Consider the following 55,749-nt stretch of genomic DNA (forward strand, 5'->3'; position numbering starts at 1 on the left):
CTGGGTATGAGTCTTGCTCATGGTGGTCACCTGACTCACGGTGCATCTGTATCTTTCTCTGGTCGTATCTACAATGCTGTACAGTACGGTTTGAACCCTGAAACAGGTGAGATCGATTACGCTGAAGTCGAGCGTCTGGCGGAAGAGCATAAGCCAAAAATGATCGTAGCCGGTTTCTCTGCATACTCTCGTGTTGTTGATTGGCAGCGTTTCCGAGATATCGCGGATAAAGTGGGTGCTTACCTGTTTGTCGATATGGCACACATTGCGGGTCTGGTTGCTGCGGGTGAATACCCATCACCCATTCAGATTGCGGATGTTGTAACGACTACAACGCACAAAACACTGGGTGGCCCACGTGGTGGTCTGATCCTGTCTGCACGCGCTGATGAAGATCTGCAGAAGAAGCTCAACTTCGCTGTTTTCCCTGAATCACAGGGCGGTCCACTGATGCACGTGATCGCGGCAAAAGCGGTTTGCTTTAAAGAAGCGATGGAGCCAGAGTGGAAAGCGTATCAGGGGCAGGTTGTTAAAAATGCTCAGGCGATGGCTGAAACGTTCAAAGCGCGTGGTATCAAAATTGTTTCTGACGGTACAGACGATCACCTGTTCCTGGTAGATCTGATCGGTAAAGAGTACACAGGTAAAGATGCAGACGCGGCGCTGGGTCGTGCAAACATCACCGTGAACAAAAACTCCGTACCAAATGATCCACGTTCTCCGTTTGTGACTTCTGGTCTGCGTATTGGTACACCCGCTGTGACACGTCGAGGCTTCAAAGAAGCAGAAGTGACTGAGCTGACTAACTGGATCTGTGACGTGCTGGATAACATCGACAACGATGAAGTGATTGCACGTGTTAAAGGTCAGGTTAAAGAGATCTGCGCCCGTTACCCTGTATACAAGTAATCCAGGGTAATCTGGCTGTAAGTTACAGCTGGAAAAATGTACAATTCTCAGGCGGCCAATTAGGTCGCCTTTTTATTCCTTGGTGCTCAATGTGCAGGAATAGTTTCTCGCTCTTTATTTTCGGGGATAACCCGCGCTCTTTATGTAGGAAAAGTTGATGCATTGTCCGTTTTGTAATGCCAATGAAACCAAAGTTGTTGACTCTCGCCTTGTGGCTGAAGGTCAGCAAGTACGGCGTCGTCGTGAGTGTATCAACTGTAATGAGCGATTCACTACCTATGAAGCAGCTGAGCTTCTGATGCCTCGCCTGATTAAGGCAGATGGCTCCCGCCAACCGTTTGACGATGAAAAACTGCGTGCCGGAATCCACCGGGCCCTGGAAAAACGCCCTGTCTCAATAGAAGAGTTTGAAGCCAGTATCAGTCGGATTAAACACCGCCTGAGAGCGACCGGTGAGCGAGAGTTACCTTCGCGGCAGGTGGGTGAAGAGGTGATGGCGGAACTGCGTAAGCTGGATGAGGTGGCGTATGTTCGGTTTGCTTCTGTGTATCGTAGTTTTCAGGATATTAATGAATTTAAAGCTGAGATCGACCGCTTGTCTGAAGAGCATGAGTCTGAAGGGTAACGACGAATGACCTCATCAGTATGGAGTGCGGCTGATCGTTCCTATATGGCAAGGGCTATACAGCTTGCTAAACAGGGCTTATATACCACTCAGCCAAATCCCAGAGTTGGTTGCGTCCTGGTTAATGACGGGAAAGTTGTAGGTGAGGGGTTTCACTACCGTGCAGGTGAAGGGCATGCTGAAGTGAATGCCATTGCTGCGGCAGGCCATCTGGCGCAGGGAGCGACCGCCTATGTGACATTGGAACCCTGCAGTCACTACGGTCGTACACCTCCCTGTGCTGAGGGCCTAAAAAGTGCAGGTGTTAAGCGAGTCGTCTGTGCGATGGTTGATCCCAACCCGCAGGTGGCTGGTCGAGGCCTGGCTTTGCTACGTGAGGCTGGCATAAAAGCCGAGTCAGGTTTGTTGGAAAGTGAAGCACGTGCATTAAATCCGGGTTTTATCAAACGGATGGAGCAGGGGGTGCCGTTTGTCCGGGTTAAGATGGCTGCCAGTCTGGATGGTCGAACAGCAATGGCCTCTGGCGAATCACAGTGGATTACAGGGCCTGATGCACGTAGTGAGGTTCAGCGGTTACGTGCTCAAAGTGATGCAGTATTGACGGGAATCGGGTCTATTCTGCAGGATGATTCAGCTTTGACCGTGCGTGCGCAGCAGTTAGGGATAGACAATGCAGAGGAGATCGCTCAGCGTCAGCCGCTACGTCTTGTGCTTGATTCCACGTTGAGAATGCCTCTGGATGCTAAAATATTACAGCAGCCAGGACGTACGGTAATCGTCACGGCCAGTGAAAATAAAAGCCGTATTGAAGCTCTGCGAGAGGTAGGAGCAGAACTCTTATTGATGCCCGAATCTAAGGGGCGAATAGAGTTGCGACCTTTGTTAAGCTGGTTGGCCGAAACTGAACAGTGTAATGAGCTTCTGGTTGAGACAGGGGCTACATTAGCGGGTGCGTTTATTGAGCAGAAGCTGGTGGATGAGATTCAGTTGTTTATGGCGATGAAATTGATGGGTAGTGATGCCCGGCCTGTGTTCTCATTGCCGTTGAATGCGATGTCGGAGCAGATAAATTTAACCTTGCTTGATAGTCGCATGCTGGGTCAGGATCTCAAATTAACATTGAAGCCGGTTGATGGAGAGATGCAGTAGATGTTTACCGGAATTATTGAAGCGGTAGGGGCCATTGCAGGTATTGAAGAGCAATCCGGTGATATGCGTCTGTATGTGCGTACCGGATCGATGGATCTGTCAGATGTGAAACTGGGCGACAGCATCGCGACCAATGGGGTTTGTTTGACTGCGGTTGAGTTACCTGGAGATGGTTTTGTGGCTGATGTTTCCTGTGAAACACTGGCGCATACCCGTTTTCATACCTTAACGGTGGGCGAAGAGGTAAACCTTGAAAAGGCTCTGATGCCCACTAGCCGATTGGGTGGTCATATTGTAACCGGCCATGTTGATGGCTTAGGTGAGATTGTCGAGCGCAAAGAGGATGCCCGGTCGATTCGTTTTAGTGTTAAAGCGCCTGCGAATATTCAGCGCTATCTGGCCGCCAAAGGGTCAGTGACGGTCGATGGTATCAGTTTGACGGTAAATGCCATTGACGGAGATAGGTTTGAATTGAATATTGTGCCTCATACGGCGCAGGAAACGATTATGACTGACTATGTACCGGGTCGCATGGTTCATCTTGAGGTGGATATTATTGCACGCTATCTGGAACGATTGATTGGTCATGATCAGGTAAAAGATAACAACGAGGAGAGCGGTCAGGGGCTTACTATGGAGACTCTGATCAGCCACGGATTTAACCGCTAACGACGGTACAAATTTAATGAAATTAAATACACCCCAAGAACTGATTGAAGATATTCGTCAGGGTAAAATGGTCATCCTGATGGATGATGAGGATCGTGAGAATGAAGGCGATCTGGTCATCGCTGCGGAGATGGTCCGGGCTGACGATATCAATTTTATGGCGACACATGCACGCGGTCTGATCTGCCTGACACTGACGCGAGAACGCTGTGAACAGTTAAATCTGCCTTTGATGGTACAGAGCAACGGTGCACAGTTTTCGACAAACTTTACCCTTTCAATCGAGGCCGCAGAGGGTGTAACTACCGGTATCTCTGCTGCGGATCGTGCGCATACGGTACGTACAGCAGTTAAAGCGGATGCGAAAGCGGAAGATATCGTTCAACCAGGCCATATCTTTCCACTGATGGCGCAGCCTGGTGGCGTACTTAGTCGCGCAGGCCATACTGAAGCGGGTTGTGACCTGGCACGTATGGCTGGGTTTACACCTGCAGCTGCGATTGTCGAGATTATGAATGATGACGGCACTATGGCACGTCGTCCGGATCTAGAAGAGTTTGCGCAGAAGCATGACCTGAAGATTGGCACCATTGCTGACCTGATCCATTATCGGACAGCAAATGAGCATACTGTTGAGCGTGCTGAAGAGGGAGTGATGGCAACTGAATATGGTGAGTTTGGTTATATCACCTATCGTGATGAGATTCAGGGTTGTACTCATCTGGCCATGACGCTGGGGCAGTTCAAGGCGGATGAGCCTACGATGGTGCGTGTACATAACCGTAATGAAGTACTCCGTGATGTCGTAGGTGCAGTAGCCCCCGGTGAAGAGCCAAAGTGGACCATGCGTAAAGCGCTGGCGAAAGTGGCAGCTGAAGGCAGCGGTGTTGTGCTGTTACTGGATACCGGTGAACGTATTGATATGGGTGAATCGGTTGATCTGATGCTCAATGGTCGTCAGAAATCTAAAGTTAATGTGAGCGCTTCAGGTGCCTACCTGACCGTAGGAACGGGTTCGCAGATTCTGCGTGATCTGGGTGTTGGTAAAATGCGCCTGCTGAGCTCTCCAATGAAATTTAATGCGATCTCCGGTTTTGATCTGGAGATTGAAGAATATATTCCTTGTGAAGAATAACTGGATCGGTATTTAAATCATGACTGTTAAAACCTTTGAAGGTGATTTTGTAAATGCGGACGGTAACTACGCAATCGTAGTAGGCCGCTTTAATGCATTTGTCGTAGAAAGTTTGCTGGAAGGCGCTATTGATACACTGAAGCGCCACGGTGTAAATGAAGAGAATATCCGTGTGATCCGTGTTCCGGGCGCATTTGAGATTCCACTGGCTGTTAAGCGTGTTGCAGCACAGAAAAAAGATGATGCGATCATTGCGCTGGGTGCCGTTATTCGTGGTGGTACTCCTCATTTCGAATATGTATCTGGTGAAAGCTCAAAAGGGGTTGCGCAGGTATCTCTGGATTATGATCTTCCGGTTGCTAACGGTATTCTGACGGTCAACAGCATAGAACAGGCGGTTGAGCGTTCAGGTACCAAAATGGGTAACAAAGGTGCCGAAGCGGCTCTCTCAGCACTTGAGATGGTTAGCCTGCTGAAGCAGCTTGAGGTTTAAGCGCAGATGAGCGACAACGAAAACAGATCTGCTGCAAAGAAAAAGAAACCATCTCTGACCTCTCAGCGTCGGAGTGCACGTAGCTTTGCTCTGCAGGCTTTGTATTCCTGGACTTTGGCGGGTCAGCCACTGCATGAATTGGAAGCGCAGTTCCGCGTGGATAATGATATGCGCGATACTGATGTCCGACTCTTTTCTGAGCTTCTGCAGAATATCGCAGCTTCGAAGAGTGAACTGGATGCGTCATTCACCGACTTTCTTGACCGTCAGGTAGAGGAGTTGGATCCGATTGAGCTTAATGTATTGCGAATTGGTGCATATGAGCTTTCTAAGCGGATGGAAGTGCCTTATCGTGTGGCTATCAACGAGAGCGTCGAGCTGGCGAAAAAGTTCGGTGCAACCGACAGTCACCGTTATGTGAACGGCGTTCTGGACAAGCTGGCACAGCGTGTTCGTATGGCTGAAATTCGCGAAAAGCGGGAAGGTAAGTCCTGATCTATGGCGCTTGGTGAATTTGATCTCATTAAGCGCTTTTTTGCGCAGGTTTCAGAGGCATCTTCGGATGCTTCTGTTGCTTTGGGTGTTGGCGATGATTGTGCGCTTTTAGATCTGCAGCAGAACCAGCAGCTTGCGGTTTCTATCGATACCATGGTGGAGGGCACTCACTTCCTACCCGGGACACCTGCTGATCTGATCGCTTCCCGATTACTGGGTGCCGCAATCAGTGATCTTGCCGCCATGGGGGCTACACCAGCATGGCTGACTTTGGCATTGACCCTGCCCGGTGTGGATATAGAGTGGCTGGAAGCGTTCAGTCAAAGGTTAGCGGAGCTATGTCGTGAACACAGTATCGCCCTGATTGGTGGGGATACGACTCGTGGCCCGTTGACCTTGTCTGCTCAGGTACATGGTTTTGTACCGACTGGTCAGGCCTTGTGTCGAGGCGGAGCAACATCTGGAGATCTGATCTGTGTCAGTGGTTCTCTGGGGGATAGTCGTGGCGGCCTAGAAGGCCTGCTTAGCGGCTTTGAGTGTGAGACTCATGCTGAATATCTGCTGGATCGGTTTTACTCACCACAGCCTCGCTTGATACTGGGGCAGTCTCTAATCGGTAAAGCCAGTAGCTGTATCGATCTATCGGATGGTTTGCTTTCAGATCTGGCGCATATCCTGATGGCCAGTCAGGGGTATGGTGCGAGGCTCCAGTTGGAAGCACTACCAATATCTGAGCAATTACTCGCCACGTTTGGTGAGGAGCAGGCGCGTCAGTGGGCGTTGACCGGGGGAGAGGATTTTGAACTCTGTTTTACCATTCCCGCCGATAAATTACCTCTCCTCGCTGATCTGCCCGTAGCGGTATCCGTGATCGGCAAAGTCACTGATGAACCTGGCATACAGCTATTCTTGCGGGGAGAGTCCTGTCAGATTAGTGGTACTGGGTACGATCATTTCATGCAGAACAGTTGAGTATTATTAGGAAGTGTTGTGAATAAAGTCCCTGCAAGTGTCTGGAAAAACCCGATTCATTTTCTTGCGTTCGGATTGGGGAGTGGGGCAGCGCCCTGGGCGCCTGGTACTTTCGGTACTGCAGCGGCCGTAATCCCCTATCTGTGGTTTCAGTATCTGGCTCTGCCAGCTTATTTAGTTATGCTATTGATCACGACACTGATCGGAATCTGGCTCTGTGAGCGTACCTCAAAAGATATCGGTGTGCATGATCATGGAGGGATCGTTTGGGATGAGTTTGTGGGCTTCTGGCTCACCATGACTTTGGCTCCCTCCGGGTGGGAGTGGATTCTGGCCGGCTTCGTACTGTTCCGAATTTTCGATATTCTGAAACCCTGGCCGATCAAATGGGCCGATCAGAAGGTGTCGGGTGGGTTTGGTATCATGCTTGATGATCTATTAGCTGGCATCTATGCCGCGATACTCCTGCAGATAGGTGCTGCGCTCTGGTTCTAGCCCGTTACAGAGCGTTTTGAATCGCCCGTTCTATCCCTTCCTCATCAAGGCCGCATTGAGTGAGCTGTTGCTGACGAGATGCATGAGAGATCCATTGATCGGGGATTCCCAGTGATAGTAGTGGCGTTCTTATATTGTTCTGATGTAGGTGCTCACTTACTGCGGAGCCTGCGCCGCCGATGATGCTGTGCTCCTCGATAGTAACAATCAGGTCGTGTGTAGACGCAAGTTCCTGAATAACATGGTGGTCGAGTGGTTTGACAAAACGCATATCTACAAGAGAGTAGTTGTGCTTCTGTGCAACTTTCCGCGCACTGTCTAAGAGTGGTCCGAAATTAAGCAGAGCAACCCGATTACCCTGACTAAGGCGTCTGCTCTTTCCTATTTCGAGAGCGACCATTGTTCCGGTTGCGGCTTGCTCTACACTGGCGCGAGGGTAACGGACAGCTGCTAACCCATCATACTGATAACCTGTATAGAGCATATTTCTGAGCTCATCTGCATCTGACGGCGTCATGATCAACGCTTCAGGAAGGCAGCGGAGCATTGAGATATCAAAGCAGCCTGCATGAGTGGCCCCATCTTCCCCAACCAGTCCAGCGCGATCGATAGCAAGCAGTATATCCAGCTTCTGGATCGAGATGTCATGCACGAGCTGATCATAAGCACGTTGTAGGAATGTTGAGTAGATGGCGACAACTGGCTTGATCTGTTGGCATGCCATGCCTGCAGCTAACGTCAGTGCATGCTGCTCTGCGATAGCAACATCGAAGTATCGTTGCGGATATTGTTGAGAGAAAGTGGTCAGGTCAGACCCCTCTCTCATCGCAGGGGTGATCGCTGTAAGCGCTGGGTCCTGCTGTGCCATCTCACAGATCCAGTGGCCGAAAATATTAGAAAATCGTTTTTTGGCGGCTTTTGGTTGGTGGATAGGCTCAATTTTGGTGATGGCATGATAACCCACGGGATCATCTTCAGCCGGTTTGAAGCCTTTTCCCTTTTTCGTGATCAGGTGCAGAAATTGGGGGCCGGGTTTATTTAGTGTTTCTTTGAGAATCGGAACAAGCGTCTCAAGATTGTGCCCATCTACAGGGCCTGTGTACTCAAAATCCAGTGCTTCAAACAGGGCTGCAGTGGTATCTCCATCAGTCCTGTTTTTGATGTTTTTAGCCAGATAGGTCGCGAGGCCCCCTTCGTTATGCGAGATCGACATATCATTGTCATTTAGGATAACCAGCAGGTTAGTGTGGGTGTGGCCGGCATGGTTAAGGGCTTCAAAAGCCATTCCGGCGGTCATTGCACCATCGCCGATTACCGCAACTGTACGTCGTTGGTTACCACGTAGTTTATCTGCAATTGCCATCCCAAGTGCTGCACTGATAGAGGTGCTGGAGTGCCCAACGCCAAAATCATCGTACTGACTCTCTTCTCGCTTGGGGAATGGGGAGGGGCCATCGGACTGGCGAATCTTTGGCATCTCTTCGCGGCGCTCAGTCAGAATTTTGTGAGGGTAGCATTGATGTCCCACATCCCAAATAAGGTGGTCATCTGGCGTGTTCAGTAGGTAGTGCAGGGCTATGGTTAGCTCGATGACTCCGAGGCCGGCGCCGAAATGCCCACCGCTTTGGCCGACGCTGTAAAGCAGGTAGGCCCGGAGTTGCTCGGCTAGTTCCGTTAATTGTGCAGGATTGAGTAGACGCAGCTGATGGGGATCGTTGACCTGATCCAGCAGAGGTGTCTGTGGACGTTCGTTCGGTATGTTATGGAACATTAACTCTACTACTTAGTGGTCTCGGTTAACGATAAAGTCAGCCAGGGCTCTCAGCGTGTCAGCCTCGGTGCCAAATTCATTCAGTGCTTCAATCGCTTCGTTATGCAGCTGTGCAAGTTTTAGCTTAGCACCTTCAAGTCCAAGCAGTGCTGGATAGGTGGGTTTATCCTGTTCTAAGTCTGAACCTTGAGGCTTTCCGATGGTGTCAGAATCACCTTCGATATCGAGGATGTCATCCTGTACCTGAAAGGCCAGCCCTATGGCTGCCGAGTACCTGTTCAGCTGTTCGATCTGCTCAGGTGTTGCGCTGTTGCTACAGTATGCTCCCATCAGTACTGCGCAATTGAGAAGAGCGCCTGTTTTGTGGTGATGCATAGCTTCAAGTTCTGCGAGGGAGAGGGCTTTGCCAACGTGTCGTAGATCGTAAGATTGACCGACAACCATCCCTTTATGCCCCGCAGCCATGCCTAATTGCTGTATCAGCTTTATGCGAGTCTCTGTAGGCAGCAGGTGATCATCTGCGAGTAGTTCAAAGGCAAGACACTGCAGTGCATCTCCGGCGAGGATGGCGGTCGCTTCGTCGTAGGCGATGTGACAGGTGGGTTTTCCACGCCGCAGGTCGTCATCGTCCATCGCAGGCAGGTCATCATGTACGAGAGAGTAGCTGTGGATACACTCTATGGCAGCGGCTGCACTATCAGCGGCTTCCACATGTCCACCCAGCATTGAATTGATTATGTAAACCAAAGCGGGGCGAATACGTTTGCCACCATTAAAGAGTGAATAGTGCATCGCTTCTTGCAGTGTTGGATCGATGCTCTCTTTGCTGATGCAATCCTGAAGGTGCTTATCTACCCTTTCCTGGTAGTGCTTGAGCAGATGGCGAATCTCCAAGTTCAGCTTTCCTCTGTGGGCGTGAAAGGTTCGGTCGACAGCTCCCCGCCTGACTCGATAAGGACCTGAACCTTCTGTTCAGCCTGAGTCAGGATAGTTTGGCACTCCCGAGTAAGCCCTACGCCTGTTTCAAAAGCCTGTAAGGATTCTTCAAGGGAAAGATCACCCTGTTCCATCTGGTTAACAAGAGACTCAAGTTCTTGCAGAGATTTTTCAAAATCCGGTGTTTTTTTCTTACGAGGCATGGGAAGGAATCATCTATTAAAGCGCTAAAGTTACCGAAGCCGGAGATCAGAATCAAATATCCGTTAAATTTAATAAGTTAAACGTTTGTAGGGTGGGTGAAAATGCACACTTTTTTGCTATTATAGTCGGTTCGTAAATGGGCTTGAAAGTTAGCTGGCTTTATCAAGGAGTGCTGGGTGGATATAGCAACGCTCGTCGGTTTGTTAGGCAGTTTCGGTATCGTGGTTGCCGCAATGGTTATGGGTGGTGATGTCGGAGTGTTTGTTAACCCTCCTTCACTGCTGATTGTTGTGGGCGGCTCTATATTTGTTGTCTTGATGAAGTACACCCTGCCCCAATTTCTTGGGGCAGGTAAAATTGCGGCAAAAGCATTTATGTTCAAGTCGCTGAATCCGGAAGAGATTATTGCTGAAACAGTCGATCTGGCTGATGCAGCACGTAAAGGTGGCCTTCTATCCCTTGAGGATAAGACCGTCAGCAGTGACTTTATGCAGCGCGGTATCCAGCTACTGGTTGATGGTCATGATCCTGACGTAGTTAAAACTCTCCTGAACAAAGAAGCTAAGCTCACAGCGGATCGTCATGGATTTGGTGCAACCATCTTCTCCCAGATGGGTGATGTTGGCCCAGCAATGGGGATGATCGGTACACTAGTCGGCCTGGTGCAGATGCTATCCAACATGAGTGACCCTAAATCGATCGGTCCTGCGATGGCGGTTGCACTACTGACAACATTATATGGGGCCATGATGGCCAATATGATCTGTTTGCCTATCGCTGATAAGTTGTCTGTTCGAAAAGATGAAGAGGCACTCAACTCTGCTTTGATTATTGACGGCTTGCTTGCTATTCAGGCGGGTCAGAATCCACGAGTGATTGAGCAGATGTTGCGTAACTATCTCCCTGAGAAGAAACGTGCAGCGGCTGAAGGCTAATTCGGAGAGGATGTTAAGAGATGAGTGACGACTCCGAAGAACATGAATGCCCCCCCTGCCCCGCAGGCTTACCTGCATGGCTAGCAACATTCGGCGACCTGATGTCGCTGTTGATGTGTTTCTTCGTACTACTACTCTCCTTCTCGGAGATGGACGTATTGAAGTTTAAACAGCTTGCGGGCTCAATGCGTGAAGCTTTCGGTGTGCAGAATCAAATTAAGGTTGAGGATATCCCTAAAGGTACCTCAATTATTGCTCAGGAGTTCAGTCCCGGACGCCCTGAACCTACGCCGTTGAATGAGATCCGTCAGATGACGGTGAATAACGATATGAATACATTGGATATTCGATCGAAGGAGGGGGAGAGTGATTCCCCTGATAAAGAGGCGGGTGAAGAACAGGAGCTGCAAAAGCAGCAGGAGCAGGAGGCTCAGGAGGAAGCGGTTGAATTTGCTGCAGCGCTGGCTGAAGAGATCGGTGATGGCAGTGTTGAAGTGGAAACAGATGGTAAAAAGATCATTATCCGTATTAAGGAAAAGGGGTCTTTCGATTCAGGTTCTGCTGAGCTGAAGTTTGAGTCTATTCCGGTGTTGGCCAAAATTAGGGATGTACTACTCAACGTTAAAGGTAATGTAGCAATCGAAGGGCATAGCGATAATATCCCTTATGCGGGCCGTCGCTTTGAGTCCAACTGGGACCTTTCAGTGGCACGTGCTTTAGCTGTAGCACATGAGCTATTCGGGGACCCCCGAATTGACCAGTCCCGCTTTAAAGTGATGGGGTTAGCTGATACGAAACCGTTAGTTCCCAATGATACTCGTGCGAACAGGGTTAAAAACCGACGTGTTGAGATCATTGTGACAAAAGGTAAAGACAAAGAGTCTCTGGAGAAAATACAGGCTCGAAAAGAGGGGGATTCGGATGGTGAACTGATTAATCTTTCACCTGACGATATCTTCTAAGCTAGCTGTTAGCCAGATAAAAAAACCGCCTGTTGGCGGTTTTTTTTATAGTGCTCAAGGGGTGTTTACTTGGAGTTATCCAGCATGAACTGAATAGCGCCTTTGAAATCATCATCAGAGCAATCGTTGCACAGGCCTTTAGGAGGCATGGCGCCTTTACCGTTTTTGACAGACGCCAGTAAAGCATCCATGCCCAGAGATGCGCGTGGAGCCCAGGCAGCAGCATCACCCAGCTTTGGCGCGCCGGCTGCGCCTGTTGCGTGACATGCTACGCATTTAGTGTTGTAAGTGTCGTTAGCCATTGCCGCTGCCGGTACCATCAGAGTTGCAGCAACTGCTGCCATCAGTACTTTTTTCATTATAGTTTCCTGTAAGTGCTCATAAATTTGTTTTTGGGACTAACGGGCTTTCCCCACAAATACCAAGCCAGCTACTCCTAGTAGCTACTATTAGTACCCCAAACAGGGTGAATTGTATCTGAACAAAATCAATTGAAGGAAGGAATAATGCTAAAGAATATAGGTTTTTATCCGGAAGGCGGATAGGGCAGCTAGATTAACCGCCCAGTCGCATCGCAAAGCTGGCTTGATTGTGTTGAATCTGAAGCGTGTGGTCATGAACCCTTTGTTCAGCGTGGAATTCGTTAATGGCCTGATCGATAACCTGTTTCGGAGCGATCGCCAGGTTGCGCACGTCATGTTCGGAGTAGCCGCGTTTCAGCAATTGCTTCAGCTGAGTTTTTAATGTGTTATTCATCATATTGTTAACCTCTATTAGATGAGGCTTATCATGCACCGAAAATGTTTCAGTTTTATGGCATGGTGTTATTCATCTGAAATTTGTATTCCAAGAGCTGTAAAGGCTTCCCGGGTAACGTTGGGATCTACCGGGGGAGGGGTTGTATCGATATTTTTTGAGAGGGCTTTAACGATTGTTTTCAGAACCTCTATACGGGCATACCATTTGTGATCACCTGGGATAATTGTCCAAGGGGCTGCTTCGCTTGAGGTGAAGCGGAACATATCATTGATTGCTGACTCGTAGTCGTCCCAGCGTTGACGGTTTCGGATATCTTCAGAGGTCAGTTTCCAGCGTTTCACCGGATTATTAAGGCGCTCTTTAAATCGTTTGAGCTGCTCTTCCTGTGATATATGCATGAAAATTTTAATGATCCGCACATCATCATCAAACAGCATCCGTTCATATTCATTAATCTCTTGGTAAGCGCGCTGCCACTCAGATTCGCTGGCAAAGTTCTCTACCCTTTCCACCAATACTCGGCCATACCAGGAACGATCAAATATAGCCAAAGTACCCGCTTCGGGGAGGCGTGTTTGAAAACGGTACAGATAATGTTTGCTTTGATCTATAGGTGTTGGGGCTCCGGTAGGGTGTACATTGAAGCCACGGGGGTCCAGTTTCTCTGTTAGGCGCCGAATTGCACCCCCTTTACCACTGGCATCCCACCCCTCAAAAACCAAAATGGCCCGTTTTCTTTGATGGTAGTACGCTTGCTGCACATGCAGCATTCTTTTCTGCCATTTTTTGAGTTGCTTAAAATATTGGGCTTTGTCAGCTAAAACATGCGCGGAAAAATCAATGCCGCTTAGGGTTGGCGGTGGGGATTGAAGAATGACAGGGCTTGGCTGATGCATGATAGGACTCTCTGGCGATTCATATCAGGATAGGACAAGCCCCTGAGGCAATCAAATCATTGATGAGGTTGCCATGCGATATCTGGATTGACTTTATAACTCCATGGTAGCCCGGAATTGCGCCATCCATTGACGGCTCTCACGCCTGCAGAGTCGCCTTGTTGAAGCTTGCTGCCTTCAAAACCATCTACGACGGTCCAGACCTTCTGATAGCCCAATTTTGCTAAGAGATTCACGGCAGGGGCGCTACGGGTGGAGCCTGAGCGACACATAATAATGATATTTGATGTTTTTTTATCTGCGTTGAGCTGTGTGAGCTTGTCTAACAGCTCAGATTCAAAGGTTGGGTTTTTCCTCATAGCCCAACTGCTTTTCTTGCTATTCCACTGATCGGGTGCTGCGAGCATCCAGGGGATGTGGATATCTGTAGGGGTCGCAAAGCCGGTAAACTTCACTTCCACGGGATCTCTTACATCAATCAGCAGTGTGTTTGGGTTGGCTTGTATCATATCCCAGGCTTCGATCGCGGTGACGTATAGGTTTAGAGTTGTCTGCGCGCTGGCCTTCTGAGGTTTCTCTGCAGCTGCTAAATTTGTCGAGAGTGGGATCAGTAGGGCGCTTAGTAAGAGGAGGTGTTTCATGTAGTGGCCTCAAGTTCTCAAAATTAATATTAGAAACACTAATATTAATTTTGAGAACTATCAATAGTTCGGATTATCAGGGGTGTTTTCTAATGCTTTGTGCACGAGTTGGCGGTAAAGGGTGATGGTGTGAGCAAGGAAACTATAGTGTTCTTTGTGATCTATAGTGAGAGATTGAAGGTCTTGAATGGCTTTATGAAGCTGGGTTAGAAACTCAAGATCATATTCATCAGGCTCTTCACCATCCAACAGCCTTTGCTGCAACTCATAGGCTCTGGGTAAAAGGCGCCTCTGTATATTAAGAATGCTGATCTTAATGGCGCCATTTGTATGAGAATCTGACATGACGCTACCCTTTTTCACTATTCCTCTAAGCATAGTATCAATGCCGGATCAGAGTTAATCATGACTCAAAGGTCAGGTGGCGGCGTAGATAGATATAGGAAAATTAAGAAAAAATCCTAGATAAACTCTCTGAGAGTTTGGGTAAGCTCACCCCATCCAGCGATTAAGGAGGATTGCTGAAATGGAAGATTTCATGCCTTGTGAACTTTGCAGTAAAAAACAGGTAGCCAGTTTCCCGCATCACTATATGACGCTTATTAGTCGTATCCCCGAAAGCAGTATTTATCGTTGCCAGCAATGCCGGACGTTTTGGATGTGTTCCAATGAATTTGGCTGGGAAAACTTGGATTTTGACTCGGTCTGGGATATCGCATCTTAGCCTAAACAACCACATTGAGATAGGGTCGCTTTTGAGCGGCCTTTTTGTTGCGTGTGATTTAAACGAGGCATGCCTATAAACGACAAAACCCTTTGATTTCTCAAAGGGTTTTGTCTGAAAGTGGTGGAGGTGGCGGGGTTCGAACCCGCGTCCGCCAATCCGCTGCCTAAAGCTCTACATGTTTAGGCTTCTCTATTGAGTTAACCCGTCACGACCCGAGAGCCAGGGTGTTATGGGCGAGCCTCTTTAGGTTTTAACCGTTCAGCCTGAGACAAGGCTTCCGGGCGATTCTGTCTCGAATGATACCGCAAAATCCTCTAGTTACAGACACCTGAAGGAGCGGCACAAGCTGACTTATGCAGCTAGAGCGTAGTTATCGTCGTTAGCAACTATAACTGTGTAGTGAGGGATTTACGAGATCCACTACATTCTCGACATGCACCCAAGGTTTTGTAATCAGCGTCGAAGCCAAGTCACCCCCAGATAGTGGCCATTATAGCCTGTATGACTCAAATAGAAGAGTTAAGTTTATTTTGCAGCCATTACGCGCTGCTTTTGACGTGCCCAATCTTTATCTTTATCGGCAGCACGTTTGTCATGCTGCTTCTTACCTTTAGCCAGCGCGATTTCGCATTTAATCTTATTCTGTTTCCAGTACAAGGATAGGGCGACGCAAGTATAACCTTTAGCCTGAATGGCATTGATAATCTTGACTAGTTCGCGGTGGTTAAGCAGTAACTTTCGATCTCGTGTTGGGTCCGCAACGACATGGGTGCAAGCGGTTTTCAGTGGCGTAATATGCGCCCCGACTAACCAAGCCTCACCTTTGTGGATGTTGATAAAGGACTCAACTAATTGAGCACGGCCTTCACGTAAACTTTTAACTTCCCAGCCGGTCAGCACCAAGCCTGCTTCGAATTTATCATCAATGATAAAATCGTGGCGTGCTTTTTTATTCTGACAGATGGTGTTACCCGAAGGCGCTTTCTTCTTCTTAGCCATGGCGGGCGATTATATAGTGCGGCTATACACAAAGAAAGCGCTATAGTTCATACATCAGCTTTTTCTTCGGTTGACGGTTTTTGGGATTAAGTTAAGGAATAAAGGCTGCTCAGGTAGCCATAAAATCCTCTGTTTTTGAGTCTTGATTCAGGATTTTTCCCTGAAATTTGGAGGCGGTAGTTCTGTGTGTGATTTTTAAACAGTTTCCGTTGTACATGACAATAAAAAGATGAAAAAATCGCCCCTTTTTTCGCTTATACAATAAGAGAGCAAGCGTTCCATGCAGGAAAAGAAATCAATCCACGGTGCTTGGGCATCACGCTGGATTTTTATTTTGGCAGCGACTGGGTCGGCTGTTGGTCTGGGTAATATCTGGAAATTCCCCTATATAGCTGGTGAAAATGGGGGCGGTGCTTTTGTACTGGTCTATCTGATCTGCATATTGTTGGTTGGTGTTCCAATCATGATGGCGGAGGTGCTGATCGGTCGTCGTGGACGGCAAAGCCCTATCAACGCGATGAAGGATGTTGCGATTGAAGCCAATCATTCAGGGCGCTGGTCGCTTGTTGGATGGATGGGCGTGCTTGCGGGATTTATGATCTTCTCATTCTACTCTGTCGTGGCGGGCTGGGTTCTCTACTACATTGCTGGAATGGGGGTAGGTGACTTTATCGCAATCGGTAGCAGTGACGCTGGTGCTGTTTTTGAGGGACTTCTCGCTGATACACAGACGCTGCTGATCTGGCATACCATCTTTGTTCTGATGGTCATGTTGGTGATTGCGGGTGGCGTAAAGAAAGGCTTGGAAAACGCAGTTAAATTCCTGATGCCTGCACTCTTTGTCTTGCTCCTTGTTATGCTGGGTTACTCAATGCAGACGGAGGGCTTTTCTGCGGGTTGGAATTTCCTTTTCCACTTTGATACGAGCGAACTGAGTTGGGATGCGGTTTTGATTGCCCTGGGACACTCGTTCTTTACCCTGTCGTTGGGTATGGGTGCAATTATGGCGTATGGCTCCTATATGCCGAAGAAAACCTCAATTGGTGGATCTGTTGTAATGATCGCGTTTATGGATACGCTTGTTGCGCTGATTGCCGGATTGGTGATCTTTCCGATCGTATTCACTAACGGTATGGATCCAGGCGCTGGACCTGGCTTGATGTTTGTCACCCTGCCTGTCGCTTTTGGTCAGATGCCAGGTGGTCAGGTATTCGGATTTGTATTCTTCCTGTTGGTAGGGATTGCGGCATGGACCTCAGCGATCTCTCTGATGGAGCCTGCTGCTGCATGGTTGGTAGAAAAGTTCAGCTGGCATCGTGTACCCGCGTGTATCGTTCTGGGGCTGATGGTCTGGGGCCTGGGAATCGCGGCATTAGGGTCATTCAATTTTATGTCCGACTTTAAACTGTTAGGTTTTAATGTCTTTGACTTCCTGGATTTCATGACTGCAAATGTGATGTTGCCTTTGGGCGGCTTGTTCATCGCTATTTTTGCGGGTTGGTTTGTGACGCGTAAAATGGCAGAGAATGAATTGGCAATCTCGTCACCATTGCTTTTCAATGCATGGTATATTGCTCTGCGTTTTGTATCGCCAATGGCGGTGGCGATCATATTTATTCTCAATCTTGTTGAGAAGTTGAAGTAGAGGTAATTCCAGCGGCATGGCTCAGGTAGATCGCAGTGCATTAGTGTTGCACACTGCAGAAGAGATGTTTGATCTTATTAACGATGTAGAACGATATCCTGAGTTTTTGCCCTGGTGTGCTAAAACAGAGATCGTCAGCAAAACGGCTGATGAGTTGGTTGCTACACTTTATCTCTCGAAAGGGGGGTTAAAGTATAGCTTTACGACACGTAATCAATTGTCGAGACCCACTCAAATGACCCTTGAACTGGAGGAGGGGCCCTTCTCCACTCTTTCTGGTGTATGGGATTTCAAAGTGCTGAGCGATGAGGCTTGTAAAGTCAGCCTTAATCTTCAGTTTGAGTTTTCTGGTAAAATCGCATCCATTGCTATGAGTAAAGTATTTAATCAGGTTGCTACAACCCTGGTGGATGCTTTTGTGACGCGTGCAGACCAGATTTACGACTAAGGAGCTCTTATGAATATTGAGGTTGCTTACGCTCTGCCTACTGAACAGAAAATCATCTCCCTGAAAGTGCCGGATGAGTGCACGGTCTATGAAGCAGTGATTAAATCGGGCATTAAAGATATTTTTCCTGAGATCGACCCTGAAAATGATCCTATGGGGATCTTTGCTAAGGCTGTTAAGAACCCTAAAGAGACAATTTTACGGGAAGGTCAGCGTATTGAGATCTATCGACCTTTGATTGCTGACCCTAAAGAGGCGAGAGCGAAGCGCGCAGCTAAGATGAAAGCAAAGAAGGAAGCCGAAGAAGCTGCGCGTAAATAGTGTACGAAGTGATTAGGAGCCGCCAGGTCTGAAATCACCGTTTAAGGCGCTCAGCTTACCGTCGGTGAAATTAAGCGTAATCCGTTCGCGCACATAGTTGCCATCAGCACCTGTTTTCTTGCTGTATATATAATCCCAGCGCCCTTCGTGGAAAGTGTCGGTCAGTAGCGGAGAGCCCATTACAAAACGGACCTGATTTGGGGTCATGCCGGGGCGCAACTGGTCCACCATCTCCTGTGTCACGACGTTGCCTTGAGGCACATCGATCTTATAAACACCTGGAAATCCTGAACAGCCTGTTAGAACTACAGTAAGTGCCGCAGTAATAAGAAGTTTTTGCATCTGATTTTTGCTTCCACTATTGTGCGTAAATGCGGATAATAAAGTTTCATGCGTGTTTGGACAAGCGATTCAGTTCTATCCGCATTATGTAATCACCTATAGCCCAGAGAAAAATTATGTCACTTGAAAATCAGGAACTACGAAAAGCGGGTCTTAAAGTTACCCTGCCGCGTGTAAAAATTTATCAGATTCTGGAGAAAGCCGGTGAAGGCGATCACTTCAGTGCTGAAGATATTTACAAGTTGTTGATGGAAAAGGGTGAAGATGTTGGTCTGGCTACTGTCTACCGTGTTTTAACTCAGTTTGAAGCAGCGGGTTTAGTGACTCGTCATCACTTTGAAGGTGGTCACTCTGTATTTGAGCTAGCACGTGATGAAGAGCACGATCACATCGTTTGTGTGAAAAGCGGTATCGTAAGAGAGTTTAACGATCCTCGCCTCAATGAACTGTTGAACGAGATCGCAGAAAATATGGGCTTTACTGTGACTGATCGTACGATTTATCTGTACGGTGTTCACAAGGATGCTGAAGACAAGTAAGCGGCTTTACCTAATGTCCAGGTGATCACTAAAAGACCAGCATGATGCTGGTCTTTTAGTATCTGCAATATCCATGCAATTTGTAATGATGCTAGCCAGGTCATACAACCCCTAGCATCTCCCGGGCATGCTCAACAGATCGCTCAGTAATATCAATCCCCCCCAACATTCGAGCAATCTCCTGAATTCGCTTACTTTCATCCAGTTGATCAATGCGGGTGTGTGTTTTGAGTGTATCACTACGCTTGCTAACAAACAGATGCTGGTGGCCCTGAGAGGCGACCTGGGGTTGATGAGTAACGCAGAGGATTTGTGCTTGTTCTCCCAATTGACATAAGAGTCGACCAACAACTTCGGCGATCGCACCCCCGATTCCGACATCCACTTCGTCAAAGATGAGTGTGGGTGTGGTTGAAGTTTGTGCGGTGATCACCTGAATCGCCAGACTGATGCGGGATAGCTCGCCTCCGGATGCAATCTTAGCCAGAGGTTTCGCTGGCTGGCCTTTGTTTGTGATGATCAAAAATTCAATATCTTCCAGACCATTCGTGGTTGGCTTTTCAAGCCTGCTCATATCAACCGAGATCTGTGCCGAAGGCATACCTAAACTGTGTAGCTGCTGATCGACGAGTTTGCTCAGCTTTTTGGCTGCTGAGGCGCGTTTATTGCTTAACTTTTCTGCCAGTTGGAGGTATTTGACCTGAGTTGTTTCGACATCTTTTGCGAGCTGCTCCAGCTCTTCGTCGGATCTGTTCAGACCGGCAAGCTCATCACAAAGCCTCTGGTGAAACTCTGCGAGTTGCTCCGGAGTAATACGGTGTTTGCGGGCAATTTCGTAAATTGAGGATAAGCGCTCTTCTACTTCCTGCTGGCGTTCAGGATTGATCTCGACTCTCTCTAAATAGTGGCGTATCTCTGTACTGGCCTCTTCAACCTGTATTAGTGCCGAATTAAGCATTTCGCTGGCCTGGCGCACTGAAGGTGATTCGGACTGAATATCGGCGAGCAGGTGAAGACAGTGATTGAGCAATTGAGCACAGTTATTCTCTTCATTGTCACTGGCCAGATTTATCATCTGTTGGCCGGTACTGAGAATCTCACCGGCATTTGCCAAGGTTTTTTGTTCATCTTCCAGCTGCTTTAGCTCTTCAGGCTGCAATCCTAGTTGGTCAAGTTCTTCTATCTGATAACTGAGTAGTTGAACCCGAGCAGTTTGTTCCGCACTTTGCTCGGATAGCTGTTTTAATTCCTGAGCGAGTCTGTGCCAGTTTTGGTATGCATCGCGGACCTGGCTAGCTAGTTTTGCTTCACCGGCAAAGTTATCCAGAAGTTCACGGTGATGGTCTTTTTTCAGCAGGCGCTGGTGTTCGTGTTGACCATGTATGGCAATCAGGTGTTCACCTAATAGTTTGACCTGTCCAGCGGGTGTCGGGCGACCATTGATATAGCAGCGGGAACGGCCCTCTTTTGTAATGACTCGGCGGAGAATGCATTCACCGTCATTATCCAGGTCATTGTCAGTTAGCCATTGCGCAGCATCAGGAATCGTATCGATATTAAAGCTTGCGCTAATATCGGCCTTGTCTGCCCCGTGACGTACAGCTCCGGCTTCGGCTCTGTCTCCCAGTGTCAGGCCCAGTGCATCCAGCATGATCGATTTACCTGCACCGGTTTCCCCGCTGACTACGGTCATGCCCTGTTTTAGTTCAAGGTCGAGCTGTTCGACGATTGCAAAGTCACGAATGGTTAACTGATTTAGCATAATAAAATACATGTGTTTTTATACAGTGTTTTCTGTATAAGCCAATTTCCAGGGCGATGCAATGTTTATCTGTTAATTGTGTAAAAAAATGCATCATTTACTGTTGAAAGGTTTAACTATGGCCCCATATATCTCGGCAGATGAAATTAACACCAACTCAGACGCTTTATGACTATGTAAAGCAGGCTGGAGATTATCAATGGCAAATGAAGAACTTAACTCGGTAGATGGACAGCAGGAAGTAGAAACTGAGCAGCAAGTGAATGAAAGTGTTGCAGATGGTGCTGCAGATGAGAGCGCTGTTGCGGATGAAACGATTGAGCAGGATGCTTTACCTGATGCTGAAAAATTAGCTCAGGACCTTGCTGCGGCAACGGCAGAAGTTGAAGCCCTGAAAGATCAGATGTTGCGCATTCAGGCTGAAGCACAAAATGTTCGTCGTCGGGCTGAGCAGGACGTTGAGAAAGCACACAAATACGGCGTGGAAAAGTTTGCCAATGAGATGCTGCCGATTGTTGATAGTCTTGAGCGAGCAATCGAAGCAGTAGGGGATGATGAAGCGCTGAAACCGATGCGTGAAGGCGTGGAGATGACAATGAATATGTTCCTCTCTGGCTTGGCAAAATTCCAGATGGAGCAGGTGAATCCCAAAGGTGAAAGTTTTGATCCTGCACTGCATCAGGCGATGTCAATGATTGAGGTGCCAGACACCCCAGCAAATACCGTGGTTGATGTAATGCAGAAGGGTTACACCTTGCATGGTCGTTTAGTTCGTCCTGCCATGGTTATTGTGGCAAAAGGTTAAGAAAAAAGTTGCACAGGGTCTTGAAACCTTACAAAACGCACTTATATAGGTTTCAAGTTGACTGAAAAGCAGTCAAAGAAAAGTTTATAAGACTATCCGTCCAATCTGGATAGCAAGATATTGGAGCAGATACAAATGGGTAAAATCATCGGTATTGACCTGGGGACCACAAACTCTTGTGTTTCCATCCTAGACGGTGACAGCGCAAAAGTAATTGAGAATGCTGAAGGCGATCGTACTACACCCTCTATCATCGCTTATGCTGATGAAGGTGAAATTCTGGTTGGCCAGCCAGCTAAACGTCAGGCTGTTACAAACCCGAACAACACACTGTTTGCTATCAAGCGTTTGATCGGTCGTCGCTTTAAAGATGACGTCGTTCAGAAAGATATCAAAATGGTACCTTACAAAATTATCGAAGCTGACAATGGTGACGCTTGGGTAGAAGTTAAGGATGAAAAGCTGGCTGCTCCTCAGATCTCTGCAGAAATTCTTAAAAAGATGAAGAAAACTGCTGAAGATTACCTGGGCGAGAGCGTCACTGAAGCGGTTGTAACCGTTCCGGCATACTTCAATGACTCTCAGCGTCAGGCGACCAAGGATGCAGGTAAAATCGCTGGTCTGGACGTAAAACGTATTATCAACGAGCCAACTGCTGCAGCGCTGGCTTACGGCATGGACAAGTCGAAAGGCGACAAAACCATCGCTGTATATGACCTGGGTGGCGGTACATTCGATATCTCTATTATCGAGATTGCCGAAGTGGATGGTGAGCATCAGTTTGAAGTACTGTCTACCAACGGTGATACCTTCCTGGGTGGTGAAGACTTCGATCTACGTCTGATTGAATTCTTGGCAGAAGAGTTCAAAAAAGAATCAGGTATCGACCTGCATAATGATCCTCTGGCGCTGCAACGCCTGAAAGAGGGCGCTGAGAAAGCCAAAGTTGAGCTTTCCTCAGCACAGCAGACTGATGTTAACCTGCCTTACATCACTGCAGATGCAACAGGTCCTAAGCACCTTAATGTGAAAATCACCCGCGCTAAACTGGAATCTCTGGTTGAAGAGCTGGTTAACCGTTCTCTGGAACCTTGTAAAATTGCCCTACAGGATTCCGATCTGAGCACCTCTGAAATTGATGAAGTGATTCTGGTAGGTGGTCAGACTCGTATGCCAATGGTGCAGCAGAAAGTTGCTGAATTCTTTGGTAAGGAAGCGCGTAAAGATGTTAACCCGGATGAAGCAGTAGCGATGGGTGCTGCGATCCAGGGTGCGGTACTGGCAGGCGACGTAAAAGACGTACTGCTGCTGGATGTAACGCCTCTGACACTGGGTATCGAAACAATGGGTGGTGTTGCTACGCCAGTTATTGAGAAGAACACTACGATTCCAACGAAGAAATCTCAGATCTTCTCTACCGCAGATGACAACCAGAGCGCAGTGACTATCCACGTTGTTCAGGGTGAGCGTAAGCAGGCATCTTCTAACAAATCTCTGGGTCGTTTTGATCTGGCCGATATCCCGCCGGCGCCACGTGGTATTCCTCAGATCGAAGTAACTTTCGACCTGGATGCGAACGGTATTCTTAACGTGTCCGCTCAGGATAAGGCAACCGGTAAACAGCAATCTATCGTCATCAAAGCCTCTTCTGGCCTGAGCGATGATGAGATCGAGCAGATGGTTACCGATGCTGAAGCTCACGCTGAAGAAGATAAGAAGTTTGAAGAACTGACGACTGCCCGTAACCAGGGTGATGCGATGGTTCACTCCGCTAAGAAAACAATGGAAGAAGCGGGTGACAAAGCGACAGATGAAGAGAAAGCAGCAGTTGAAGCGGCTACCGCTGAGCTTGAAGAAGTGCTGAAAGGCGATGACAAGGACGCTATTGAGGCGAAAACGGCTGCACTCACTGAAGCGATCTCTGGCGTTGCTCAGAAAATGTATGCAGAAGCTGCACAGCAGGCGGAAGCTGCTCAGGGCGCCGAAGGTGCGGAGCAACAGGCTGGCGGTAACGATGATGCTGTAGACGCTGAGTTTGAAGAAGTGAAAGACGATAAAAAATAAGTCGTCTGGAAACCGCTTCTCAGTGTATTAGCGTAGGCTTTCCGTGCTGGATTCAGCACGGAAAGTGAAATAACTCGGCACCGCGGGCTCTCAGGCCCGCGTTGTCATATTCGGCACTAAGCCGTGACACGTGTTGTGACTATGTCAAAAAGAGATTACTACGAAGTATTGGGCGTATCCCGCGACTCATCAGATCGCGATATCAAAAAGGCCTTTCGCCGTATGGCGATGAAGTATCATCCAGACCGTAATCCGGATGATAAAGATGCGGAAGATAGCTTCAAAGAAGTGAATGAAGCTTATGAGGTACTTTCCGATGCGCAGAAAAAAGCCGCCTATGATCAGTATGGTCATGCCGGTGTAGATCCGAATATGCGTGGCGGACAGGGTGGAGGCTTTGATGGTAACTTCTCCGATATCTTTGGTGATGTATTTGGCGATATCTTTGGCGGCGGTGGTGGTCGCGGCGGTCGTAGTTCGGTCCAGCGCGGTGCGGATCTTCGTTACAACATGGAGATGTCACTTGAAGAAGCTGTACGTGGCGTAGAGAAGAGCATCAAAGTACCAACGCTGGTAGGTTGTGAAACTTGTGATGGGACAGGAGCTAAGCCGGGTACATCTGCGAAAGTCTGTGGTACGTGTGGAGGCCAGGGCCAGGTTCGTATGCAGCAGGGTTTCTTTTCGGTACAGCAAACATGCCCGAGCTGTCATGGTGAAGGTAAAGTTATCTCTGATCCGTGTACTGACTGTCGGGGCCATGGCCGAATTGAAAAGACTAAGACTCTCAATGTAAAAATTCCTGCAGGTGTTGATACTGGCGATCGTATCCGTCTTGCGGGTGAGGGAGAAGCCGGTACTCATGGGGGCCCCGCGGGAGATCTCTATGTTCAGGTTCATGTTAAAGATCACCCTATCTTTGAGCGTGATGGTAAACACCTGTACTGTGAAGTACCGATCAGCTTTGTTGATGCAGCGTTAGGTGGTGAGCTTGAAGTGCCTACATTGGATGGGCGCGTTAAGTTAAAAGTGCCGTCCGAAACTCAGACAGGCAAGATGTTCCGTCTGCGTGGTAAGGGCATCGCTCCAGTACGTGGCGGCTCTACGGGCGACTTGCTGGTTAAGGTTGTGGTGGAAACACCCGTTAAGCTAAGTGGACGCCAAAAAGAGCTGTTGCGTGAATTCCAGGATGAAATGGAGCAGGGCACACATAAGCACAGCCCGAAAAAGCATGGCTTCTTTGATTCGGTTAAGAAGTTTTTTGAAGATATGACCTAAGATAAAGGGGCTTGTTAGCCCCTTTATTATCGATATACGGAGATGGCATGAGCCAGAATCCAGAATGCCCAAACTGGCTTTGGGATGAGATCACCGCTGAGGCAGAAAAAGAAGTGATTCAGGAACCTGTTCTTGCAGGTTTCTACCATGCAAATATCTTAGGACATCAGAGCCTCTGTTCTGCTCTGGCGTATCTACTCAGCCGTAAATTACATGATGATGCTGTTCCGGCGGTCACCTTCCGCTTGGTCATCGAGGAAGTTTTTCGTGAAGCGCCTGAGATACTGCAGGCGATCTGTGCAGATATTGCAGCGGTAAGAACCCGAGACCCGGCGATCGATAAGTACTCAACGGTATTACTCTACTTGAAAGGCTTTCATGCTATACAGGCGTATCGTGTCGCACATTACATGTGGCATCAGGATCGTAAGAGTATGGCGCTGTATATTCAAAGTCGCGTCAGCAGTGTCTTACAGGTGGATATTCATCCTGCCGCTAAGATCGGTCATGGGGTTATGTTTGACCATGCGACCGGGATCGTGGTGGGTGAAACCAGTGTGATTGAAAATGATGTTTCGATTCTGCAGTCTGTGACTTTAGGTGGTACGGGTAAAGAGAGTGGTGACCGTCATCCTAAAATTCGTGAGGGCGTCATGATTGCAGCGGGTGCCAAGATCTTTGGCAACATCGAGATTGGATCGGGAGCAAAGGTGGGTGGTGGAAGTGTCGTGTTGGATGCTGTGCCTTCTCACACGACGGTGGTCGGGGTTCCAGCCCGCGCCGTGGGTCATCCTCAGTGTGATAAACCTGCGCTCGATATGGATCAGAATATCTTGCATGATAAAGATAAAGCATAACGGAATTAAACATGATTAAAGTAGCAGTGACTGGCGCAGCTGGTCGAATGGGTAAGGCTAATATCGAAGCGATTCAGATGGCTGAAGGTATTGAGCTAGGGGCTGCCATTGTTGAGCCGGATAGTACATTGATCGGTGTTGATGCTGGTGAAATGGCAGGTGTCGGCAAGCTCAACGTTGCGGTTGTCGGTTCTTTGCAGGATGCAGTTTCAGATTTTGATGTTCTGATCGATTTTACCGCACCGGAAGTTACGCTTAAGAATGTTGAGTTCTGTGCTAACAATGGCAAGAAAATTGTCATTGGAACGACTGGATTGAACGATGAGCAGAAGGCAGTATTAGAGCAACAATCGGTTAAAACTGCGATTGTGTTTGCGCCAAATATGAGCGTGGGCGTGAACCTTTGCTTTAAACTGCTGGAAGTTGCTGCCAAAGCTTTAGGCAATGATGATTATGATATTGAAGTGATCGAAGCACATCATCGTCACAAGGTAGATTCACCATCAGGTACCGCCCTTAGAATGGGTGAGGTAGTGGCTGATACCTTAGGGCGTGACCTGAAAGAGTGTGCGGTATATGGCCGTGAGGGTATGGTGGGTCCGCGTACTCGGGGTGAGATCGGTTTTGAAACGATTCGTGCTGGCGATGTTGTTGGGGATCACACTGTTCTGTTTGCTACAGAGGGTGAACGGATCGAAATTACGCATAAAGCCAGTAACCGTCTGACTTTTGCCAAAGGTGCAGTGCGTGCCAGCAAGTGGTTGGGAGATAAGACAACCGGTTTGTTTGATATGCAGGATATTCTTGGGCTCAAATAAACTGAGCTTGTAAAAAAAAAACCGCCAGTTGGCGGTTTTTTTTATTCATAAACCACCCGATTTCGTCCTGATTCTTTGGCTTTGTAGAGCATCTCGTCGGCACAGTTCATCAGCTTGGTGAGATTATCGGATTGCTTTTGAGCTAAACCGATGCTGACGGTTACAGGCAGCTCCTGCTGTTCAAATTCAAATGTTGTATCGTGTACCAACTGACAGAAATGCTGCATCAAGAGGGCTGACTGCTCCAGATTCAATCCGGGCAGTAGTATGCAAAACTCCTCACCACCGATGCGGGCAAGCAGAAATCGCTGGAAGCTACGTTTCATCAAATCGGCAATCTGTATCAGCACCGCATCTCCAGCGTTATGACCGTAGGTGTCATTAATGCTTTTAAACAGATCCAGATCCATCATGGCTAAACAGGTTGATGCTGAGCTGCTCATGACGCCCGAAGCCTGATCAAACAGGTAGCGCCGGTTATGTAGCCCTGTTAAGTAGTCTCTGTTAGCCGCCTCTTTAATCTGTTCAACCAGCTCCATCTCCTGCAAGTTATGCATGACACGGCAGTGCAATTCTTCGTAGTTAAACGGTTTTTTCAGGAAGTCATTCGCGCCACTTTTGATAAATTTAGAGGAGAGTGCTGGATTATCAGCTGCTGATAAGCCGATGATCTTAAGATCTGAAGTTTCATACTCCTTACGGATACACTGGATCAGCTCTATCCCATCCATCACCGGCATTTCATAGTCCGTCAGTAATAGTCGGATATCGGGTTCCTGTTGCAGCATCTCAATCGCATTGCGGCCATGCTCGGCTTCGCATACTTGGTAAAGGTGGCGTTCAAGATGTTTGCGGATCAGTTGGCGGTAAGAGGAAGAGTCATCTGTTACTAATATTTTAATATGCTGATTTTTTATTAGCCGCTGTATCAGTTGGATGGTGTATTCGTATGAGAATCGGCTCTCTTTCACTATGTAATCGACGACACCTAATTTCAGCAGCGCTTCCCGGCGTTGATCATTATAGGAGGAGGTCAGCACGATCGTAGGAAGTGATTGCGCCAGCATAAGCTCAACAACTTCACCATCTGGGGCGTCAGGGAGGTTAAGATCAACCAGTGCTACGAAGATATCATCTTGATGATCAATGACACTCTGCGCATCTTTTAAGGTGGAACAGAAGATGGTTTCAAGTGGTATATCAGACGTTTGGAACAGCCGTTGCAGTACACGACTGACCATTTGACTATCTTCTACTACAAGTACTTTCATCCGGTATCCCACAGCAAAATGTATCGGGTAAATTAGAGAGCAGTTTTATCACTTTAGACTAGACCCTAGTGTAAATAGTATTAAGCTTTGATCTAGTCCTGTTTTTTATGGGATCTGACTGGTTTAGTCTAGTTAAGAGAATCCAGAGGAAATGCTATGAGCCATCATCCTTTGCAATATCTTCAACGCACAGATCTTTCAACCCTGTTTGACCTTCTTATACAGAAAGGTTTCTCCCTGTACGGCCCTCAGGTTGTTGAGGACGTGATCTCTTACGATCAAATAGATAGTGTGGCAGCTTTGCCACAAGGTATGACTGATCAACAGTCACCAGGGCGCTATCGATTAAAATCCAACGGTGATCAGCGTCAGTTCAATTGGTCAAATGGCCCCCAGGCGATTAAACCACTCCTCAATCCTGCACGTGATGTGTTGTGGCAGGCCAAGCGCGACTCCAAGGGCCAGATCCACTTTGTTGTGCCTGAGGAGCAGATACAGAAAGTCGCTGTCATAGGGGCCAAAGCCTGTGATATTGCTGCGTTGAAGTTGCAGGATAAACATTTTCTCAAGGGGGAATATCCCGATCCTGGCTATCAGGCACGCCGTAACGGACTCTTTCTGGTCGCAGTCAACTGCACGACCGCTTCTGAAAACTGTTTTTGTGTGTCTACCGGCGATGGTCCAGAGGTAGAGGACGGTTTTGATCTGGTATTAACCGAACTCGAAGAGGGGTTTTTAATCCGCCCCGGCTCCCCTTCCGGGGGTGATCTATTATCACTGCTGCCGACCAGGCCGGCTGATAAGGTCCAGTTGGCGCAAGCGTGTGAACAAGCGAGCCAGGTTGAGCGGCAACAGGTCAGAAGTATGAAAAAGATCCTCAAGGGTGAGCTTGAAGCGCAACGTGATCACCCGCAATGGGATGATGTCGCTGAGCGTTGTCTGGCATGTGGTAATTGTACTCTGGTTTGCCCCACCTGCTTCTGTCATAGACAGAGAGATGATGTTTCGGTTGATGGCGTAACCTCCAGTCATCTTCGGGAGTGGGACAGCTGTTTTGGTGAGTCACATGGGCAGTTGGCGGGGTTTCAGGTCAGAGACAGTGTCAAAAAGCGTTATCAGCAGTGGATGATTCATAAACTGGATAATTGGCAGGAGCAGTATGATCGCTCTGGTTGCACCGGGTGTGGACGCTGTATGACCTGGTGTCCTGCCAGTATCGATTTTGTTGCGGAAGCCAATAAGATCGCGGGGGATGATGAATGATGGATCGTTATCAAAAACCGATGCGGGCTGTTGTGGACGAGTATGTTCGTGAGTCTGAAACCATCTTTACGCTGAGGTTGAGGTTGGCTGATGCTAAAGATCGGGCGGTCTATAAATTTATGCCTGGCCAGTTCAATATGCTCTATCTGTTTGGCGTTGGTGAGGTTCCCATCTCGATTGTTTCTGATCCCTTGGACCCCGAACTGATCGATCATACGATCCGTATTGTCGGTCGAGTGACGGAGGGGCTGGCAAGGCTTAAAGCCGGAGATGAGGTGGGGATAAGGGGGCCATTCGGGCATGGCTGGCCCATGAGTTTAGCCAGTGACAAGGATCTGCTCATTATTACCGGAGGATTGGGCTGTGCACCGGTTGTTGCGGCGATCAATTATGCACTGAAACGACGCGACCGATATGAAAAGTTGAGCCTGGTGCAGGGGGTTAAGCACAGTAATGACCTGATCTGGCAGGCGCAATATGAACAGTGGAAACAACTGCCTGGCGTTGAAGTGTTTCTTGCGGCCGATCAATCAGGGCCGGCCTGGCCGTTTCATACCGGGCGGATCACCGAACTTCTGGATCAGGTTTCAATTAATCTGAAAGAATGCCTGGTCATGATTTGTGGGCCTGAGGGGATGATGCAGGTGGCTGCAGAAACGATGATCGCTAAAGGGGTTTCGCCGTTCAGTATATATCTGAGTTTGGAGCGTAATATGCAATGTGCTGTCGGGCATTGCGGCCACTGCCAGATGGGGCCGAATTTTATCTGTAAAGATGGCCCGGTGTTCGTCTACCCAGAGGTTCGAGATATATTGCAGTTGGAGGGGGTGTAGGGTGGAGAAGCCAACACTGGCTGTGCATAAGTTTAGCTCCTGCGACGGTTGTCAGCTGGCGCTCCTGAATAAGGGTGAGGCGCTGGTGGCGCTGAGTCAGCGTGTACAGATTAAACACTTCGCTGAGGCTGGAGTGGTTGATCAAGATGCGCTGGTCGATATCTCATTGGTAGAGGGGAGCGTTGTAACTGCTGCGGATCAAGTCAGGATTCAAAAGGTCAGGAAGAGTAGCAAACTTCTGGTGACGATGGGCGCCTGTGCTACGTCGGGTGGAATACAGGCGCTGAAAAACCTGTCAGGTGAGGCTTCAGACTGGACCGCCCAGATCTATCCACATCCGGAATTTATCGATACGCTGGCACAATCCTCTGCGATCAAAGCCTATGTGCCAGTGGATTTTGAACTCTGGGGTTGCCCAATCAGTAGTGGTCAGGTTGTAGCTGCCCTAAACCAACTGCTCTTTGGCGTGTCACCTTTTGATGAAAATGAAAAGCTATGTGTTGAGTGCAAACGCCAGGGTAATGTCTGCACAGTGATCACACAGCAGGAGGCCTGTCTGGGGCCGATGACCCGAGCAGGGTGTGGTGCTTTATGTCCTGCGTTTGGGCGTGGTTGCTATGGCTGTTATGGCCCTGCCAAAACGCTTAATGAATCAGCTATTCGGCGCTGCTTTAGTGGGCTGGGTTTAATGGAGCCTGAGACTGAACGGGCTCTTCATCTGATTCACCCTGATTCGGCACAGCAGGGTATTCGACCAAGCTTGCGGAAGGGAGACGCTGATGAGTGAGCGTAAAATTCAGATCGATGTGCCCTCTCTGGCGCGTGTAGAAGGTGAAGGCGCACTGCACCTGAAAATTGAGCAGGGGAAGCTTAAGCATCTGCAATTCAAGATCTATGAACCTCCCCGCTTTTTTGAGAAGTTTCTTGAAGGGCGCCACTATTCGGAGGTGCCTGATATTGTCGCCCGGATCTGCGGAATCTGTCCGGTGGCTTATCAGGTCAGTGCTGTGAACGCACTGGAGTCACTCTTTTCTGTTGAACTGACCCCCTGGATTAAACAGATGAGAAGGTTGTTGTACTGTGGTGAGTGGATCCAGAGCCACAGTTTGCATATCCATCTGCTGGCACTGCCTGACTACTTTGGCGAGGATACTGTATTAGGGCTGGCTACGCAGAAGCCGGAGGAGGTCAAACGGGGTTTTGCTATTCAGGAAGCGGGGAACCGGCTGATCAAGTTTCTGGGGGGGCGCTCTGTGCACCCGGTCGGATTACAGGTGGGCGGGTTTAGTAAAGCGCCGGATATGAGAGCGGCACGTGAGCTACTTACTTTCTTGGAGAGTGCTCTTCCTGAGGCGGTCGCGATGGCTGAGTGGGTTGCTGGTATTGAGATCCCTGATGATCCGCAGTCTTTTAATTCGGTTGCTCTGTCAGCTGATGAACGCTACGCAATCGAAACCGGGCGTCTTAGAAGCAGCTCTGGGTTAGACCTGTCTGAAGATGAGTATGAAAAGCACTTTAAAGAACTGCAATCACCCCACAGTACAGCGCTCTGGAGTCTGTTGAATGGGGAGGACTATCTGGTGGGGCCTCTGGCTCGGATGAACCTTAATTACAGGGAACTACCCGCATCAATCCAGACCCTGCTGCAACGGTTGGGTCAGCCCTTCCCGAGTCAGAATATGTTTCACAGTATGCTGGCCCGAGCGATAGAGATCTGTCTGATGCTCGAAGAAGCGATCACCCTATTAAAGCAGTACCAGCCTGAACAGCCACGTGTTGATGTGCAGGTTAAAGCGGGTGTTGGCTTTGGTTGGAGTGAGGCGCCCCGGGGCTTGCTGTGGCATCGATATGAGGTGGATGCAGATGGCATGATCAAAGCTGCCAAAATTGTACCGCCGACTAGCCAGAATCAGGCGCGTATTGAGCAGGATCTTCTACGCTCGTTAACAAATTTCGGGCTGGATCGCTCTGATGAAGCGCTACGCCTCCACAGTGAGAAGGTGGTGCGTAATTATGATCCCTGTATCTCTTGTGCCACCCATTTTATCCGTATGACGCTGGAACGCTGATGATTGGGGTGTTGGGTTTGGGTTCACCCCATGGTGATGATCAGATCGGGTGGTGGATCGTTGAGAGATTGAAAAGCTGCAACTTAGGGCCTAACGTAGGTGTGGAAAAGATCAGCGCACCGGGGGTGTCGCTGATGAGTCTCTTTCGGCACTATGAACAGGTCATTATTGTCGATGCCTGTGAGATGGGGTGTGAGCCGGGGACATATCGAATTATCGACGCAACGCACTTTTCCGATCTGATACTCTCTGATCGGTTTAGTACGCATTCATTAGGAGTAACGGAGAGTGTTCAGTTAGCTCAGACGCTGTCACTGCCGTTGCCCCGTATCAGCCTGTTTCTGGTGCAGATGGAGCAGACCGAGCTGATGGCGCCTTTGTCTGCTTCGATTGAACGGCGTGGAACCGAAATGGTTGAGTCCCTCTTGAGACAGCTGAAACAGTTCCACGGATGCAATAAAACGGAAAATAATGGTGTATAAACTAAGTTTCTTTGTGCCAGAAAGTGATCTTGAAACGGTTAAACAAGCACTGTTCGATGCCGGAGCTGGCCGAATTGGTGATTATGATCGCTGCTGCTGGCAGGTACTGGGCGAGGGCCAGTTCAGACCACTGGAAGGGAGTGATCCCCATATTGGCTCCCATGGAAAAGTCGAAACAGTAGCGGAGTGGAAGGTCGAGTTGGTCTGCGCAGATCAACTGATCAATCAGGTTGTAAGTGCATTGCGCTTAGCCCACCCTTACGAAGAACCTGCGTTCGATGTCTGGAAGCTGGAGACATTCTGATCTCTCATTGTCAGGAAAAGGAAGCATTAAGTGACACAGCTGTTGGTAAGATACTCCCGAATTCTTGAAATCGTAGGCAACATTGTCAAAGTCCACGTTCCACTCACAGAGGAGGGCGCTTCTCCTGTTTGCTTTGGTGATCTGGCGCTGATTGAAAATGAGGAGAATCGTGGCCAGCCGACCGCGCTGGCACAGGTTATTCTGTTGGATCGGGACGCGGTCTCACTGCAGGTTTTTTCTGGCACGAAGGGACTGTCAACGCACTCGGTCGTTCGCTTTTTAGGGCGTTCGATGGAGGTGACCTTTTCGCCTAATATTCTGGGGCGTGCTTTTTCCGGAACCGGGCGAGCGATTGATCAGGGCCCGGCGCTGATCGAAGAACCCAAAATTGAGATTGATGGGCCAACGGTCAATCCCGCAAGACGAGTGCTGGCTTCCCATATGATCCGCACTGATGTACCGATGATCGATGTGTTCAACTGTTTGGTTGAAAGTCAGAAAATTCCGGTCTTCTCGGTAGCCGGTGAACCTTATAACCAGCTATTGGCGCAGATCGGAACGCATGCTGATGCTGATGTGGTGGTATTTGGCGGTATCGGCTTGGTGTTTGATGATTACTACTACTTCCGTCAGGCTTTTGAAGAGGCCGGAGTACTGGCACGCACTGTCATGTTTGTGCATCAGGGCTCTGATCCAACGGTTGAAGGCTTGCTGGTGCCGGATATGGCGCTTGCGGTTGCTGAACGCTTTGCGGTCGAAGAGGGGAAGCGGGTATTGGTGTTATTAACCGATATGACCGCCTATGCTGATGCGCTTAAAGAGATCGGTATATCCATGGAACATGTACCCTCTAATCGGGGGTATATAGGAGATCTTTACTCCCAACTGGCACGCCGTTATGAGAAAGCCTGCGACTATAAAGGCGCAGGTTCAGTGACGATTCTATCAGTGACCACAATGCCTGGTGATGATGTGACTCACCCGGTACCGGATAACACAGGCTATATAACGGAGGGGCAGTTCTATCTGCACGACGGTGTTATCGACCCGTTTGGTTCACTCTCCCGCTTAAAGCAGCATGTGATCGGTAAGGTTACTCGCGAGGATCACAGCCAGATCATGAATACTATGGTGCGGTTCTACGCGGAAGCGCAGGATGCTGCACAGAAACAATCGATGTCGTTTGAACTGAGTGAATATGATGAGCGTCTGCTGACTTTCGGTGAAAAATTCAGGCAGCGTTTTATGAATATTCAAGTCACTATGCCATTAGAGCAGGCGCTGGACCTGTGTTGGCAGACACTGGCTGAATGTTTTCAGCCGCATGAGCTACTCATGAAGCAGGGTTTGATTGATAAATATTTTCCACAAGAAAAACTCTCGAACATTAAGGGGTAGTGTGTGGCAAAACTGGCGCTGAATAAAACGACGCTGAATCGCGAAGGCCGTAAGCTGAAAGCGTTTCGTCAGTTCGTGCCTGCGCTGGATCTGAAGCGAAAACAGCTGCTGGCTGCTCGTCAGGAGACTCGCTTGTTATTACGGCAGCAACAGGAGCTGTTACAGACACTTCAACAGCAGGTGAGCCAACAGCTGCCGATGCTGTCCGGATATGATTTGGATCCGAATGAGCTGCTCCAGGTGAGTAAGCTTGAAGTGCGTCATATTAACCTTGTCGGGCTGGAGCTACCTGAGCTTTCCGTATTAGAGCTGGAGATTTCCACGTATTCCAGACTGCTGTTACCTCACTGGGTTGATGCCGTGATTCTGTTGCTGGAGCAGGCATTCAGAGCAGAGGTGGAGATACAGATCTATCAGCAGAGGTATCACCTGCTCGAAGAGGGACTGCAGAAAACCACCCAGCGCCTGAATCTTTTTGATAAGGTTCTGATCCCCGAAGCTCAAGCTAATATCCGAAGAATCCGTATTGCGTTGTCTGATGCTGAGCGTGCCGGTGTTGTCAGAGCTAAGATCGCCAAAAACAAACGCGCGCGGATCGCGCTCCAACGGGGTGGGTTATGAGTATACTCGCCCTGAAAAAAGCCACACTGGTCGGTTTGAGTGAAGATAAGGGCTCGATACTTGATCAGCTCCAGTCTCTGGGAGTCTTGCATGTCATCCCTTTAAGCGCTGCTCGCAGTGTACCCCAGCATCGGGATACCTCGATGGAGGGGGTCTCACCTGAGCAGTTGCATGGCTCATTACATTACCTGTTGAGTTGTAAGCAGAAACGGAAACAGGTTGTGAGTGAACGCCATTTTTCACTGCAGGACGTGATTACCGCTGTTGAGAAGAATCGTTCGACACGGCTGTCTCTGGTAGAGCGTCATGATTTTCTCCTAAAACGGATAAAGGACCTGACCCCCTGGGGGAGCTTTATTCTGCCTCAGGAAAATGAGCTTTATGGACAGCGCTTCTGGTTCTATCTGGTACCCAATTTCAAGATGAAAGAGGTTGATAAAACCAGTCTGCCCTGGGAGCTGGTTCACCGCGATAACCGTCATAGCTACATCGCAGTGATCGCTGAGCATGAGCCTGCATTAAATGAGATGCCTGTGACCAGAACGCATACTGGAGCGGTTCCTTTAGATCAACTTAAACGTGAACTTGAGGATCTTGAAGTTGAGCTGGAAACGGCAGAGGCAGAGCGAGAAGGGCTGACGCGTTGGATCTACCTGTTACAGAGATCGGTTGCCGGGACAGAAGATGCGGCACAACTGGCTGATGTAGCCAGCCAAACCCTTGATCAGGATGAGGTGTTTGCCATTCAGGGGTGGTGTGCAGAGTGTAATGCCGACCAGTTACAGCGCTTTGCTGATCAGCATTCCATGGTGTTGCAGCTGGAGGAGGTCCGGGAAGATGAGTTACCCCCCACCTTGCTGGAGAACCCCAGATCAGTCGCTGGTGGTGAAGAGGTCGTTCAGTTTTTTCAGGTCCCCGGATATCGCAGTTGGGATCCCTCAAGGGTGGTGTTTTTCTCCTTTGTATCCTTTTTCGCTCTGATTATGTCGGATGCCGGATACTCATTGTTACTGGCGGCTATATTACTGTTTTACTGGCAGCGGCTGGAGCAAACTGAAACGGGTATCCGTCTACGCTCGATGGGGGTTGCGCTTGCAGTCGCTGGCTTTGTTTGGGGTGTGATCGTAGGAAGCTATTTTGGTGCCGATGCTCCCTTTGCATGGTTGAACAGATTAAAAATGCTCGATCTGAATGATTTCGACAGCATGATGTTGTTGTCGATCTGTATCGGTGCGCTGCATCTTATCCTGGGGAATTTGATGATGGCCTGGGTTAGACGCAGGAGTCAGCAGGCATTAGCTTCGGTAGGCTGGGCGCTGAGTGTGATTGCCGCTCTGACAGGTTGGATACAGGGCGTTGGCATAGGGCATTGGTTACTATTGGCGGTTGGCTTATTACTGGTCCTAACCTTTTCCAGTGGTCGTCAGGACTGGGGAGGGCGTAGATTTCTGGATGGCTTGCTGGCTCTGACGGGGGTGACAAAACTGTTTGGTGATGTGTTGAGTTACCTGCGGCTTTTTGCCCTGGGACTGGCCAGCGCATCGTTGGCGATAACCTTTAATCAGTTGGCACTGGATGTCGCGGCAGCTCTGCCGGCTATAGGCTTGCTTTTTAAAGTCCTGATATTGCTGGTAGGCCATCTGCTGAATTTTTTACTGACGGTTGTCAGCGGTGTAATCCATGGATTGCGCCTTAATCTGATCGAATTTTATAACTGGAGTCTGGCTGATGAAGGGTACCCTTTCCAGCCGTTTGCAAAACAGGAGGTTTCACCTTGGATAACCTGATCATAGCCCTGGGTTGGGCAGGGTTGTATGGCCCCATGGCGTTAGGCGCAATTGGAAGCATGATCGGTTGCGCTCAGGCCGGGCAGGCCGCGTGTGGGGCCTTGCTGGAAACGGAAACCGGGCATGGCCGTTATATCGGGATTGCGGCGATGCCCTCCTCTCAGTCAATCTACGGCATTGTCGTGATGTTTGCACTGAACCGGGAGATCACCCTTGATAATGCTCCAGGCCTGGCGGCTATCGGGCTGTTATGCGGCTTGGCTCTTCTGTTTAGTGCCGCTTGGCAGGGGCGCTGTTGTGCATCTGCGATCAATGTGGCCAAAATCCGGCCTGAGATCTTTGGGATGTCATTGGCACCCGCAGCGATCGTAGAGGGATTTGCTGTCTTTGCCTTTATCTTTGCGCTGGTTATCAGTGCAGGTGTTCCTGCTTAATCTAGGTGTCTGTTGATGAAAGATGACCATAAAAGCCACGCCTCTTCAGGTGTTGAAGCGCTGATTGAAAAACTCCGGCTACAGGGGGTTGAAAAAGGGCAACATGAGGCAGAAAAGCTGGTTGAAGAGGCGGAGCATCGTGCGGATTGGCTTCTCTCTCAGGCGAAGCAGGAAGCGGAGATGATCGTAGCGAAAGCGCGTAAGGAAGCTTCTCAATTAAAACAGGCAGGGGAAGATGCGCTGCGAATAGCCGCACGGGATATGCACCTCGAGGTGAGGGAAACGCTGTCACACTCCTTTACTGATCAGGTTGAACGGCTGGTGGCAACGCAGATGGATAATGAGGAGTTTATGCGCAGCCTGATTATGGCGCTGGTCTCTAAAGCACATCGTGATCATGGTATCAGTCATGCAGAGCAGATCGATCTGCTATTACCTGATGAGTTGATCGGTCTTGATGAACTCAGGCGTAACCCCAAAGAGTACCGTGAAGGTAAATTAAGTCAGTTTGTGCAGTCTCTTGCCGCTGAACAGATGCGAGAGGGTGTTAATTTTGAGTGGTACGAAGGCAAAGGGATTAGAGTGCGATTGAGGGGTGAACAGGTTGAGGTGGATCTGAGCAGTGAAGCAGTAGCCCAGTTACTCCTAAAGCATCTGCAGCCTCGATTCAGGGCGATTATTGAAGGGGTAATTCGTTAGTGTCTGATTACTATACGTTGATTACAGCGCTGCCCTGGTTGCCGGATCTGGATCAATGTAAGCAGCTTCCGCTGTCTCGAATCGCATTAGAGCAGCGCTTGACGATGCTCTCTGAGCAGGATCGCCAACAGTTATTACGGGTGGAGTCGCTCTATCACCCCTCTGATCCAGCTTTGAAAGAACTGACTGATCGTGCTCTGGTCAGCGCATGGCAGGCTCAGCTTGAGTTGGTTCAATCTCAGCCATTGCGGGAATGTGTGCTCTACCAGATGGAGCTCAGAACCTTATTAGCTGCACTGCGGAGTCGTTCATCTGGTTTGGAAAATCCTATGCATTTCTTTGGATTGGGGCGCTGGCTTCCGCGCATTCGCAAGCATTGGTTTGAACCCGCTTTTGGGCTTGAAGATGTCTATCCGCCGGTGAAAGAGCTGCAGCGTTTATTAAGTAAAGATAACCCAATGTTGGTTGAGCGCTATCTGTCTCAGTTGCTTTGGCGTGATCTTTCACATACCGAGCATGAGCACCACTTTACCTTTGAAACGCTGGCATGTTTTGTCCTGCGTTGGGGGATAGCGGAGCAGTACATTCAACATGATGGGGTGTTGGCTTTGGAGCGTTTTAATCATTCCGTAGCGGCATTGTTGGCTAGCACAGATCTCGAGCTGCAGTTAGCTCAGGGGGTAAGGTAGTGGAACAGCAGGTTACAGCAAGGGTGAGCTCAGTCAGGGATGATATCGTCACGATCTCGCTGTTGCAGGACAGTGAAGGCGTTTTTTACCCGATCTTGAAGAATGAAATGGTCTTTATCTGTCCAATTCGTACGGGTGTTGATGGGCGTAAGGAAGCGTTACAGGCAGAGGTACTTAGAATCCGCCATGGTGAAGCTGATGTACAGGTGTTTGAGAATACCCGGGGCGTAGCTGTTGGCGATCCCGTCAGACAAAGCGGACATCTACTTTCGGTCTCTTTGGGACCTGGGTTGCTCGGGCAGGTCTATGATGGATTACAAAATCCGCTTGAGGTGATCGCTTCTCAGCACGGTTTCTTTCTGCCCCGAGGACTGGAGGTGGATGGTATCGATCTCCAGCAGCGTTGGTCATTCCAGCCCTGTGTGAAGGTTGGGGATCATGTTCAGGCAGGTGATGCGATTGGACATGTTCAGGAGGGACGTTTTGAACACAAGATAATGGCACCTTTTGGTATGTCGACTGAAGCTGAGATCAGTTGGATTCAGGAGGGCTCTTTTACCGTAGATACGCCGGTTGCCAGAGTAAAACACTCCTCGGGTTTGGAGGATGAGATCTGCATGCAGCAGCGTTGGCCGGTGAGAGTGCCCGTAAGTGAGCCTTTACTTAAGGCGGGACTGAGCAAACGTGAGTACCCCAATGAACCTCTGCTGACATCGATCCGTCTGATCGATACCTTTTTCCCTGTTGCCCGGGGTGGTACGGCGTGTATTCCGGGTCCTTTCGGTGCGGGTAAAACGGTGCTGCAAAGCCTGATTTCACGCTTCTCTGATGTGGATATTGTGGTCATTGTCGCTTGCGGTGAGCGTGCTGGCGAAGTGGTGGAAACAATTACTGAGTTTCCAAATATGTCTGATCCTAAAGGTGGTTCGTTGATGGATCGGACCGTGATTATCTGTAACACCTCCTCGATGCCAGTTGCTGCACGTGAAGCGTCGATCTATACCGGTATCACGATCTCCGAATACTATCGGCAGATGGGCTATAACGTATTACTTATCGCTGATTCGACATCGCGCTGGGCCCAGGCGATGCGAGAAACCTCAGGACGTTTGGAAGAGATTCCCGGTGAAGAGGCCTTTCCGGCCTACCTCGACTCGGCTGTGCGAGCGTTGTATGAAAGAGCAGGTATGGTTCGCAACAATGCCGATGTCGTTGGAAGCCTCACTCTGATTGGAACGGTCTCCCCGGCAGGGGGGAATTTTGAGGAGCCTGTGACGCAGTCCACATTGAGAACAGTTAAGGCGTTTCTGGGGTTGAGTGCAGAACGGGCTTACAAACGCGCTTATCCGGCGGTTGATCCACTTATCTCATGGTCGCGCTATCTTGATCAGTTGGAGGGTTGGTATCAGGAACATATGGGAGATGACTGGACCGATAAGGTTAGGGAGATGCAGCAGTTATTGGAACGTGGTGAATCGGTGCAGCAGATGATGCAGGTTACAGGTGAGGAGGGGGTGACTCTGCAGGACTTTATCCTCTATCACCAATCGGTCTCTCTTGATCAGGTCTACCTGCAACAGGATGCGTTTGATGATGTGGATATCTCGGTACCCCTGAAGCGGCAAAAGGAGGTGTTTAATCTCTTACGAGAGAGTTTACTGACCTATCCTGAATTGAAGGATAAAGCTGAAGTCAGGGATTACTTTGTCAAACTGACAGGGTTATTTAAAAACCTGAATTACAGTCGCAGTGATAGTCCGGATTATCGTCGTTACCTCGAAGAGATACGTTCTCTCTCCCTTTAATACCTAAAAGTTGATCTGAGTCATGTTTTTGACCGGTTATATGGTCGGTAACTGGATTAGCATCTGCTAAAGTTTCTCATTAGCCCGGTTGATCGTGCCGGGTTAACAGTGCGTGCAGGAAGTATGCTTAAAGTGCGCGGCGTAGTAGTAGACAAGAAGCCTCTTCAACCCGCCTGGTTATTTCAAAGAACCTCCCCGTCTTATGACTCAGACAAATGTAAAAACGTTACCGCGTTTTTTAGTGCTCGGTACAGTGGCTATCACTGTGCTCCTGCTCGCGTCTGTGGCTACCCATTTCCTCTATAAAAACCAGAAAGATAGTGAAGAGCGCCTGGCAGCGCTTGAACTTGAGTTTATTGAGCGCGGTAAGGCGCGACTGGCTTCAGAGATTCAGAGTTCAAAAGATTACATCACCTATATGGTTTCGCAGGCAGAGAATGTTCTTAAAGAGCAATCCCGGGCGGAAGTGATGAAAGCACATACGATCGCTGAAACCATCTATAAGAGTGAGCGTGGGAAGCGCCCGGATGCAGAAATAAAAGAGTTGATCAGAGAGTCTTTGCGGAATATCCGTTTCTTTAATGGCCGGGGGTATATCTTTATCGATGATGATAAGGGCGTTTGCATATTACTACCGACGCTCCCCCATGTTGAAGGGCGTTCTCTGTACGATAATCAGGATGACACCGGTCATTATATAATGCGCGGGTTGCTCAAGGCGGTTCAAAACCCACAGCAAGAGGGCTTTTCCAGTTATCGTTGGTACCCCCCTAACGATAAGCAGAATATGGCGGATAAGATCGCATTTGTTAAAACATTTGCACCCTACAACTGGTTGATCGGTGCGGGTGATTATCTGTATCAAATTGAGAATGACCTGAAAGCGCAGGCATTAAACCGTCTGAAAGCGATTAAATTTGGTGATCATGGTTATCTGGCTATCTTTGATGCGGATGGTCGGCTGCTATCTTCCCCTGGGATAAGTTCGCATAACGGGCAGGTACTGACCGATAGTCAGGAAAGTTTGGAAACGATCGCGTTAGAGCGAATATTTACCGCTGCAGAGAACGGTGGTGGGTATATTGAGTATGACTGGTACTTTCCAAATGGAGAGGGCCCCTTCCCGAAAATATCATTAGTGGATACCGTCCCTGGGCTGAATTGGACGCTGGTAGCCGGCTTTTATCCTGAAGATATCAAAGGGGTACGGGCTTCTCAGCAGGTGATGTTAGAGCGGGCAATGAGGGAAGATCGAACTCAGATCTATATCTTTCTGATATTGGCCGCCTTGGTGACGATTGGTCTAAGTATGTTATTTGGAGGTTGGGTTAACCGCCGATTTTCCCAGTATAACGATGAGATCGAAAGCAAACAGCGGGCCCTACAGCTGGCTTCCAGAGTATTTGATAATGCGCTGGAGGGGATTATGGTCTCTGGGGAAAACGGTCGTTTGCTCACTGTTAATGATGCTTTTACCGAGATTTCCGGGTATTCCAAAGACGAGGTGTTAGGGCGTAACCCAAGATTCCTTCAATCCGGACGTCATGATGAGCTGTTTTATCGAAATATGTGGCAGTCGATCAATACTCATGGTGGTTGGGCTGGTGAGATCTGGAACCGAAGAAAGAATGGTGAAGTTTTCCCTCAGTGGCTGTCGATTCGTGCGTCCCTGGATGAGCAGGGGATGGTGCAAAACTATATCGCCTCAATCACTGATCTCACTGAACGTAAGCAGGTGGAGGAGAAGCTTCGCTACCTCTCTGACTTTGATCCTCTGACCAATCTGCCAAACCGCCGGCTTCTGGGTTATCGCGTTGAGCAAACCATCGCCCTGAGCAAGCCGGGAGAGAATTTTGCGTTGCTCTATGTCGATCTTGATCATTTCAAGCATATCAATGACAGTCTGGGTCATAGTTTTGGTGATGAGATCCTCCAGAAGGTTGCTCAGCGGGTTCAGGAGATGGTGTCAGACGAGTGCACAGTGAGCCGTCTGGGTGGTGATGAGTTTATGGTGCTGATGCCTGATCTGACCAAGCTTGAACAGGTTGCTAATCTGGCTGATACCATTTTGAAACAGGTAGCATTACCGTTGGAAAGCGACGGACACCTGATGATTACTCCAAGTGTCGGTATCTCAGTATATCCGGACGATGGCCAGACCTTCGATAAACTGCTCCGTAATGCCGATGCAGCAGTACACTTTGCAAAGTCTCAGGGTCGTAATAACTATCAATTTTATACGGCTGAGATGAATCAGCATGCCTCTGAACGATTAAAAACTGAATTGTCACTACGAAAGGCGGTCGAGAATCAGGAGTTTGAACTGTTCTTCCAGCCACAGCTCTGCCTGAAAACTCAAAGGTTGGTGGGGTGCGAGGCGCTGATTCGCTGGCAGCATCCGGTTGAGGGGACTATTGCTCCAAACCGATTTATCCCTCTGGCTGAAGATACGGGGCTAATTCTGCCGATCGGCAGCTGGGTGCTCCAGCAGGCCTGCCTACAAGGGGTTAAATGGAAAGCAGAGTGTGCGGGCCCCTTCACAATGTCAGTGAATGTTTCTGTGCGTCAGTTCCGTCCAGAGCTGGTCGTTGAAGTTAAGGATGCACTGGAACAGTCAGGGTTATCACCTGAGTCTCTGGTTCTGGAGATTACCGAAAGCACCTTGATGCAGGATGAAGAGACAACGTTACAGTTGCTTCTTGAACTGAAAAGTCTGGGGGTGCAGCTTTCGTTGGATGACTTTGGTACCGGCTACTCCAGTATGGCTTACTTGAAACGTTTTAATCTGGATCAACTAAAGATCGACCGGGCTTTTATCAGTGATCTTCCAAATAATCCTGATGATGCCGCAATCACCTCTGCCATTATCGATGTTGCAAGTCACTTCGGCCTGGTCACAGTGGCTGAAGGCGTGGAAACCGTTGAGCAGGCTCAGTTCCTCGCTTCAGTGGGATGTATTGAGGGGCAGGGATACCTTTACGAAAAACCGATCTCTGCCGTAGACTTCAATCGCAAATATTTCGCAAACTGACACGATTTTAAGTTGATGGCGGGCTTTATACCTACCTGGGAGAGTGTTGCTGCGCTCTGGGTTATTGTTTAATTACTCTTCAATATGATCTCTCTAAGCGGGAATTCACCTGTTTTCCGATCATTAAAGTAGTAATTCAGAGCGTTTTTGATGGTTGGAAATGCCAATTGGTCCCATGGGATCTCACTCTCTTCGAATAAACGGACCTCCAGAGACTCACTGCTTTTAGCAAATTCCGGCTTCTCCATTTGGGCCAGATAGATCATCTGTACCTGATTGACGTGAACAATCGACGTCAGCGTATACAGGTGGCTGATAATCACATGAGCATTCGCCTCCTCCATGGTTTCGCGAATGGCTCCCTCTGTGGTTGATTCATCATTTTCCATAAAGCCTGCGGGCAGGGTCCAGTAACCTTTTCTGGGTTCGATCGCCCGCTTGCACAGCAGTACCTTATCTTCAAAGACAGGAAGGCATCCGGTAATCACGCGGGGGTTCTGATAGTGAATGGTGCCGCATGCATCGCAGATATGGCGGGGCAGATGATCGCCTTCAGGGATCCCTAAGTGTAATGGGGCTGCGCAGCTGGAGCAGTAGTTCATGATATATCCTTGTAGTAGGGAGTTAATTCTAGCCTGAGTGAAGTGCTGAAACAAAAATGTATCGCTTATGCTTAAATTAGCAGCCTACTTCAGAGTATGATGGTTTTATCTGCCGAGAAATTAAATTGTTATGTTAACTACGATTCGTCAGCGTCTGGATAGCTTTGAACCCCGACGTTTTCCCTCAACCCAGCCAAAGGCCAGTGTGCTGATCGCATTAACTGATCATGATGACCCAGAGGTTATTCTGACAAAACGATCTGCGAGGCTTTCTACCCACAGTGGTGAGATCGCTTTTCCTGGTGGGAAGCATGATGCAACTGATCCCGATCTTCTCTATACCGCCCTGAGAGAAGCGCATGAGGAGGTTGGATTACCGCCCGATCAGGTTGACGTTATCGGGCCTTTAGGACAGGTTTTATCTAAGCATGGCTTACAGGTTACGCCCTGGGTGGGTGTTATTCCCCGCTCCCTAGAGTTGGTCGCTAATCCGGGTGAGCTGGATGAAGTATTTAGTGTTCCTTTGAGCTTTTTTATTGAGGATCAGCGGTATTCAACTGATGAGATTCGTTTCAAAGGTAAAAATATGTATGTGCCGGCCTGGGAGTATGAGGGGCACATTATCTGGGGGTTGACCGCTTACATGCTGGTGGAACTCTTGAATGAGGGGTGTGGTGCCGGTATCCCAATGAAACCACGACCTGAACATAAAATCCGTCATTTCTCTAATGATTCACAGGAGTGGTTATGATCTATTCCCTTGAAGGGCAAAGTGTCAGATTGATCGGGGAGGAGCACTTTGTTGCTGAAAATGCCACCGTCATAGGCAATGTTGAGCTGCATAACTGCAGTAGTGTTTGGTTCAATGTTGTTATCCGAGGGGATAATGACCCGATTATTATTGGCGAGGGAACAAATATTCAAGATGGGGCTGTGCTCCATACCGATCCCGGGTTTACGCTCCGCCTTGGACGGGATGTTACGGTTGGGCATATGGCGATGTTACATGGCTGTGAGGTTGGGGAGGGCTCTTTAATTGGCATTGGGGCAGTTGTTTTAAATGGTGCTCGTATCGGTAAAGGGTGCCTGATCGGTGCGAATGCGCTGGTGCCTGAAGGGATGGAGGTTCCCGATTACTCTCTGGTGGTTGGATCTCCAGCAAAAGTGAAACGAACTCTCAGTGAATCTCAAATAGCAGGGTTGCGGGTGAATGCGGCGCATTATGTGGATAATATGCGTCGCTTTAATCGGAGTTTTGAGGTGCAGCGCTAAATCCTATGAGTAAAGCAGAAGAAAAACCGGTACCGAATCCCTGTGTGGGCGTTTGTGCGTTAGATGAAAATGACCTCTGTATCGCCTGCCAGAGGAGCGGCATCGAAATAGCTGAATGGGGCGTTTACTCTAACGAAGATAAGCGGCAGGTTTGGGAAAAGATCAAACAGCGCGAACAAGGCCATCTGATTAAGTAGGTAGTTTGATGAATGTAATGATCGATATCTGCATCGTACCTTTGGGGGTCGGTGTATCAGTGTCTGAATATGTCACTGCGTGTCAGCGAGTCCTGAAGGAAGCGGGCTTAACGCATCAGATGCATGCTTATGGTACCAATGTTGAGGGCGACTGGGATGAGGTAATGGCTGCGGTGAAACGTTGTCATGAGGTTGTGCACGAGATGGGCGCCCCTAGAATTACCACCTCTATGCGACTGGGCACCCGAATCGATCGTGAACAGAGCATGGATGATAAGATCCAAAGCGTGAAGGTGAAGTTGGGATAAGAGCCGGGGCCATTGAGGTGGCCCCTTCTAACAGTCATTACTCTTCGGTAACTTTCGGTAGTGCGATAATACGCGCCGTCTTGATAACGTTATCGCTGATCTGGAGGGTTTCGATGCGATAGTTCTCAAGCTGCAGGCAGATATTCGCATCTGGGATCGATTCCAGTGTTTCTGTGATCAGGCCGTTCATCGTTTTAGGGCCATCGGTTGGCAGCTCCCACTCCAGTGCTTTATTCACATCACGGATGTAAGCGGAGCCATCGACAAAATAGCTGCCATCTTCCTGTAGGTAGATATCCTGATTCTCCTCTTTGTTATTCGAGGAAAGTTCGCCGACAATCTCTTCTAGAATATCTTCCAGGGTTACGATCCCCTGAATATCACCGTATTCATCGACAACCAGGCCGATGCGTCTGTTCTGGGACTGGAAATGTAGCAGCTGAGTCTGTAGTGGTGTGCTTTCAGGGATAAAGTAAGGCTCCCGAATAACCTGTAAAATCGCGGCCTTAGTAACTGTACCCTCGTGGAAGACCTGTGCGAGGTTGCGCATATGGAGTAAACCAACGACTTTGTTCAATTCGCCCTGAAAAACCGGAAGGCGGGTGTGTTCTGTCTGGCTTAACTGCCCGATAATCGTATCCAGATCATCATCCAGATCTATGCCGATCACCTCATTTCGCGGGATCATGATATCGTTGACCGTCACCTCTGACAGTTCCAGAACCCCCAGTAGCATATTTTGGTTGTTCTGGGGGAGTAATGCGCCTGCTTCATGTACTAACGTACGAAGCTCTTCTGTGCTGAGATGGTGGTTATTGTCCCCGGTCACATTGACTCCGAAGAGGCGTAGGAATGTATTGGTAATACCATTAATGATCCATACGATCGGATAGATCAGTTTGAGTAAGGGGGCCAGGATATACGCTGCGGGGAACGCAATTTTCTCAGGGTGGAGAGCCGCCATGGTTTTGGGTGAGACTTCGGCGAATATCAGAATGACGACCGTCAGCATTGCCGTGGCAATCGCAATACCTGCATCACCCCAGAGTCTGACTGCAACAACAGTCGCTATTGCAGAAGCGAGAATATTGACAAAGTTGTTACCGATCAGAATAACGCCGATCAAACGATCAGGGCGCTCCAGCAGCTTGCTGGCTTTACGGGCACCGCGATGCTTCTTTTTGACCAGATGTTTTAACCGATAGCGGTTAAGCGACATCATGCCGGTTTCAGAGCTGGAGAAAAATGCGGAACAAAAGATCAGGAAGCAGAGAACCCCTAAGAGAAAACCTATCGACGCGTCTTCCAAGACTGTATGCCTATATTATGAATGGAGTGACATTTTTAAATTTGGCTTCAACACTGTCAAGACGTATCAAAGTATTAAGTCATTGAAGGGCTATACAAACCACTCAATGACCATTTTGCTACCGAAGAAACCCAGTGCCAGAGTAATGAAGCTGGCAATTGTCCAGCGCACTGCTGTATTACTACGCCAGCCAAAACTGATGCGCCCAAAGAGCAGAGTGGCATAGAGGCACCATGCCACGATAGAAAGCACGGTTTTGTGTACCAGGTGCTGTGCGAACAGGTCATCAAAAACGATAAACCCGGTAATCAACGAAGCTGACAGTAGAATCAACCCGGTCCATACCATCTCAAACAGTAACCGCTCCATTGTTTGTAACGGAGGGAGGGAGGAAACCAGTCCACGGGTATGATGATGCTTTAGGGCAGAGACTTGTCGGGATAAAAGGATCGCTTGTAATGCCGCGATGGTAAAAATGCTGTATGCCAGAATGGAGAGAAGGATATGGGCGATTAGGCCCGCATCATAGGCTTTGCCATCACTTACCCCAGTGACTAAAGCAGCTAAAGCGGTAACTGCAGCCAGGGGGAAGACGCCAATGAACAGATTGTCTACGCTCTGGCGCAGGCTACTCAAAAGAACCAGGCCAGCGACCAGCCAGGAGATCAAAGAACCTGCACTGAAAAGACTGAGGTTAATGCCAGAGGGTTGATGCAAAATCAGATAGATAGCAAATGTGTGTGCAACCAGGCCAGCAAGCCCAAGGCTCTGATTTATCGTTCTGGATTGTTTACGATCACCCCGCATCACCTGCCATTGCAGAAAACCTGCAGTGGAATAAAGCAAAACTGCAACAAGGGTGGAAATGTTTAACATCGTCGTCTCTTCTGTCCAGTGTTCCGGTAGAACAGTGTTTACAGGGTGGAGCGTTAGTTTGTCATAGAAAGAGAACGGATAAAAGCGATGCAATCCTCCTATATAGAGTGGGGGGCTGCTATGCATACCCTGAGTACGGTATAATGCTGCGATTCGTATTCCCAGTTTATCCATTTCCCCGCACATCACTGCCGTAAACAGTTAACGCCGGGGGGTTTGAGGCAGGACATGTTTGAGAATTTAACAGAACGACTTACGCATACGCTCCGCTCCGTTACCGGACAGGCAAAACTGACCGAAGAGAATATCAAGGGGACATTGCGTGAAGTGCGTATGGCGCTGCTGGAAGCAGACGTGGCGCTGCCCGTTGTTAAAGAGTTTGTTAATGGCGTTAAAGAGCGTGCGGTTGGTGCAGAAGTCACTAAAAGCCTGACTCCGGGTCAGGTCTTTGTAAAGATAGTCAATGAAGAGATGATCAAGGTGATGGGGGAGGCAAATGAGCAGCTGAACCTGGCTACATCTCCTCCTGCAGTTGTTCTGATGGCAGGTCTGCAGGGGGCGGGTAAAACAACCTCTGTAGCTAAACTGGGTCGCCACCTGCGTGAGCGTGAGAAGAAGAAAGTTCTGGTTGTTTCTGCGGATGTTTATCGTCCTGCTGCGATCAAACAGTTGGAAACTCTGGCGGGTGAAGTTCAGGTCGATTTCTTCCCATCTACCGCCGATCAGGATCCGGTAGATATTGCGAATGCAGCTATCGCGCATGCTCGCATTCAGCATCATGATGTAGTTTTGGTCGATACTGCCGGTCGTCTGCATGTCGATGAAAATATGATGGGCGAGATTAAACGCCTTCATGCGGCTGTAAACCCGATTGAGACGTTATTTGTCGTTGACGCAATGACCGGTCAGGATGCGGCAAACACCGCTCGCGCATTTAATGAAGTGCTTCCTTTAACCGGTGTCGTACTGACCAAAACAGACGGTGATGCCCGTGGTGGTGCAGCACTTTCTGTCCGCCAGATCACGGGTAAACCGATTAAGTTCCTGGGTGTTGGCGAGAAAGTTGATGCCTTAGAACCGTTCCATCCGGATCGTATTGCCTCCCGTATCCTGGGTATGGGTGATGTGCTCTCCCTGATAGAGGAAGCAGAGCAAAAGCTTGATAAAGCCAAAGCGGAGAAATTCGCCAAGAAGATCAAAAAAGGTAAAGGTTTTGATCTTGAAGACTTCCGTGAGCAGATCTCCCAGATGAAAAATATGGGGGGCATGATGGGCATGCTCGACAAACTGCCTGGAATGGGACAATTGGCTCAGGCGGCTGATGCGGCTAATGCAGAGAAAGGGATGCATCAGATGGAAGCGATCATCAATTCGATGACACCGTTGGAACGTCGCAAGCCTGAGATTATCTCTGGTTCACGAAAAAAGCGTATCGCGATGGGATCAGGGACACAGATACAGGATGTTAATCGCTTGTTAAAACAGCATAAGCAGATGTCGAAGATGATGAAAAAATTCAGCGGCAAAGGCGGCATGACTAAGATGATGCGTGGCATGAAAGGGATGTTACCTCCGGGAATGGGAGGTGGCCCTGGCGGTATGGGTGGTATGGGCGGCCCAGGTGGTTTTCCAAAGATGTAATTTCTCTGTTCGATAAGTGAACAAAAGACTTTATCAGGGCGGCAAATTCACGTAGAATTGCCGCCCTGATTTTTAACGGTCCGGTCTGCCTGAAAAACAGACGGGGTAATCAAACAGTGGGCGATATCAAAACCCGCTCAATAAAAAGGGTCTAACGCATGGTAATAATTCGTTTGTCTCGTGGTGGCGCCAAAAAGCGTCCTTTCTATCACATCTCAGTAGCGGACTCGCGTAATGCGCGTGATAGCCGTTTTATTGAGCGTGTTGGCTTCTTCAACCCTACAGCACGTGGTCAGGAAGAGCGTCTGCGTGTAGCTCTGGATCGTATCGAATACTGGCAGGGTAAAGGCGCACAGCTGTCTGAGCGTGTTGCTAAGCTGGTAAAAGAAGCGAAAGCTGCAGAGTAATTTAAGGTTTTAATCAGGGTTGCAGATGAGCAGTAAGTCAGAAAACAGAGATATGATTCTCGGCAAAATTACTGCGGTCTATGGGGTCAAAGGTTGGGTGAAAATCTACTCTTATACTGACCCGATAGAAAATATCTTCAACTATTCGCCATGGCGTCTGAAAATGAACGGTTCTTTCAAACCTGTTGAGGTAGAGACCGGCAAACGTCACGGTAAAGGCCTGATAGCAAAGCTTTCCGGTGTAAATGATCGTGATCTGGCCCAAACATATTGTGGCTTTGAGATCGTGGCAGATGCTGACCAGCTTCCTGAACTGGATGAGGGTGAGTATTACTGGAATCAGTTGCAGAACCTATTAGTTTATACCGAGTCCGACCAGTTGTTGGGCAAGGTGAGCCACCTGTTGGAAACCGGCGCAAACGATGTGTTGGTTGTGAAGGGAACGGCAGACAGTATTGATCAGAAAGAGCGTCTGTTGCCTTACCTGCCCGATCAGGTGATTAAAAAGATTGACTTGGAAACAGGTACCATACGGGTCGATTGGGACCCGGAGTTCTGAACCATGTGGTTCGGTGTAGTAACACTCTTTCCTGAAATGTTTGATGCAATTCGTTGCTATGGCGTTACAGGCAGAGCTGTTAAAAATGGTCTGATACAGATGGAGTGCTGGAGTCCTCGTGATTTCGCGCACGACAAACATAAAACTGTAGATGATCGACCTTATGGGGGTGGTCCCGGCATGCTGATGAAAGTTCAGCCACTGCGTGATGCCATCCATGCGGCAAAAGAAGCTGCGGGCGACGAGGTGAAAGTTATTTATCTCTCCCCTCAGGGACGTCGTATAAACCATGAGGGGGTGCAGGAACTGGCTTCGCGTAAGAAGTTGATTCTGGTGGCAGGGCGTTATGAAGGTATTGATGAACGCCTGATAGAAACTGAAATTGATGAAGAGTGGTCGCTTGGGGATTTCGTCCTCAGTGGTGGGGAGTTACCTGCCATGACTATGATTGACGCAGTTTCCCGTTTAGTTCCAGGTGTTCTCGGACATCAGGACTCAGCCACAGAGGATTCTTTTCATGATGGTTTGCTGGACTGCCCGCACTACACCAGACCGGAACAGTTCGAAGATATGCAGGTACCTGATGTGTTGCTAAGCGGTAACCATAAAGAGATCAGACGCTGGCGTCTGAAGCAACAGTTAGGAAGAACCTGGCTACGCCGGCCTGACCTGCTGGAATCTCTTGAGTTGGATGCTGAGCAGAAGTCATTGTTAACCGATTTTATCCGGGAGACCCAAGGGTCCGAAGGTTGAATGTTTAGGAGCAAGCGATGAGCGGCAAGAACCTAATTATTCAGCAGCTTGAAGCTGAACAGATGAACAAAGAAGTACCAGAATTTGCACCAGGTGATACTGTTGTAGTTCAGGTAAAAGTAACTGAAGGCAACCGTACACGTCTACAGGCGTTCGAAGGCGTAGTGCTGGGTAAACGTAACCGTGGTGTTAACTCTGCTTTCACTGTACGTAAAATCTCTCACGGTGTGGGTGTTGAGCGTACATTCCAGACTTTCAGCACAACTGTTGACAGCATTGAAGTTAAGCGCCGTGGTGATGTTCGCCAGGCTAAGCTTTACTACCTGCGTGAACGTAGTGGTAAGTCTGCACGTATCAAAGAGAAGTTGGCGTAATCCCAACGACTCTTTTCCAAAAAAGCGGCATTTATGCCGCTTTTTTTGTGTCTGAAGGGATACGGGTTGGCTCTTGGGGATAAAGGGTTGGACAGATTACGTATTTCACGACCATAATAGTTCAAATAAAGGTTTGCTTCCGGGAAATAGGGAGAGTCGGCGGGACGCTTATGCAGAAGAAGATAATCAAAATTTTATCCGTAGTCTTTGTTGTTATCTTAATACCAGCACTGGTTGTCGGGGGAGCCTACGGTTTTATCTGGTGGAAGGTGTCCACTGCCGCTGATCAGTTTGCTACAGATATCGCCCCATTCGCGGAGATGAAGTACCAGCAAGTGCATATCAATCTTCCGGATACTGAAGTAGGGCTGAAAGGTGTCAGTTTTACTCCTTCAGGGATGGATGGAGAGATTGGTATCGATGCGGCCATACTGAAAGCACCCTCCTGGGGATTCCTGCTTGATCTGGAAGAGAAGCTGAACAGCGGAGAATTTCCTGAGTCCTTCAACCTTGCAATGACCGGTTTGAGTGTTGATCTTAATAGCGGTTATATGAAGCAGTGGGCGAATATGGCCACCGATATGCAGCACCAGGCAGGTCAGAGCTATGATGCGTTGGGTTGTGGTGAGCGTAAGTACTTCAGTGTTGCCGACCTGCGCAAGATGGGATACAGCACAATCAGCAGTGATATCTCCTTGCAGTACGGATTTGACTCACAAGAGCGGCAACTCTATTTCGATATGCAGAGTAAAACGGGTCAGATTGCTGACATGAGTCTCTCGTTTGTCGTGAAAGTCGCCAGCGATACCCTGAATGCCCAGACAGTTATGTTTGCTCAGCCGGAGCTGCGCAAAGTCGAAACCCGTTTTAAAGACAAAGGTTATAATGTTCGCCGCAACCGTTTCTGTGCGAAAGGAAACGAGGAAACCGTTGAGCAGTACCGGGAGAAGTATAAACTTCTTCTTGCTCAGAAGCTGAAAGGGGATGGCTGGACCATACCTGATTCGATTCTGACTGGGTTTGATGGCCTGAATAAACCGGGTGGGTCGCTCTATCTGAGAGTGGATATTCCTCAGGGTTTTGGAATGCAGTCAATGATGCTAGTTGAAAAACCATCAGATCTTATTGATGCCCTGACTCCCTACGTAGAGTTCAATGGTAAGCCAGTATTTCTGGATGGTATCTCCTGGGAACAACCCGATCCAAATGCTCACACAGAGATAGCTGCGGTACAATCCTCGTCATCAATGGATGCGACAGAGTCCTCTGCGGAGAGCGAAAAAAATCTGGCTGACTCGCAGGAGGAGGTACAGATTCCTGAAGAACAGAAAGCGTTAGGGCGTACCTATTTCCCTAACCCTAAACCCAGACCCGCCCCTAAATCCTTCAAGCCGGTTTCACTCTCTGAGCTCAAGCATCATCTGGGAGAGCCGGTAGTGATACATACCTATTTTGGACGTAAAATTGAGGGTAAATTGATCGGCGCCTCCAGCTCTGTCATTACAGTTGAGCATCGTCTGGTTGATGGTCGCGGTACCGCGACATACCCAATATCTACAAAGAAAATTGAGACCGCTCAACTTTATCGTTGAGCCGTCTTTGATTGCTGCGGAGCGGGACTTTGGCCCGAGATCGTACACGAAAGCCTCTGGATAGCCGCGATCTGCAACTCATTGACACCTACCTTGATGCGGTTTGGATGGAGAAAGGGTTAAGCGACAATACCCTTTCCTCCTATCGGCGCGACTTGACGCAGTTCGCTGGGTGGTTGTGTCAACGTGGAGCTGATCTCAAGGGACTCGAACGAGGATTATTGCAGCAGTATCTTGCCTGGCGAGTGAAAGAGAGGCTGCGCGCCAGCTCAACTTCACGCCTGCTCTCCTGCTTACGAGGTTTCTACCGGTACCTGCTGCGTGAAGAGGTTATCAGTGATGACCCGACTCTTCTGATTGACAGTCCTAAAAAAGGAAGGAGCCTTCCTAAAACGTTGACAGAAGCAGATGTGGAACAATTGCTGGAAGCGCCGGAATTGAGCGATCCGGTCCAGTTCAGGGATCGAGCGATGCTTGAGGTGCTGTACGCAACAGGTCTTCGCGTTACTGAGCTGGTTAGTTTGCAACTGTTTGAGATGAATCTCAATCAGGGTGTCATAAGAGTGATGGGTAAAGGCGGTAAGGAGAGGCTTGTTCCTTTGGGTGAGGAAGCCATCAGTTGGTTGCAGCGTTATCTGGTTGAAGCCCGCTCTGAGCTGTTGTGTGGTTATGTGTCTGATGTGCTTTTTCCCAGTCGAAGGGGACAGCAGATGACGCGGCAGACCTTCTGGCATCGTATAAAAAGGCATGCGCTGGTTGCGGGCATTGATAAACCATTGTCGCCTCATGTGTTGCGCCATGCTTTTGCCACCCATCTGTTAAACCATGGTGCTGATCTTAGGGTCGTGCAGATGCTTTTGGGGCACAGCGATCTTTCTACAACACAAATCTATACGCATGTGGCAAAACAGCGTTTACAAAGCTTGCATCAGGAGCACCATCCGCGAGGATGATCAGATTATCAGGGAACTTTGATCAACACTGCTTGTCATCTTGTATACTGGAGCCATGCCGGGCTGAACTATTCTGAGGATTATGATGAAAAAAATTATGGGTGCTGCTTTGATGATCGCAGCGGGTTTTACGACAGTTGTTCAGGCGGATAATGGCGCTGACATGATCGAGAAAAACCTGAAGAAGATAGATGCGCGTATTCAGGTTAAATCGATCGGAGATGCTCCTATCTCAGGTATGCATGAGGTTGAATTGCAGAGTGGAGAGGTGGTGTATTCAGATAGTAAAGGTGAGTACTTCCTAATCGGTAAGTTATACCAATTCACCGACAAGGATGGTTTCGTCAATCTGACAGAGAAGAAACAGAGTGCGCAAAGGAAAGAGCAGATTGCGGCAATCCCTGAAGAGCAGATGGTGATATATCCCGCTGAGGGCGAGTTGAAAGCGACGGTTAATATCTTTACTGATATCGACTGTCCCTATTGCCGGAAGCTACACGATGAAGTGCCAGCATTAACAAAAATGGGCGTTCAGGTTAACTACCTGGCGTTCCCGCGTAATGGTGCTGGTACCGCAACATACAAAAACATGGTCTCGATCTGGTGTGCTGAGGGTGATGATAAACGCCGTGAGGCGATGGATGTTGCTAAAAGTGGTGGTAACCCAGAAGCTAAAAGCTGTGAAAATCCTGTGATGGATCAGCTGGCACTTGGGCAGGTGATGGGGGTTACGGGGACGCCTGCTATGGTGCTGGAAGATGGTCGCCTGTTGCCAGGCTATGTACCAGCAGCGCAACTTGGGAAAATGCTGGGTATTAAGTAGGTGGATTGAAAGCGTTTATTAAAGGAGCCTGATGGCTCCTTTTTTATTTGTGTAATCTGAACTGCTCAGAGATAGAGCTATGGGAAGGATTTGGCTATAATAGCCGCCTTATTTTTTGTAGATCGCAGCATTTACCCCAAAAAGGGCGCGTTGTGATGTTTCCTACGTTCAACAGCATGAGAGGTGCAGGTTTGAAACCGGTCAAAGTTGGTATCTGCGGACTAGGTACAGTCGGTGGTGGCACATTTAATGTGCTGAAGCGCAATGCCGAAGAGATCGCTCGTCGAGCGGGTCGTAAGATTATTGTGGAAGAGGTTGGTGCGCGTCGTACAAATCCTGATTGTGATACCAAAGGAACCCAGATTACCGAAGATATTTTCGAGGTTGCCAAAAACCCGGAAGTAGATGTTGTTGTTGAACTGATCGGTGGTTATGACATTGCTAAAGAGCTTGTGTTGACGGCAATTGAGCATGGTAAACATGTTGTGACCGCTAACAAAGCTTTGATCGCTGTTCACGGAAATGAGATCTTTGAAGCGGCGCAGAAGAAGAATGTAATGGTTGCATTTGAGGCATCTGTTGCGGGTGGTATCCCAATCATCAAGGCGATCCGGGAAGGTCTGTCTGCCAATAAGATTAACTGGCTTGCGGGGATCATCAACGGTACCGGTAACTTCATCATGACAGAGATGCGTGATAAGGGCCGTGACTTTGACGATGTGCTGCAAGAAGCACAGGAATTAGGTTAT

The 55,749-nt window shown here is 48.8% G+C and carries 62 protein-coding genes and 1 other RNA gene (2 of these 63 cut by a window edge); 47 read left to right on the forward strand and 16 right to left on the reverse strand.

The window, feature by feature from the left end; translation table 11 throughout:
- The 9 genes from glyA to Q0882_RS08195 all read left to right on the forward strand — a co-directional run.
- A protein-coding gene (gene glyA / locus Q0882_RS08155) for a serine hydroxymethyltransferase (RefSeq protein ID WP_299179980.1) crosses the window boundary here: on the forward strand, positions 1-909 show its 3' portion. Its footprint begins 348 nt before the window's first position; only the last 909 of its 1,257 coding nucleotides appear in the window; its start codon lies beyond the left edge, outside the window; its stop codon occupies positions 907-909.
- Between the two features lie 157 nt (positions 910-1,066).
- Complete coding sequence (gene nrdR, locus Q0882_RS08160; protein ID WP_299179981.1) at positions 1,067-1,534, forward strand: transcriptional regulator NrdR; 468 nt, start codon at positions 1,067-1,069, stop codon at positions 1,532-1,534.
- 6 nt (positions 1,535-1,540) lie between these two features.
- Complete coding sequence (ribD, locus tag Q0882_RS08165) at positions 1,541-2,683, forward strand: bifunctional diaminohydroxyphosphoribosylaminopyrimidine deaminase/5-amino-6-(5-phosphoribosylamino)uracil reductase RibD (RefSeq protein ID WP_299179983.1); 1,143 nt, start codon at positions 1,541-1,543, stop codon at positions 2,681-2,683.
- The gene (locus Q0882_RS08170; RefSeq protein ID WP_299179985.1) at positions 2,684-3,352 is read left to right on the forward strand and encodes a riboflavin synthase; all 669 of its coding nucleotides are present in this window, start codon (positions 2,684-2,686) and stop codon (positions 3,350-3,352) included.
- A 16-nt stretch (positions 3,353-3,368) separates the two neighbouring features.
- A complete protein-coding gene (gene ribBA, locus Q0882_RS08175) occupies positions 3,369-4,487 on the forward strand; it encodes a bifunctional 3,4-dihydroxy-2-butanone-4-phosphate synthase/GTP cyclohydrolase II (protein WP_299179987.1) in 1,119 nt (372 codons plus the stop codon).
- Between the two features lie 19 nt (positions 4,488-4,506).
- Positions 4,507-4,980: a 6,7-dimethyl-8-ribityllumazine synthase gene (ribE, locus tag Q0882_RS08180; protein WP_299179989.1), complete on the forward strand. Its 474-nt coding sequence runs from the start codon at positions 4,507-4,509 to the stop codon at positions 4,978-4,980.
- Between the two features lie 6 nt (positions 4,981-4,986).
- On the forward strand, positions 4,987-5,475 hold the full coding sequence (gene nusB / locus Q0882_RS08185; RefSeq protein ID WP_299179991.1) for a transcription antitermination factor NusB: 489 nt from the start codon (positions 4,987-4,989) through the stop codon (positions 5,473-5,475).
- A gap of 3 nt (positions 5,476-5,478) precedes the next feature.
- Positions 5,479-6,447 (forward strand): thiamine-phosphate kinase, encoded by a 969-nt coding sequence (thiL, locus tag Q0882_RS08190; RefSeq protein ID WP_299179993.1) that lies wholly within the window; start codon positions 5,479-5,481, stop codon positions 6,445-6,447.
- Between the two features lie 18 nt (positions 6,448-6,465).
- Positions 6,466-6,942 carry a phosphatidylglycerophosphatase A gene (locus Q0882_RS08195; RefSeq protein WP_299179995.1) on the forward strand — a complete coding sequence of 159 codons (477 nt, stop codon included), beginning with the start codon at positions 6,466-6,468 and terminating at the stop codon, positions 6,940-6,942.
- A 4-nt stretch (positions 6,943-6,946) separates the two neighbouring features.
- Here Q0882_RS08195 and dxs read toward each other — a convergent pair whose 3' ends face one another.
- From dxs to Q0882_RS08210, 3 genes are read right to left on the reverse strand one after another with little or no spacing between them, the layout of a single operon-like run.
- Positions 6,947-8,713, reverse strand: coding sequence for a 1-deoxy-D-xylulose-5-phosphate synthase (gene dxs / locus Q0882_RS08200; protein WP_299179997.1), 1,767 nt, complete (start codon positions 8,711-8,713; stop codon positions 6,947-6,949).
- Positions 8,714-8,725: 12 nt separating this feature from the next.
- Positions 8,726-9,607: a polyprenyl synthetase family protein gene (locus Q0882_RS08205; RefSeq protein ID WP_299179998.1), complete on the reverse strand. Its 882-nt coding sequence runs from the start codon at positions 9,605-9,607 to the stop codon at positions 8,726-8,728.
- Between the two features lie 2 nt (positions 9,608-9,609).
- Positions 9,610-9,852: an exodeoxyribonuclease VII small subunit gene (locus Q0882_RS08210; RefSeq protein ID WP_299180000.1), complete on the reverse strand. Its 243-nt coding sequence runs from the start codon at positions 9,850-9,852 to the stop codon at positions 9,610-9,612.
- 177 nt (positions 9,853-10,029) lie between these two features.
- On the opposite strand from Q0882_RS08210, the gene pomA reads away from it, so the two are divergent.
- Entirely contained in the window at positions 10,030-10,788 is a 759-nt protein-coding gene (pomA, locus tag Q0882_RS08215; RefSeq protein WP_299180002.1) for a flagellar motor protein PomA, read from the forward strand.
- Positions 10,789-10,808: 20 nt separating this feature from the next.
- Positions 10,809-11,750 (forward strand): flagellar motor protein MotB, encoded by a 942-nt coding sequence (locus tag Q0882_RS08220; RefSeq protein WP_299180004.1) that lies wholly within the window; start codon positions 10,809-10,811, stop codon positions 11,748-11,750.
- A gap of 65 nt (positions 11,751-11,815) precedes the next feature.
- Here Q0882_RS08220 and Q0882_RS08225 read toward each other — a convergent pair whose 3' ends face one another.
- The 7 genes from Q0882_RS08225 to smpB all read right to left on the reverse strand — a co-directional run bounded on the left by Q0882_RS08225 (position 11,816) and on the right by smpB (position 15,772).
- Positions 11,816-12,109: a c-type cytochrome gene (locus tag Q0882_RS08225; protein WP_299180007.1), complete on the reverse strand. Its 294-nt coding sequence runs from the start codon at positions 12,107-12,109 to the stop codon at positions 11,816-11,818.
- 196 nt (positions 12,110-12,305) lie between these two features.
- On the reverse strand, positions 12,306-12,509 hold the full coding sequence (locus tag Q0882_RS08230) for a hypothetical protein (protein ID WP_299180010.1): 204 nt from the start codon (positions 12,507-12,509) through the stop codon (positions 12,306-12,308).
- Between the two features lie 65 nt (positions 12,510-12,574).
- Entirely contained in the window at positions 12,575-13,405 is an 831-nt protein-coding gene (locus Q0882_RS08235; protein WP_299180011.1) for a polyphosphate kinase 2 family protein, read from the reverse strand.
- Positions 13,406-13,461: 56 nt separating this feature from the next.
- The gene (locus Q0882_RS08240; protein ID WP_299180014.1) at positions 13,462-14,046 is read right to left on the reverse strand and encodes a rhodanese-like domain-containing protein; all 585 of its coding nucleotides are present in this window, start codon (positions 14,044-14,046) and stop codon (positions 13,462-13,464) included.
- Between the two features lie 60 nt (positions 14,047-14,106).
- Positions 14,107-14,391 (reverse strand): hypothetical protein, encoded by a 285-nt coding sequence (locus Q0882_RS08245; protein WP_299180017.1) that lies wholly within the window; start codon positions 14,389-14,391, stop codon positions 14,107-14,109.
- Positions 14,392-14,891: 500 nt separating this feature from the next.
- Positions 14,892-15,251, reverse strand: a transfer-messenger RNA (tmRNA) gene (gene ssrA / locus Q0882_RS08250).
- Positions 15,252-15,298: 47 nt separating this feature from the next.
- Complete coding sequence (smpB, locus tag Q0882_RS08255) at positions 15,299-15,772, reverse strand: SsrA-binding protein SmpB (RefSeq protein ID WP_299180020.1); 474 nt, start codon at positions 15,770-15,772, stop codon at positions 15,299-15,301.
- Positions 15,773-16,052: 280 nt separating this feature from the next.
- Here smpB and Q0882_RS08260 point away from each other — a divergent pair, with 280 nt between their 5' ends.
- The 3 genes from Q0882_RS08260 to Q0882_RS08270 are packed head-to-tail and all read left to right on the forward strand — an operon-like array spanning position 16,053 to position 18,186.
- A complete protein-coding gene (locus Q0882_RS08260) occupies positions 16,053-17,417 on the forward strand; it encodes a sodium-dependent transporter (RefSeq protein ID WP_299180023.1) in 1,365 nt (454 codons plus the stop codon).
- A gap of 16 nt (positions 17,418-17,433) precedes the next feature.
- On the forward strand, positions 17,434-17,865 hold the full coding sequence (locus Q0882_RS08265; protein ID WP_299180025.1) for a type II toxin-antitoxin system RatA family toxin: 432 nt from the start codon (positions 17,434-17,436) through the stop codon (positions 17,863-17,865).
- Between the two features lie 9 nt (positions 17,866-17,874).
- Positions 17,875-18,186 carry an RnfH family protein gene (locus tag Q0882_RS08270; protein ID WP_299180028.1) on the forward strand — a complete coding sequence of 104 codons (312 nt, stop codon included), beginning with the start codon at positions 17,875-17,877 and terminating at the stop codon, positions 18,184-18,186.
- A 12-nt stretch (positions 18,187-18,198) separates the two neighbouring features.
- On the opposite strand, the gene Q0882_RS08275 is transcribed toward Q0882_RS08270, so the two are convergent.
- Positions 18,199-18,528: an outer membrane protein assembly factor BamE gene (locus Q0882_RS08275; RefSeq protein WP_299180031.1), complete on the reverse strand. Its 330-nt coding sequence runs from the start codon at positions 18,526-18,528 to the stop codon at positions 18,199-18,201.
- A gap of 116 nt (positions 18,529-18,644) precedes the next feature.
- Here Q0882_RS08275 and fur point away from each other — a divergent pair, with 116 nt between their 5' ends.
- Positions 18,645-19,067, forward strand: coding sequence for a ferric iron uptake transcriptional regulator (gene fur, locus Q0882_RS08280; protein WP_299180034.1), 423 nt, complete (start codon positions 18,645-18,647; stop codon positions 19,065-19,067).
- A gap of 100 nt (positions 19,068-19,167) precedes the next feature.
- Here fur and recN read toward each other — a convergent pair whose 3' ends face one another.
- Positions 19,168-20,829: a DNA repair protein RecN gene (gene recN, locus Q0882_RS08285; RefSeq protein WP_299180037.1), complete on the reverse strand. Its 1,662-nt coding sequence runs from the start codon at positions 20,827-20,829 to the stop codon at positions 19,168-19,170.
- A gap of 199 nt (positions 20,830-21,028) precedes the next feature.
- Between recN and grpE the strand changes: the two genes are divergently transcribed.
- The 5 genes from grpE to dapB all read left to right on the forward strand — a co-directional run bounded on the left by grpE (position 21,029) and on the right by dapB (position 26,648).
- The gene (gene grpE / locus Q0882_RS08290) at positions 21,029-21,634 is read left to right on the forward strand and encodes a nucleotide exchange factor GrpE (RefSeq protein WP_299180040.1); all 606 of its coding nucleotides are present in this window, start codon (positions 21,029-21,031) and stop codon (positions 21,632-21,634) included.
- Between the two features lie 135 nt (positions 21,635-21,769).
- The gene (gene dnaK / locus Q0882_RS08295) at positions 21,770-23,698 is read left to right on the forward strand and encodes a molecular chaperone DnaK (protein ID WP_299180043.1); all 1,929 of its coding nucleotides are present in this window, start codon (positions 21,770-21,772) and stop codon (positions 23,696-23,698) included.
- 141 nt (positions 23,699-23,839) lie between these two features.
- Positions 23,840-24,973, forward strand: coding sequence for a molecular chaperone DnaJ (gene dnaJ, locus Q0882_RS08300; RefSeq protein ID WP_299180045.1), 1,134 nt, complete (start codon positions 23,840-23,842; stop codon positions 24,971-24,973).
- Positions 24,974-25,020: 47 nt separating this feature from the next.
- Positions 25,021-25,830, forward strand: coding sequence for a serine O-acetyltransferase (gene cysE, locus Q0882_RS08305; RefSeq protein ID WP_299180047.1), 810 nt, complete (start codon positions 25,021-25,023; stop codon positions 25,828-25,830).
- An 11-nt stretch (positions 25,831-25,841) separates the two neighbouring features.
- Positions 25,842-26,648 (forward strand): 4-hydroxy-tetrahydrodipicolinate reductase, encoded by an 807-nt coding sequence (dapB, locus tag Q0882_RS08310; RefSeq protein WP_299180049.1) that lies wholly within the window; start codon positions 25,842-25,844, stop codon positions 26,646-26,648.
- Between the two features lie 41 nt (positions 26,649-26,689).
- Here the strand turns inward: dapB and Q0882_RS08315 are convergent, their stop codons facing one another.
- The gene (locus Q0882_RS08315; RefSeq protein ID WP_299180052.1) at positions 26,690-27,919 is read right to left on the reverse strand and encodes a diguanylate cyclase; all 1,230 of its coding nucleotides are present in this window, start codon (positions 27,917-27,919) and stop codon (positions 26,690-26,692) included.
- A 156-nt stretch (positions 27,920-28,075) separates the two neighbouring features.
- Here Q0882_RS08315 and Q0882_RS08320 point away from each other — a divergent pair, with 156 nt between their 5' ends.
- The 14 genes from Q0882_RS08320 to Q0882_RS08385 all read left to right on the forward strand — a co-directional run bounded on the left by Q0882_RS08320 (position 28,076) and on the right by Q0882_RS08385 (position 43,334).
- The gene (locus Q0882_RS08320) at positions 28,076-29,182 is read left to right on the forward strand and encodes a 4Fe-4S dicluster domain-containing protein (protein WP_299180055.1); all 1,107 of its coding nucleotides are present in this window, start codon (positions 28,076-28,078) and stop codon (positions 29,180-29,182) included.
- Positions 29,179-30,015 (forward strand): FAD/NAD(P)-binding protein, encoded by an 837-nt coding sequence (locus Q0882_RS08325; protein WP_299180058.1) that lies wholly within the window; start codon positions 29,179-29,181, stop codon positions 30,013-30,015. Before Q0882_RS08320 ends, Q0882_RS08325 begins: the two co-directional genes overlap by 4 nt.
- A gap of 1 nt (position 30,016) precedes the next feature.
- The gene (locus Q0882_RS08330; RefSeq protein ID WP_299180061.1) at positions 30,017-30,802 is read left to right on the forward strand and encodes a sulfhydrogenase subunit delta; all 786 of its coding nucleotides are present in this window, start codon (positions 30,017-30,019) and stop codon (positions 30,800-30,802) included.
- Positions 30,795-32,084 carry a Ni/Fe hydrogenase subunit alpha gene (locus Q0882_RS08335; protein WP_299180064.1) on the forward strand — a complete coding sequence of 430 codons (1,290 nt, stop codon included), beginning with the start codon at positions 30,795-30,797 and terminating at the stop codon, positions 32,082-32,084. The genes Q0882_RS08330 and Q0882_RS08335 overlap by 8 nt, the downstream gene beginning before the upstream one ends.
- Positions 32,084-32,566, forward strand: coding sequence for a hydrogenase maturation protease (locus Q0882_RS08340; protein ID WP_299180067.1), 483 nt, complete (start codon positions 32,084-32,086; stop codon positions 32,564-32,566). The genes Q0882_RS08335 and Q0882_RS08340 overlap by 1 nt, the downstream gene beginning before the upstream one ends.
- Positions 32,559-32,870 carry a YqfO family protein gene (locus Q0882_RS08345; RefSeq protein ID WP_299180485.1) on the forward strand — a complete coding sequence of 104 codons (312 nt, stop codon included), beginning with the start codon at positions 32,559-32,561 and terminating at the stop codon, positions 32,868-32,870. Before Q0882_RS08340 ends, Q0882_RS08345 begins: the two co-directional genes overlap by 8 nt.
- A gap of 30 nt (positions 32,871-32,900) precedes the next feature.
- A complete protein-coding gene (locus Q0882_RS08350) occupies positions 32,901-34,268 on the forward strand; it encodes a V-type ATP synthase subunit B (RefSeq protein WP_299180070.1) in 1,368 nt (455 codons plus the stop codon).
- 3 nt (positions 34,269-34,271) lie between these two features.
- Complete coding sequence (locus Q0882_RS08355) at positions 34,272-34,889, forward strand: V-type ATP synthase subunit D (protein WP_299180073.1); 618 nt, start codon at positions 34,272-34,274, stop codon at positions 34,887-34,889.
- On the forward strand, positions 34,886-36,676 hold the full coding sequence (locus tag Q0882_RS08360; RefSeq protein WP_299180076.1) for a V-type ATP synthase subunit I: 1,791 nt from the start codon (positions 34,886-34,888) through the stop codon (positions 36,674-36,676). The genes Q0882_RS08355 and Q0882_RS08360 overlap by 4 nt, the downstream gene beginning before the upstream one ends.
- On the forward strand, positions 36,664-37,110 hold the full coding sequence (locus tag Q0882_RS08365; protein ID WP_299180079.1) for an ATP synthase subunit C: 447 nt from the start codon (positions 36,664-36,666) through the stop codon (positions 37,108-37,110). The genes Q0882_RS08360 and Q0882_RS08365 overlap by 13 nt, the downstream gene beginning before the upstream one ends.
- Before the next feature lie 15 nt (positions 37,111-37,125).
- Positions 37,126-37,809 (forward strand): ATPase, encoded by a 684-nt coding sequence (locus tag Q0882_RS08370; protein WP_299180082.1) that lies wholly within the window; start codon positions 37,126-37,128, stop codon positions 37,807-37,809.
- Entirely contained in the window at positions 37,809-38,498 is a 690-nt protein-coding gene (locus Q0882_RS08375; protein ID WP_299180085.1) for a DUF2764 family protein, read from the forward strand. Before Q0882_RS08370 ends, Q0882_RS08375 begins: the two co-directional genes overlap by 1 nt.
- Positions 38,498-40,303: a V-type ATP synthase subunit A gene (locus Q0882_RS08380; RefSeq protein ID WP_299180088.1), complete on the forward strand. Its 1,806-nt coding sequence runs from the start codon at positions 38,498-38,500 to the stop codon at positions 40,301-40,303. Before Q0882_RS08375 ends, Q0882_RS08380 begins: the two co-directional genes overlap by 1 nt.
- Positions 40,304-40,505: 202 nt before the next feature.
- Positions 40,506-43,334: a cache domain-containing protein gene (locus Q0882_RS08385; protein ID WP_299180091.1), complete on the forward strand. Its 2,829-nt coding sequence runs from the start codon at positions 40,506-40,508 to the stop codon at positions 43,332-43,334.
- Positions 43,335-43,402: 68 nt separating this feature from the next.
- On the opposite strand, the gene Q0882_RS08390 is transcribed toward Q0882_RS08385, so the two are convergent.
- Positions 43,403-43,936, reverse strand: coding sequence for an NUDIX hydrolase (locus Q0882_RS08390; protein WP_299180094.1), 534 nt, complete (start codon positions 43,934-43,936; stop codon positions 43,403-43,405).
- Positions 43,937-44,066: 130 nt separating this feature from the next.
- Here Q0882_RS08390 and Q0882_RS08395 point away from each other — a divergent pair, with 130 nt between their 5' ends.
- Genes Q0882_RS08395 through Q0882_RS08410 form a run of 4 tightly spaced genes read left to right on the forward strand, consistent with a single transcriptional unit; the run spans position 44,067 to position 45,713 of the window.
- Positions 44,067-44,687, forward strand: a complete 621-nt coding sequence (locus tag Q0882_RS08395) for a CoA pyrophosphatase (protein WP_299180097.1) — start codon at positions 44,067-44,069, stop codon at positions 44,685-44,687.
- Positions 44,684-45,208 carry a gamma carbonic anhydrase family protein gene (locus Q0882_RS08400; protein ID WP_299180100.1) on the forward strand — a complete coding sequence of 175 codons (525 nt, stop codon included), beginning with the start codon at positions 44,684-44,686 and terminating at the stop codon, positions 45,206-45,208. The genes Q0882_RS08395 and Q0882_RS08400 overlap by 4 nt, the downstream gene beginning before the upstream one ends.
- A gap of 5 nt (positions 45,209-45,213) precedes the next feature.
- Positions 45,214-45,405 carry a DUF1289 domain-containing protein gene (locus tag Q0882_RS08405; RefSeq protein ID WP_299180103.1) on the forward strand — a complete coding sequence of 64 codons (192 nt, stop codon included), beginning with the start codon at positions 45,214-45,216 and terminating at the stop codon, positions 45,403-45,405.
- An 8-nt stretch (positions 45,406-45,413) separates the two neighbouring features.
- Positions 45,414-45,713 (forward strand): MTH1187 family thiamine-binding protein, encoded by a 300-nt coding sequence (locus tag Q0882_RS08410; RefSeq protein ID WP_299180106.1) that lies wholly within the window; start codon positions 45,414-45,416, stop codon positions 45,711-45,713.
- A gap of 37 nt (positions 45,714-45,750) precedes the next feature.
- On the opposite strand, the gene Q0882_RS08415 is transcribed toward Q0882_RS08410, so the two are convergent.
- Together Q0882_RS08415 and ccsA are read right to left on the reverse strand one after the other, a co-directional pair.
- Positions 45,751-47,022 (reverse strand): HlyC/CorC family transporter, encoded by a 1,272-nt coding sequence (locus Q0882_RS08415; RefSeq protein ID WP_299180109.1) that lies wholly within the window; start codon positions 47,020-47,022, stop codon positions 45,751-45,753.
- Between the two features lie 90 nt (positions 47,023-47,112).
- Positions 47,113-48,072 (reverse strand): inner membrane protein YpjD, encoded by a 960-nt coding sequence (gene ccsA / locus Q0882_RS08420; protein WP_299180112.1) that lies wholly within the window; start codon positions 48,070-48,072, stop codon positions 47,113-47,115.
- Between the two features lie 54 nt (positions 48,073-48,126).
- On the opposite strand from ccsA, the gene ffh reads away from it, so the two are divergent.
- The 9 genes from ffh to Q0882_RS08465 form a co-directional block, all read left to right on the forward strand.
- Positions 48,127-49,539, forward strand: a complete 1,413-nt coding sequence (gene ffh / locus Q0882_RS08425; RefSeq protein WP_299180115.1) for a signal recognition particle protein — start codon at positions 48,127-48,129, stop codon at positions 49,537-49,539.
- A 158-nt stretch (positions 49,540-49,697) separates the two neighbouring features.
- Entirely contained in the window at positions 49,698-49,946 is a 249-nt protein-coding gene (gene rpsP, locus Q0882_RS08430) for a 30S ribosomal protein S16 (protein WP_299180118.1), read from the forward strand.
- A 25-nt stretch (positions 49,947-49,971) separates the two neighbouring features.
- Complete coding sequence (gene rimM, locus Q0882_RS08435; RefSeq protein ID WP_299180121.1) at positions 49,972-50,505, forward strand: ribosome maturation factor RimM; 534 nt, start codon at positions 49,972-49,974, stop codon at positions 50,503-50,505.
- A 3-nt stretch (positions 50,506-50,508) separates the two neighbouring features.
- A complete protein-coding gene (trmD, locus tag Q0882_RS08440) occupies positions 50,509-51,258 on the forward strand; it encodes a tRNA (guanosine(37)-N1)-methyltransferase TrmD (protein ID WP_299180123.1) in 750 nt (249 codons plus the stop codon).
- A gap of 17 nt (positions 51,259-51,275) precedes the next feature.
- Complete coding sequence (gene rplS / locus Q0882_RS08445) at positions 51,276-51,632, forward strand: 50S ribosomal protein L19 (protein ID WP_299180125.1); 357 nt, start codon at positions 51,276-51,278, stop codon at positions 51,630-51,632.
- A 170-nt stretch (positions 51,633-51,802) separates the two neighbouring features.
- Positions 51,803-53,224, forward strand: coding sequence for a hypothetical protein (locus Q0882_RS08450; RefSeq protein WP_299180127.1), 1,422 nt, complete (start codon positions 51,803-51,805; stop codon positions 53,222-53,224).
- Positions 53,225-53,280: 56 nt separating this feature from the next.
- Positions 53,281-54,177, forward strand: a complete 897-nt coding sequence (gene xerD, locus Q0882_RS08455) for a site-specific tyrosine recombinase XerD (protein ID WP_299180487.1) — start codon at positions 53,281-53,283, stop codon at positions 54,175-54,177.
- Positions 54,178-54,259: 82 nt separating this feature from the next.
- A complete protein-coding gene (locus Q0882_RS08460; RefSeq protein ID WP_299180129.1) occupies positions 54,260-55,000 on the forward strand; it encodes a DsbC family protein in 741 nt (246 codons plus the stop codon).
- A 191-nt stretch (positions 55,001-55,191) separates the two neighbouring features.
- On the forward strand, positions 55,192-55,749 hold the 5' portion of the coding sequence (locus Q0882_RS08465) for a homoserine dehydrogenase (RefSeq protein WP_299180489.1). The gene runs 744 nt beyond the window's last position; the window shows 558 of its 1,302 coding nt (coding positions 1-558); the start codon lies at positions 55,192-55,194; its stop codon lies beyond the right edge, outside the window.

This window comes from uncultured Neptuniibacter sp. (genome assembly GCF_947498015.1).
GTDB lineage: Bacteria > Pseudomonadota > Gammaproteobacteria > Pseudomonadales > Balneatricaceae > Neptuniibacter.

What these genes read in the sequence shown, in the direction of transcription:
- nrdR (WP_299179981.1), top strand. Translation starts at nt 1,067, where the DNA reads ATGCATTGTCCGTTTTGTAATGCCAATGAAACCAAAGTTGTTGACTCT.
- ribD (WP_299179983.1), top strand. Translation starts at nt 1,541, where the DNA reads ATGACCTCATCAGTATGGAGTGCGGCTGATCGTTCCTATATGGCAAGG.
- Q0882_RS08170 (WP_299179985.1), top strand. Translation starts at nt 2,684, where the DNA reads ATGTTTACCGGAATTATTGAAGCGGTAGGGGCCATTGCAGGTATTGAA.
- ribBA (WP_299179987.1), top strand. Translation starts at nt 3,369, where the DNA reads ATGAAATTAAATACACCCCAAGAACTGATTGAAGATATTCGTCAGGGT.
- ribE (WP_299179989.1), top strand. Translation starts at nt 4,507, where the DNA reads ATGACTGTTAAAACCTTTGAAGGTGATTTTGTAAATGCGGACGGTAAC.
- nusB (WP_299179991.1), top strand. Translation starts at nt 4,987, where the DNA reads ATGAGCGACAACGAAAACAGATCTGCTGCAAAGAAAAAGAAACCATCT.
- thiL (WP_299179993.1), top strand. Translation starts at nt 5,479, where the DNA reads ATGGCGCTTGGTGAATTTGATCTCATTAAGCGCTTTTTTGCGCAGGTT.
- dxs (WP_299179997.1), bottom strand. Translation starts at nt 8,713, where the DNA reads ATGTTCCATAACATACCGAACGAACGTCCACAGACACCTCTGCTGGAT.
- Q0882_RS08210 (WP_299180000.1), bottom strand. Translation starts at nt 9,852, where the DNA reads ATGCCTCGTAAGAAAAAAACACCGGATTTTGAAAAATCTCTGCAAGAA.
- Q0882_RS08220 (WP_299180004.1), top strand. Translation starts at nt 10,809, where the DNA reads ATGAGTGACGACTCCGAAGAACATGAATGCCCCCCCTGCCCCGCAGGC.
- Q0882_RS08225 (WP_299180007.1), bottom strand. Translation starts at nt 12,109, where the DNA reads ATGAAAAAAGTACTGATGGCAGCAGTTGCTGCAACTCTGATGGTACCG.
- Q0882_RS08230 (WP_299180010.1), bottom strand. Translation starts at nt 12,509, where the DNA reads ATGATGAATAACACATTAAAAACTCAGCTGAAGCAATTGCTGAAACGC.
- Q0882_RS08235 (WP_299180011.1), bottom strand. Translation starts at nt 13,405, where the DNA reads ATGCATCAGCCAAGCCCTGTCATTCTTCAATCCCCACCGCCAACCCTA.
- Q0882_RS08240 (WP_299180014.1), bottom strand. Translation starts at nt 14,046, where the DNA reads ATGAAACACCTCCTCTTACTAAGCGCCCTACTGATCCCACTCTCGACA.
- Q0882_RS08245 (WP_299180017.1), bottom strand. Translation starts at nt 14,391, where the DNA reads ATGTCAGATTCTCATACAAATGGCGCCATTAAGATCAGCATTCTTAAT.
- smpB (WP_299180020.1), bottom strand. Translation starts at nt 15,772, where the DNA reads ATGGCTAAGAAGAAGAAAGCGCCTTCGGGTAACACCATCTGTCAGAAT.
- Q0882_RS08260 (WP_299180023.1), top strand. Translation starts at nt 16,053, where the DNA reads ATGCAGGAAAAGAAATCAATCCACGGTGCTTGGGCATCACGCTGGATT.
- Q0882_RS08265 (WP_299180025.1), top strand. Translation starts at nt 17,434, where the DNA reads ATGGCTCAGGTAGATCGCAGTGCATTAGTGTTGCACACTGCAGAAGAG.
- Q0882_RS08270 (WP_299180028.1), top strand. Translation starts at nt 17,875, where the DNA reads ATGAATATTGAGGTTGCTTACGCTCTGCCTACTGAACAGAAAATCATC.
- Q0882_RS08275 (WP_299180031.1), bottom strand. Translation starts at nt 18,528, where the DNA reads ATGCAAAAACTTCTTATTACTGCGGCACTTACTGTAGTTCTAACAGGC.
- fur (WP_299180034.1), top strand. Translation starts at nt 18,645, where the DNA reads ATGTCACTTGAAAATCAGGAACTACGAAAAGCGGGTCTTAAAGTTACC.
- recN (WP_299180037.1), bottom strand. Translation starts at nt 20,829, where the DNA reads ATGCTAAATCAGTTAACCATTCGTGACTTTGCAATCGTCGAACAGCTC.
- grpE (WP_299180040.1), top strand. Translation starts at nt 21,029, where the DNA reads ATGGCAAATGAAGAACTTAACTCGGTAGATGGACAGCAGGAAGTAGAA.
- dnaK (WP_299180043.1), top strand. Translation starts at nt 21,770, where the DNA reads ATGGGTAAAATCATCGGTATTGACCTGGGGACCACAAACTCTTGTGTT.
- dnaJ (WP_299180045.1), top strand. Translation starts at nt 23,840, where the DNA reads ATGTCAAAAAGAGATTACTACGAAGTATTGGGCGTATCCCGCGACTCA.
- cysE (WP_299180047.1), top strand. Translation starts at nt 25,021, where the DNA reads ATGAGCCAGAATCCAGAATGCCCAAACTGGCTTTGGGATGAGATCACC.
- dapB (WP_299180049.1), top strand. Translation starts at nt 25,842, where the DNA reads ATGATTAAAGTAGCAGTGACTGGCGCAGCTGGTCGAATGGGTAAGGCT.
- Q0882_RS08315 (WP_299180052.1), bottom strand. Translation starts at nt 27,919, where the DNA reads ATGAAAGTACTTGTAGTAGAAGATAGTCAAATGGTCAGTCGTGTACTG.
- Q0882_RS08320 (WP_299180055.1), top strand. Translation starts at nt 28,076, where the DNA reads ATGAGCCATCATCCTTTGCAATATCTTCAACGCACAGATCTTTCAACC.
- Q0882_RS08325 (WP_299180058.1), top strand. Translation starts at nt 29,179, where the DNA reads ATGATGGATCGTTATCAAAAACCGATGCGGGCTGTTGTGGACGAGTAT.
- Q0882_RS08335 (WP_299180064.1), top strand. Translation starts at nt 30,795, where the DNA reads ATGAGTGAGCGTAAAATTCAGATCGATGTGCCCTCTCTGGCGCGTGTA.
- Q0882_RS08340 (WP_299180067.1), top strand. Translation starts at nt 32,084, where the DNA reads ATGATTGGGGTGTTGGGTTTGGGTTCACCCCATGGTGATGATCAGATC.
- Q0882_RS08360 (WP_299180076.1), top strand. Translation starts at nt 34,886, where the DNA reads ATGAGTATACTCGCCCTGAAAAAAGCCACACTGGTCGGTTTGAGTGAA.
- Q0882_RS08370 (WP_299180082.1), top strand. Translation starts at nt 37,126, where the DNA reads ATGAAAGATGACCATAAAAGCCACGCCTCTTCAGGTGTTGAAGCGCTG.
- Q0882_RS08385 (WP_299180091.1), top strand. Translation starts at nt 40,506, where the DNA reads ATGACTCAGACAAATGTAAAAACGTTACCGCGTTTTTTAGTGCTCGGT.
- Q0882_RS08390 (WP_299180094.1), bottom strand. Translation starts at nt 43,936, where the DNA reads ATGAACTACTGCTCCAGCTGCGCAGCCCCATTACACTTAGGGATCCCT.
- Q0882_RS08395 (WP_299180097.1), top strand. Translation starts at nt 44,067, where the DNA reads ATGTTAACTACGATTCGTCAGCGTCTGGATAGCTTTGAACCCCGACGT.
- Q0882_RS08400 (WP_299180100.1), top strand. Translation starts at nt 44,684, where the DNA reads ATGATCTATTCCCTTGAAGGGCAAAGTGTCAGATTGATCGGGGAGGAG.
- Q0882_RS08405 (WP_299180103.1), top strand. Translation starts at nt 45,214, where the DNA reads ATGAGTAAAGCAGAAGAAAAACCGGTACCGAATCCCTGTGTGGGCGTT.
- Q0882_RS08410 (WP_299180106.1), top strand. Translation starts at nt 45,414, where the DNA reads ATGAATGTAATGATCGATATCTGCATCGTACCTTTGGGGGTCGGTGTA.
- ccsA (WP_299180112.1), bottom strand. Translation starts at nt 48,072, where the DNA reads ATGGATAAACTGGGAATACGAATCGCAGCATTATACCGTACTCAGGGT.
- ffh (WP_299180115.1), top strand. Translation starts at nt 48,127, where the DNA reads ATGTTTGAGAATTTAACAGAACGACTTACGCATACGCTCCGCTCCGTT.
- rpsP (WP_299180118.1), top strand. Translation starts at nt 49,698, where the DNA reads ATGGTAATAATTCGTTTGTCTCGTGGTGGCGCCAAAAAGCGTCCTTTC.
- rimM (WP_299180121.1), top strand. Translation starts at nt 49,972, where the DNA reads ATGAGCAGTAAGTCAGAAAACAGAGATATGATTCTCGGCAAAATTACT.
- trmD (WP_299180123.1), top strand. Translation starts at nt 50,509, where the DNA reads ATGTGGTTCGGTGTAGTAACACTCTTTCCTGAAATGTTTGATGCAATT.
- rplS (WP_299180125.1), top strand. Translation starts at nt 51,276, where the DNA reads ATGAGCGGCAAGAACCTAATTATTCAGCAGCTTGAAGCTGAACAGATG.
- Q0882_RS08450 (WP_299180127.1), top strand. Translation starts at nt 51,803, where the DNA reads ATGCAGAAGAAGATAATCAAAATTTTATCCGTAGTCTTTGTTGTTATC.
- Q0882_RS08460 (WP_299180129.1), top strand. Translation starts at nt 54,260, where the DNA reads ATGATGAAAAAAATTATGGGTGCTGCTTTGATGATCGCAGCGGGTTTT.